Below are 57671 nucleotides of genomic sequence, written 5' to 3' on the forward strand. Positions count from 1 at the left end.
GTTGTTGAACGCCATCAGGGCGAATTCCCCACGACTTTTGATGACATACTCGCACTGCCCGGCATTGGCCGCTCCACTGCGGGTGCTATTTTATCACTCTCTTTGGGGCAACATTTCCCAATTTTGGACGGTAATGTGAAGCGAGTTCTAGCTCGTTGCTATGCCGTTGAGGGATGGCCGGGTAAAAAAGAGGTCGAAGGGCGACTGTGGCAAATCAGTGAAGATGTCACCCCCGCCAAGGGAGTGGGTCAGTTTAATCAGGCCATGATGGATTTAGGCGCAATTGTTTGCACCCGTTCTAAACCCAAATGCGAACTTTGCCCACTGAATATGGGGTGTCTCGCTTATGCCAACCATAGCTGGGCGCGCTATCCGGGTAAAAAACCCAAACAAACAATACCGGAAAAAACAGCCTATTTTCTGTTGCTGCAAAACGGCTCTCAGGTGTGGCTCGAACAGCGGCCTCCCGTGGGATTATGGGGCGGATTGTTTTGTTTCCCACAATTTGCGGAACAAGAGAGTCTGGATAGTTGGTTACAACAACGTGGCATGGTCGCCAGCGAATTACAGCAGTTAACTGCTTTTCGTCACACCTTCAGTCACTTCCATCTGGATATTGTCCCTATGTGGCTGAATACTGCATCAGGACATGGATGCATGGATGATGGAGCGGGTCTCTGGTATAACTTAGCACAGCCGCCGTCGGTAGGATTGGCCGCCCCTGTTGAGCGCTTATTACTTCAGTTAGCAAAAGAAGAATTAGCAAAAGAAAAGTTAGTAAAACAATAATGGGCAGCACCGCCGTCTACCCCAATAGCTGTATTTGACGATCGTCATCAAAGAGGATTTAGCATGAGCAGAACGATTTTTTGCACGTTTTTAAAAAAGGATGCTGAGGGGCAAGATTTTCAGCTGTATCCAGGCGAAATCGGCAAACGTATCTATAACGAAATCTCAAAAGAAGCTTGGTCACAATGGATAACTAAACAAACCATGCTGATTAATGAGAAAAAGCTCAGCATGATGAATGTAGAAGACCGAAAATTGCTGGAACAAGAAATGGTCAATTTCCTGTTCGAAGGGCAGGATGTTCATATTGAAGGTTATACTCCGCCGAGTCAGTAACCTATTACGGGGCCTATGCTGGCCCCGCTGTTATTTATTCCCTAACGGGGACATTCCTCATCAAGATATGGCTTGTAAGATGAAGAAAATTTTAGCTTTGTTGGTTATTGCACCATTGTTAGTGTCTTGTTCAGGCAATAAAAATCAGGCAGAAAACGAAGCCTTTGTCAAAGACACCAACGGTTTTGAAATTTTAATGGGCCAGTTTGCCCATAACATCGAAAATATTTGGGGATTAAAAGAAGTCTTAATCGCGGGCCCAAAAGATTACGTTAAGTATACAGATCAATATCAAACCCGCAGCCATATCAACTTTGATGCTGGTACCATTACAGTTGAAACTATTGCCACGACTGATCCGGCGGCTCACTTACGTCAGGCGATTATTACCACGTTATTAATGGGCGATGATCCTGGCTCGATCGACCTCTATTCTGATGCTAATGACATCCAGATCAGCAAAGAACCTTTCCTCTATGGGCAGGTACTAGATAACAACGGCGAGCCTATTCGTTGGGAATGGCGAGCTGCACATTTTGCTGATTATTTACTGCAAAACAAAATGCAAAAGCGTACCTCTGGTTTGCATGTTATCTGGTCGGTAACCTTGCAATTAGTGCCGAACCATCTGGATAAACGTGCGCATAAATATTTGCCACTGGTGCGGCAATCGGCTGAGAAATATGGCGTAGAAGAGTCATTAATTCTGGCTATTATGCAAACTGAATCAAGCTTTAACCCATATGCGGTTAGTGGCTCTGATGCACTTGGCCTGATGCAGGTTGTTCAGCATACTGCCGGGCGGGACGTCTACAAACTGAAAGGCAAAAGTGGTCAGCCGAGCCGCAGTTATCTATTTGATCCTGCTAACAATATTGATGCTGGCACAGCCTATCTATCTATTCTGCAAAATACCTATTTGGGCGGTATTCAAAATGCCACCTCGCGGCGTTATGCAGTTATTACCTCCTATAATGGCGGTGCCGGCAGTGTGTTACGGGTATTCTCTAGCGACAAAAACCAAGCGGTTAATATTATTAATAGTATGGCTCCGGGCGATGTATTCCAAACGCTAACCACCAAACACCCATCCGGTGAATCTCGCCGCTATCTGGTGAAAGTGAATAGTGCGCAGAAGAGCTACCGCCGCCACTAATTGTCATGGGTATAAAGGGCACAGTGCGCTGTGCCCTTTTTTATGGCTAAAATTGTGACCAACTGATAACTGTTCAATTTTGAATAACAACTATTCGCAATAAAGTGTTTATAGTATTGATCATTACTCTCTTAACCACAGCTGGCAGATTGAACAAATGGACGTTGGACTTACCGTTTTCGAAATGGTGGTAATCTTCTCCACTATGGTCATTGCCTACATTATTTTTGGTATTACTGGCTTTGGTTCCGCGTTAATTGCCAGTCCGGTTTTAGCACTATTTATCCCTGTAGCAAAAATTGTCCCATTGCTAGCTATTGTTGATATGGTTGCTGCAATCACCAACGTAGCACGTCATAGCCGCCATGCAGACATTGCAGAGCTTAAGCGCTTGGTCCCATTGATGATTCTTGGGAGCCTAATAGGCGCGACAATATTGCTGCGAACCCGCCCCGATATTTTGCTATTAGCATTAGGCATATTTGTTATTTTATATGCAATTTACGCCCTCAGTCGGCGTAAACCGCAAGGGCAATTCAAATCCGCTGCCGCTATTCCTTTTGGCATAATTGGCGGTATTTTCAGTGCATTATTTGGTAGCGGTGGGTTTATATATGCTATTTATTTATCAGGGCGGATAACCAACAAAGATAATTTACGGATTACACAGACAACACTTATCGGCCTAAGCACCTTAACCCGAGTAATTTTATTTGCTCTGGCCGGAGTCTATATGGATTTGTCGATATTATGGATGGTATTGCTATTGGTGCCGGGGATGTTGGTCGGATTAGCAATTGCCAATAAAATCAGCTTAGGGATCAGCCGCGAACAACTGATTAGAATAATAAATATCTTATTGCTGATTTCCGGTACTGTTTTGTTGGTACGCTATTTCGGTTACTGACTATCCAAAGTGGGATAAAGTGACAGCCAATATTCCCATTGGCTGTCTATCTGTCCTCAGATTACTGAGTAATGACATAACCAAAAATACGCCGCCATTCTACATCACCTTTTTCGATATAAACGCCCTGCAATTCCGGGGAGAAGCCCGGCAATAAATTGATGCCCTCTTCCAGCGCCAGGAAATAACGCTGCACCGCCCCACCCCATATTTCACCCGGCACAACACACAACACGCCTGGTGGATAAGGCAAAGCCCCTTCAGCCGCAATTCGCCCTTCCGCTTCAGCAATAGGAATCAGTTCAATATTATCGCGGATAAACTGAATATTGGCATCCTGCGGGTTCATCACGACAGGTGGGAAACTGGCTTTACGGAACATATCCTTTTGCAACTGTTTAACATCATGACTGACATATAAGTTATGCATTTCCTGGCATAACTGGCGCAAAGTATAGCCACGATAGCGCTCTTCATTCTTACGATATATCGTCGGTAATACATCGCACAACAGCGCATCTTGCTCAATATAGCGCTCAAATTGGGCTAACATATCAACCAGATGAGCCATTTTTGCCGGGTTTTCAGCCGGTGTCAGCAGGAATAGGATCGAATTCAGATCGCATTTTTCCGGCACAATACCATTTTCACGAAGGAAAGTTGCCAGTATCGCTGCTGGCACACCAAATTGGGTATATTGCCCGCTGTTAGCATCAATACCTGGTGTTGTTAGCAATAATTTGCAAGGATCAACTAGGTATTGATCTTGATTATAACCTTCAAATCCATGCCAACGCTCATTAGGCACAAAATTAAAGAAGCGAGCATCATTAGCAATAATATCTGTATCGTAATCCTGCCAATTCTTACCCCCTACAGTGGGTGGAATGAATGGCCGTAACATTGAGCAGCGCTCTAATAATAATTTACGGGCCTCAATACCGAGCTTTACACAATCCATCCACATGCGGCGGCCACTGTCGCCGGAATGTATTTTGGCATTCACATCTAACGCGGCGAATAAAGGGTAAAACGGGCTGGTTGATGCATGCAGCATAAACGCATTGTTAAAACGCTTATGGTTACAGTGGCGTTTTTGCCCTTTTATATGGTTATCTTTTTTATGCACTTGAGAAGTCTGAGAGAAACCAGCCTGCTGCTTATGCACTGACTGAGTCACAATAATCCCAGGGTCATTTTCATTTAATTCTAGCAATAGTGGCGAGAAATCCTTCATCATCGGAATAAATTGCTCATAACCGACCCACGCAGAATCAAACAAAATGTAATCACATAAATGACCAATACTATCAACCACCTGACGAGCGTTATACACAGTGCCATCATAAGTGCCTAACTGAATGATTGCCAATCTGAATGGCCGTGTATCATTCACATGTTCAGGAGCCACTTCAGCGAGTTGCTGACGTAAATAACGCTCATCGAAACAGTGCGCATCGATGCCACCAATAAATCCAAATGAATTACGAGCAGTTTCTAAATAGACTGGCGTCGCCCCCGCTTGAATCAGTGCGCCATGATGGTTAGATTTATGGTTATTTCTATCAAATAACACTAAATCACCACGGGTCAATAAAGCATTAGTAACCACTTTGTTGGCCGATGAAGTCCCATTCAGTACAAAATAGGTTTTATCTGCATTAAAGACCTTAGCTGCATATTTTTGTGCATCTTTTGCCGCACCTTCATGGATAAGCAAGTCACCCAATTTGACATCGGCGTTACACATATCTGACCGGAAAATCGTCTCACCATAGAATTCAAAAAACTGACGGCCAGCAGGATGTTTACGGAAAAACTCACCACCTTGGTGCCCAGGGCAAGCAAAGGTTGAATTTTTCATCTCGACATATTTCTTTAATGTTGAGAAAAAAGGTGGTAACAGATTTTTTTGATATTCGCTGGCAGCAGCCTCAACCTGAGCATTGTAAAATGCTTTATTTGCCTCACCGAGTGTGATGACACCCTTAATAAGGGGCAAATAATCCGTAGAAACCGTCTGTTCTGCCGTAACAGCAATAAAAGTAGGAATAGCAAAACCCAAATCATTGAGCTTCGACAATATACCGGCACTCGCATCTTCCACCGACATCACCACGGCGGCAACATCTGTGAAATCGGTCTGATTGAGGTATACCACTCCCCGCTGACTTTCTACATAAGAAGCCAAACGAGCACTTGTTGCTATTTTTAACTGTGTCATGTCACTTACTCTCAAACGGTCAGGTATGAGTCTGCCACTTTGGCATATAGATGGCATCATATTGATGAATCATATGAATTACCGGCAAATTGATATCTTTAAACGCATTTTTCCCAGCAGAAATAAAAGCCAGAATAGTGAGTGAACTGGTCTCAGCATCGACCAATAGACATCAGTAAAATCAGAGGATTAGCTCTATTTTTAATAATGTCTAACAGTGAGCAACACATAGCCTTACCGCATGAAAAAGGTAAAAGACTTAACCGAAGTGAAACGGAGGAAGTGGCACATGAGGCGCTTAATATGCATTGGATAGTGTAAAACTGCCATAACCGCCCCCCTGCTTAAATTCTCAAAATTATATGGACTAGAGGAATGAATAGTAACGCTAAATTCGCGCAATAATTACATGTTTATGGGAGCGATTCAACCCTTGAAGTTCAATAAAAATTCATATTTAGTGAATATCTAAGCCATTGTTATCTAATAAACTGGAAAATAAAAAATCTATAAATCAATCAGATAAAACCGCCTATCACGATGAAAAAATATCACACCAACATTTATTAGCCACCTTTTGCATGAAAAGAGAGCAACCGATCGCCTTTATATGAGAAATTCATTGACGATTTGGTGCCAATACGGTTTAATGCGCCCCGTTGCCCGGATAGCTCAGTCGGTAGAGCAGGGGATTGAAAATCCCCGTGTCCTTGGTTCGATTCCGAGTCCGGGCACCACTTTCACTTCTCCCCACGTCTTCTGAATTCAAGTAAACTCCTTTATAATCACTATCATACTCAACATTAATCCATTTTAAGTTCCACTGAGGTCAACCTACATCAACACCAATCAAGTGATGTTTGGGGGCTTAACTGGGGGCTTATCTTGTTTAATGTGATTTAGGGGCCCCCAAATGCCACTCAATGCCAGACAAGTCGAGACTGCAAAGCCGAAAGAGAAAGATTACAAACTCACTGATGAGCGTGGCCTTTTTCTACTGGTCACCACCAACGGCCGTAAATATTGGCGCATGAAATACCGCGTATCAGGCAAAGAGAAAAAACTCTCTATTGGTGTCTACCCTGATATCTCATTAGCCGAGGCCAGGCTAAAGCGTGAAGAAGCACGAAAACTCCTCGCCGAGGGTCATGACCCCAGCGAGCAAAAACAGCGCGAGAAGCAAACCAAAAAATTCACAGTAGAAAATACCTTCCATACCCTCGCTACTGAATGGCATACCTACAAATGTACGTCATGGTCTGCAAGCTATGCAGAAAGCGTCCTGGAAGCCCTTGAGAAGGATATCTTCCCACATGTAGGGAAACGCCCTGTCACAGAGATCCTCCCGCTGGAAATGCTTCAAGTGCTGCGCCTGATAGAAAAGCGCGGTGCTCTGGAGAAAATGCGTAAAGTGCGGCAATTCTGTAATCAGATTTTCCGTTACGCTATTGCCACTGGCCGGGCAACGGTGAACCCTGTGGCAGAATTGGCCGGAGCCTTGAGTCCCCCCAAAACAGAGCACTTCCCTCATCTAATCGCCAGAGAGCTTCCTGAGTTCCTTCAGAAGTTGGCTGAATATCACGGTAGTTCCCTCACCCGCCTCGCCACTCGACTGCTTTTATTGACCGGTGTTCGCACTGTCGAATTGCGTGCTGCAGAATGGCAAGAGTTTGATTTCGACAACGCTCTGTGGACAGTACCGGAAAGTCGCATGAAAATGCGGCGTAAACATGTCGTTCCCCTGACCCGACAAGTCACTGCCATCCTGCGGGAACTTCAGAACGTAACTGGAAGCTATCGGCTGGTTTTTCCAGGACGCAACGACGTCAATAAGCCCATGAGCGAAGCCAGCATCAATATGGTGCTAAAGCGTATTGGTTATGATGGTAAAGCGACAGGACATGGTTTTCGTCACACGATGAGTACCATTTTGCATGAACAGAGCTATAACTCAGCCTGGATTGAACTCCAGCTTGCACATGCGGATAAAAATAGTATCCGGGGAACCTATAACCATGCTCTTTATCTGGAGCAACGGCGGGAAATGATGCAGTGGTATGCCGATTATATTGACTCTCTGGAACACAGATGAGTCATGCCAAAGCTACTCGAAGCGTAGTAGCTTGTCTCATAAATCCAGCAACGCCAGTAATGATACTGGCGTTGTTGGTTTCTGCTGCTGCTTATTTTTTTCATTGTTACCATAAACGTCGCTTGGTGAATAAAACACCATCAACAAGGCATTACGTTTGATGGGGTATGAGACCAAGACGGAAGTGTGTGGACATGGTTTCCTAGCGATGGCGTGCAGTGGATTGATTGAGTCGGGCTTATGGTCACGGGATGCCGTGGAGCGGCAAATGAGCCACCAGGAACGTAATGGCGTTCGGGCAGCGTACATTCATAAAGCCAGAGTTTCTGGATGAGCGCAGACTGATGCTGCAATGGTGGGCAGATTTTCTGGATACTAATCGGGAGAAAGTAGTTAGTCCGTTTGATTTTGCAAAACAGTATCTGGTGAACCTATAGCCATACTCTGTATCTGGATCAACGGAGAGAAATGATGTGATGGAATGCCAATTATATTGATGATCTTGCTGGCATGGAGTATGGACGCACTTAATAATGAAAAGACATTTAGCAAAGAAAATGGTTGGATGTCTTTTTCATTTTCACTCTGAAACTTATTTTTCGTATATACATGTTTGTTCAAGTATTCCTTTCAAAATAAAAACGAGAAAAAAGAGATATGAAACATTGAGAGAATACTGCCAGTCCCTATGATGACGCCATAGCCTGCATTGACGAGAAGCTAAATAAAAAATGGTGAGCTACTCATTACCTCTTGATTTATCACTCTATCCGACGAATACAAAATCCATGGGTTAAAGAAAACACATTAAAATCCTTATTTAGGTACTTCGATCTCCCTGTAATAAGATAATCTTCAGGATAGTAAAAATAAAAAGTTAATATTTTCACGTTATGGTCTCTGGGAGACTTAACATACCTTAATACGCCTATATATAATGCCTATTTAAGGTGAATTCATTAGTATCCATGTACAACCTGCAATCTACTGAATGTTCATTATCTTCGATGAGAATGGTTGTATTGTCCTGTGCGAATCCTATCTTGTGACTGAGGAGGTACTCAGTCACAAGATAAAGTTTGTCATTATATACTCATTACAAGTTGTAAAAATCACCACTCCAGTATCGCTCTTCCAGAATGCCCAAAAGTTTCTCTGCTACAAAATTGTTGATCTCGTGTTTTCCATGGGGAACTGATGATATTACTGAGCAAAGCTCATCAACCGAAACAAGCGCTGAACCATAAGCAATATTTTCACCCACTCTCGACATAATCTCACTTCCAATATGAGTGGCAGTTGTGCTGCAATCATTACATACAGTCGTATTCTGTACAAAATTAGGAGAGTACACATCATATAATTTTTTAGATGTACTTAATGAAAAGTCCCAGTTTCCTTTATTGGATTTTCTGACGCATTCTATTTTCAAACGTTGGCAAACAGGGCAATACCAGTCATCAGCAACTTTTTCCCATTGAGCTTTTTTCATACTTATGAGATGTCGAAGCTCTCCCTCACTGGGGGCGATAGTTATCGATCTCAGCCGGTTCATGCGCCACGATGACTTTTCACCCGCAAACTTACTGGTTTTGTATAATAATTTCTCAGGAGCATTGGGTTTAATATCAGACAACCCATGATGTTTCAAAAGAGCAGAACCAATACGATATGTTTGCCTGGCCGTTTGAATTGACGGTTGATACCAGTGTGTATTTGTAGCCCCCAATGCAGCAAATTTCTTGACAAACAGACATCGTAATTCAAATGTTTGTTTACACTCTCCCCATACTTTCATTACAGCAACATCATTTATTTGATGATCTAAATTAGGCTCAGTAATAATAAATTGCTTTATTTGCTCGGGGGAGAACGAAAATTGAGCCGGAGCAAAAACAAGTTTTTTGGCCTTAACATCAGCATTATTACAATCCGAGCATACAACAGTATTATCATAAGCCGAAAGTGCAAATGCAGTTCTTTCAACAAAACGGGCGCCCAATAAATCAGCATTAGCATGGGAGTTATTATGTGCGAATTTTGAAAATTCAGACTCAACAAAATCCTTCATATGGTCATGGTGTTCGTGTAAATGACCAGTAAGATAACCGTGCTTATTTAATCTTATAATTTCTTTTTTTTCACGATCACATGAGGGACACCGCCAGGTTGAGGGCGTCAACACCCACCAGCTATTCAAGTCCATCCCTTTTGCTGAAAAACGTTGTATCCATTCGATACATTTGTAGGAATATTCACTATCAAGCCCTACTAGCTCATTATCTTTCAGAAAACCAATCAAATCTTCTTGGGTTTTATATGGTTTCATTTTTCCGTAACTTAAATAAATAACCGGATCATTTAACAAATGAAGTGATTTTTATGTAGAAAAAGCCTCTTCTGCAATAAAGGCTAAACGTGTAAATCAGAGCACCACACTAGTCCCGAATCGATGGTCGGTAACCCAGTCAGGCCATCAACACCCCACCAGTATAACTGTGGTTTAATGCCTAATGAATCAGAGCAATTATTTTGGAAAAATCTAAAACCGCGGTCCATTTTTGTCAACTACGCCACATTGATTGTTTAAGGTTAATATGAGAGTAATAGACATGTTACTCTCATATTAAGCAATTAATTCATTATCGGATAGGAAATACCATCCGTGGTAATATTATCAAGAAGATTAAACAAGCCTTAGGAAAGGAGGTGAGGTCGCAGATAAATATCCCCCACCACTGATAGCCGCAACACCGAATAATAGGCTAGATAACTCATCCAACGGAATATTTAGTTTTTTAGAAATCACCGGCAATGTCACACCTTCAGCCTGAAGCATTGACAAAACTCTATCAATGATGAGTGATCTTTCCCTTTCTATTCCACCGGGCTCCCCATAACGGTAACCTCTGGCAGAGGCATCTCTCATCAGGCTGTTGTACTGCCACTCTGATAATCCACCCAGGTTCCGCATTCGAACGATAAGCGCGATAGCTGAGACGATCCAGTTCGATTTAAGCTGAATAATCTTATCTAATGTGGGGACAACCATTTTGACTGCCAGCACGTTCTCTTTTGGCATAAGGAATGCGGAAGCAAATGCATCAGCCTCTTTCTCGATATCAGCTCCTTGCAACACACCATGCCGATGCATGACTAAATGTCCTAGTTCGTGAGCCGCATCAAAACGACTTCTCTCACCTGTTTTTTTTGTGTTCAGGAAAATATAAGGGATACTATCCTTCCAGAATGAAAATGCATCAATATCAGCAGTGTTCTCTGACAAGAAAAATACTTTAACGCCATTCTTTTCCAGGAGATGGACCATGTTAGGAACACTTTTCTTCCCAAGATGCCACTCTTCCCTCAGCGCCTCAGCGGCAGCCTCTGGAGTGGTGCCTCTCATGTCAGGAAGACTGGAAACTGGCAAATTGAATCTGGCATCAAAATAGTTCGCGACAATAACACCGAGCCCTCCTGCACCAATTGCTGCATGCTGATCGGCAGCTTTTGTTCTTCGTAGAGATCGGAATGACACTGTAGATGGATCTATGTTCTCAAGATCATCGCCGAAGAAAAATGACTCTGGATAATTCAATGCTTTTGAGTAAGCAATTACCGTAGCTGGAGTGGGTTCATACAGGCAATATTCTTTTTCATACTCGATGACGATACGTGAAGACAACCCTGTCGCTTCGGCAAGCTCTTTCAGCGTCAATTTTCTCCTGATCCGTGCCAGCTTAAGTCTGGAAGGATTAAACAGACGCCTGCTTTCTTTATCGTTTGTATTCATTTCATTTCAATAGAAATAGAAACATCATCCGTGAAATCTTCTTCTGGGAAGATGTCTGCACCATCAAACGGTAGAGGACTGATAATTAACCTCTCGCTCCAGTAATTGACTTTCGCGAAACCATTCACCACCTTCATGCCTACAGGGAAAGAAATCTCACAGCGGATTTCTTGCTTGCCCGCATCATGGTAGTAAAGCACTATATATGTTTTAGTGCTGTCAGCAGAAGAAACTGGCATCATAGCTAGACCATCTGTTGAGTGCATAGGGTGTTCTGACGGGAACATTTCAATCGTATCGGAGTTACTGCTCACGATACTCATTGTCGCTTCACCTTTCGCATTTTTAGTCTTCGGCCATCCATCAGCTAGCCCTGTATCTTTATCCCCTGATGTAATGATCAGATTGATGCCATGCGTTGGGTTGGATACTAGCTCTATGCGATTTTGACGTACCATTGTCCACCCGCAATCTTTGGAAATCAATACGCTACGCAGTGATGCGACCAACTCACTCCAGAATCGAAAACCACCATCAATCACAGGGTGTAGTTTCGTTGTGCGACGCCTCTCGTAAAGAGCCGCGGTTAGAGCATCGATAATGTCCTGTTCATCAATCCCCATTTTCGCCAAGCAAGTCTGGGAATCCTGCTGAGAAAAGGTCCTACATTGTGGTACGTTCATAGATGAAACCCGCTGAGTTAATCACTTCATGATTTTTGCATAAAAATTATGATAAAATCAAGAAGTGAAATATTTTGTTCTTCCACTTCAGTGAAGATGCGCTTTGGAGTAAGAATTTACGGATATTTTGGAGTAAGAATTTACGGATATTGTGACGCTAAGTTGCCCAGACTATATCTGTCGTGAGGATAGGCATCACTGAAGTTAATCCTGAGTAAACCGATGGATCAATATTGAATCGTTGGTGATGATAAAAAGTCGATCACTTTTAACCCGTTGTTGATGCTTAGAGAATCAGCTTAGTTGTTCGGCGAAATTGCTTTGAATTCCTATTGTCTACTGCTACTAGAAAGGTCTAACTCAGGTGATGTCCTGTGCAGGAAATGATGTTAATGTGCTATTTAGCTACCGCTGTAACTGATAATTCATCAACGCATTCAAGCGAGTGACGTAACGAGGGGGCAACACACGTTGAGCTCTATTCCTGTAAGCAGTGATCGTCAAAGCGCTGTAAGACTTCTCGCCTGTATTGATTCGGGATCTACTGACGTCACAGATGACTCTTGGGGGCCGGACGTCGTCGCGACGTTGCATGCGCAATCGCGTTTACAGGCATTGGATTTTTGGATGCGGAACCCTGACTATCTCGCCAACGAGTTGCTCAGTGATTTCGACGTCGGTGGTGATCCGGCAACTTTGGCACTCGCGCAAAGCATTCTGGACTCACGAGAACCCGACTTACGCAGAGTGCCAATGATCCGCTACCGGTTCGGCGCTTTCGAGCCTTTGGACAACGCGCTCTCGATTCTACGTACCGTAGACTTTATCAGGATCAAGCGGCAAGGGTCTCCAGGAAAAGTTCAAGAGCACATCTACTTGCTGACCCAAAGTGGAAGGCAAGCCATGTACGAATTGGCAGAAATGGCAGAAGAAATTGCTTGGTACAAGCACAGGGCTGATGTAGTAGCTCGCCTGGCCGGTGGCGCAGGAGGCAAAGCACTCAAGGACCGCCAGTACCTTCAGGCCGAGTACGCCGATACCGAACTAAAGCACATCATCGCACCCATTACGGATCGCGTACGCCTACGTTTGGAAGTTCTGTCGCAAGGAAACTCCGCATGACAATGAGTTGGCTCGAATCAGTCGCAAAGAACACTGGGATGTCGGTAGCAGAGGCAGAAGCTCGTCTTCAAAAACGTGGGATCTATGCAGATAGACCAATTAGGCCTACGCCCAAACTCACCGTCACGGGGATTTCCTTCAAAGGTCAGAAGGTTGGCAAGAAAATCTCGGGCCCCATCGATTTCAGTTGGACGGACCTCAGCACGGGTATTTGGGCTGTCACCAGCTATGGTGGTACAAACCAATCCAACCTCGTTGGCAAGTCAAGCATTCTAGAGATCATCCTGTGGTGCTTACGAGGCGAGATCAAGGGCTTACAAGAGGACGTGCGAAGCTGGCTTTCTTGGGTGCAACTCACCTTCCAACTTGATGGACGACCTCACAACATCGAATTCGCCGTCAATGACAAGCGACCGAATGGAGAACTGAAAACTATAAGGCCAAATGGAGCCTTCGAAACCATTGACCGATTCAGTAGCGACGAGGGGTTTGCTGCAGTAATGTCTCGTTTCATGATGAATGTCTTTGATCTTCAACCCATATCCTCGCGCAAGAACAGCGATGAAGGAGGCAGTACAGTCATTCATGGTTGGTCCGCGCTATCCGGTGCACTCTATTTTGGCGGGGAACACAAATCGTTGTTGGGCGACGTTTTGATGGCCGGGCTGCCAGGGCGCATGCTACAGCTATACGTTGGGTTGCCGTGGGCGAGTACCGTGGTACAAGCTGTCACTGCCAAGAAAGAAATCGAGCAGCAACAGGCATATGCCGCTCGTGGTCACTCGTCTAGAATGAAGCAAGAACAAGGGACGATAGCACGAGTGTCGACTCAACTCGAGCAGGCGCGTCGTGATCTCGTTGATATCAGTGACAAGCGCGTGAGTGCTACCTCACTCGACGAACTCACGGCAACTGTCCGAGCGCTTGCTACACAAACTTTTACTCTTGAGCAGACTGCTGCCAGAACATCTGCCGAAATGACAGTGCTTCGAAGCGCATCAGATGAAGATAAAAGAGCGCTCCGTGATCTTCGGGAAAATCTAGTTACCGCAGCTTTTTTCACTGGACTCCAGCCGAGCTGCTGCCCGCGATGCGAAAAGGCCGTGCCCAAGGAGCGAATCAAGTTAGAGAGTGTCGAGCAGAGCTGTTCACTCTGCTCGGAGCCGATTAGCCTGAATGATCTGGACGAAAGCAAGGAAATGCTTGAGGCAGCGCAGGAACGTGTAGATGCATCGCAAGCAGCCTACGAGGCAGCCAAGTTATTGCATAAACAAACCGAATATCAAGCCGCAGCAACCTTGACAGAGCTCTCGCAGGTACAAGATGCTCTCATAGCTGCAAGTAATAGCGCGAGCTACCAGGAGCAGCGTGAAGCCGAACTTCTTGTTGCGCGACTCGAAGGCGAGCTACAAGCACACAGCAAACCCAGCACCACGCTGCAAGCACCCGAGGACTCGGAGCTTGTTGAAACTGCTCACAAAGAAGCGAAGAAAGCATTTGATGGAGGCAAGGGTGAGCTGATGGGTCAGCTCAATGAAGAAATTCTCCGGTTGGCTAATGACTTTGGTGCCCTCGGTCTCGAATCAATTGAACTCAGTTCAGACGCAAAGATGACGGTCCACAAAGGAAATCAGAAGTCGCCATTCAGCAAGCTGACTCCTGGTGAGCGACTCAGGCTGCGGATTGCTACCGCCATTGCATTGTTACGAATCGGAAAGGAGCTTGGCGTTGGTCGGCATCCTGGGTTGCTAATCATTGATTCTCCCGGCTCTGAGGAAACAAATGAAGGTGATCTGGCTAAACTGCTCACCGAGCTTCGTCATGTAGCTACAGAGACAGAAGGTCTCCAGATATTCATTGCAAGCGCCAATGCAACCACAGTGCTTAGTGCTTTAGGCAATGAACACTGCAGAGTAGCTCCAGAAGGCGGCTATGTCTGGTAATAATTCTCCTTGCTTGATAGCTCTCATTGAAAGGCACTTTCAAGACAATACACCTTTGACCATTGAGTCACTCGGTGGCGTTTCAGCTCTGACAGCTCAGGTAAATTCGCTGGCACCATCGCCTTTCCTCGATGTGCTTGCTGAGCTTGCTGTGGATGCGCTGCCAACAGAAGTTGCGGAAATGGATAGAATTCTTCTGGAAGGATTTGCGAAGTGCCAGACCCCTACTACTGTTCGCTCTGCGATCGATGTGGTCATGCACAACATGCATTTGCGTCAACGGATTAGCACTAGACTTGCCATTACACTAGAGCTACGTGTTGACGCTCAAGCTACTGATACGGAGTCACTCACTGCCGCTTATGCACTTGAAGGTCTGATCCGTCTTGCACTGTCCTCCAGCATCAAGAAGTTTATTCCACTCAAGGCCCTAACCTGTAATAGGCCCAACGCTAATGGACTATATGCCCAACATGCTGCGAAACTGGCAGGTATCGCTTATACCACCTGGCCTGAGCCCGACCTGAAAGACACTTTGAAAGAGCTGAGCCAGATTGAAGATGCAGAGGGAGAAGCGTATTTTGAACTTGCTCTGGTTACCCTCTCCGAAGCGCTGAACGCTGGCTCCGTTGAAGAAATCCAGCGGTACCTAGAACTGACCAGCTTGTATTTGCGAGATGCTCGGGCAACTGATGAGAACAGGGCTGATGCGACAGCATACGCCGCTATAGTTGACATTATCCAGGGCTTCCATGTTGGCGCAGATATCGCATTCATTGATGAACAAGCAGAAGCTCTTTTAAACGCTGTTCGGGACCGCGCTATGTTCTTAGGGGGACGGTATCTTCCTGAATGGCTTCTTCCCCGAGCCGACAGGGAGATTCAATGGACAAGGCTGGTTAGGTCGGTGCAACAGGCATGCAAAGACCTAGCACGCCCAAGCTGGCTGAGAGCCAATGCTGTAATGGAAAATTTGCTGTCAGTCTTCGATGCCGACCGCTCATTTGAGACTAGGGGCGGACTTGGGCAGCTCTTAAGACCCCGCATCGAAGCCAGCTTTATCAGGGAACGCGGTCTGCTAGCGCATCTTGACGAATTGCTAGAGGAGTCAGACTGGAATCAAGATCAAGAACAAACAGCCCTTTTTTTACGCGCACGTATAGCCGAGATATCTACCAGCGAGGTGCGGCTGGGAAAGCCATTACCTGAGGAGCAGTTCCCTGAGCTCCAACAAGTCCTCGGGATCCTGGATTTGCCGCAAGACTTTTCGCCTGAGGTACTGCAGCGCCTAGAAACGGCATTAGCTAACCGACAAGTCTCTTCGCTAAACTTTTTTGCCAATCCAGTGATGCATCGTTTACAGACCGAACTAACCCTTCAGCTCAAGGCCTGTCACGATTATACAGGTAAAATCAAGGAACACTTCAATGAGCTCCTGGCACAAGTGGTTACGTTTTGTAAAACGCGGCAAGATGGTGGATTAAAACAACTCGGCAATCGCGGTAGCTACTTGCGAAATCCCGATGCCACGGAATTCGATCTTCAGTTGGATCTTTGGCAATGGCTCTCTGGCAACTATAGAGGATGTGAAGTTTTGGATGAAGTAGAAGGTATTGGTACTGGCAGAGCGGACTTGTTCGCCGGATTTGGTGGCCACCGGTTTGTATTGGAGATGAAACGTCATTATGGACATTTGGATCGAGCTGCAGCAAGGAAGTACTGTAATCAAGCAGCGACCTACCAGAACACCAATGTCAAATTTGGGTTTCTTGGAGTGTTGGAGTTATCGAGCCGTTCCGGCCCTCCGCCTAGTCTGGAAGAATGCATATGGCACGAGATCGTCCTCCCAGAGAACAGCAGCGTCGTGCGTCATTTGATTGTATTCAGAGTTCCGGGCAATCTCAACTCACCATCGTCTATGTCAACGAAGACGACTAGATCGAAAAAGAGCACTCATTCAAAAAAGTAGTCCAATGCGTAACCACCCATCTTGGGAGTATTAGAAATTCTGTGTCATTCCGCTAAAGTATTTAGAAGGAGGAATAACATATAACTCAACCTTTCGATTTTGAAAAAGCACTCAAAGCTCTCCAGTCAGGTCAATCATTGACCGGTAAAGATGGCATCTTAACACCACTAATCAAACAGTTAACTAAAGCTGCATTAACCGCCGAACTGGACTCCCATCTGGCGAATGATATTGATGCTAACCGTAAAAATGGCTCACCTAAAAAAATATCAAAACTCCGACCGGCAGCTTTGAACTGGCCACTCCCCGTGACCGTAACGGTTCTTTTGAACCGCAACTGGTTAAAAAGTATCAGACTACGCTCTCCGATGAGATTGAGCAGAAAATCATTCGGATGTTCGCACTCGGCATGAGCTACGCCGATATGGAACACCACTGACCCTGTGGGTCGTCGTTTATTTACGGCCAGCCTTAAGGCCCGGACAGTCAAGTCGCTGTCCGGTTTGTCTGAGAAGGCCCAACTCACTATTTTTCTTGAACATAAGTCCATCACGATAGCCAGATATAACCAGCCCTGAACGGTACGCAGATAGGTAATATCACCTGACCACCAGGTATTCAATGTCTCTGGATTAAACTGCCGGTTCAACAGATTAGCGGCCACGACAGCGGGTTTTCCACCGCGTGGATAGCGATGACGCCCAGGCTGTTTAGCTATCAGTAATAAGTTTTTCATTATCTGCCGAACGCGGTATCTGCCCACGTTAAAACCTTGTTCCCGTAACTCGATGCACATGCGCCGGCTGCCATATGTGGCATCCATTTCCGCGTGAACATGCTTAGCCGCCGCGTGCAACATCAGAACATCGGGCTTGATCATTAGCCGACGACTACGGGCATAAAATACGCTGCGCGTGAGCGATAAGCAGCGGCATACCTGTTGGATGTTTGCACCGACCTTCTTCAGCTTCACCGCGACTTTTTGTCGTTGTTCATTTCCATGGCGAAGAAGGCCGAAGCCTTTTTTAACAGGTCATTGTCGCTCTGCAACTGCCGTACCTGCTTTTCAAGTTCTTGTATTCGCCGTTGTTCCGGTGTTATAGCACTGGCTATCGGTGTGTTTCCGCGGATCTCTCCGCGATACTGCCTTAGCCAGCGTTGTAAGGTTGAAAGGCCAATATTCATTGTTTCAGCAGCCTGGGTCACCGGGTACTTATGCTGAAGAACCAGATTGACGCACTCCTGTTTAAACTCATGAGTAAATGATTTTTTTCGCATTCTCACCTTGTTAGTGTTGCTCATTATATCTCTAACAAAGTGTCCGGAATGATTAGACCATTACACTACTATTTGGAACAGCTATTTAGCTAATGTGGCTGACATAAAAATATCTGAAACATTGAGGCCGGATATATATTCATCAGCAGAAACACTTGGCTGTTGGGATCCTGAAACTCAGTCTGTGGTAATAGCTAGAAAATGTCTTTCTTCTCTCGATATCTTTGCCGGTGTACTGATACATGAGCTTATTCATGCTAAAACAGGTTTCAGCGATGTAAGCAGGGATTTTGAAAATTCACTAACAGATTCAATCGGGGCGTTATGTGCAATAATACTTGAGAATGAAAAAAATCATTCTCAGCCCCTTATTCATCAGATGCCGAATGAAGCCGTGAAGAAAACTAAGCTAAGGTATAGGCCGTGGTATAAGTTCTGGTGAGGATATAATATCTGAGAGTAAAATCTTACCTCTGTACTAACAAATCGTGGTAATCATCCCATGCCCCGATCAAACTAGATCGGTACATGGGAATAGTCGGATCTCAAAAAGAAAGACTAATTCAATAAAACTACGCCATAGAAAGCAGCCACGGCAGCGCCACCCAGCAGATAGACCGGCAGCATCACCACATCTGCAGCTACCGCTACCGGATAAAGGGCCCTCTTAGCAGAAGAGGCATTTTTGCTATAAAAATTCACCCGTAAAGGATGCTCAAAACGGAAAATATCGGACGGTGTAGCACCTTTTCTATGAATAGTGCCAACCAGATTATCCAGGCTAATGTTGCAAACACCTGTTGTTTCAGTATTGCTTGAGCAATTCCAGTCAGTACTCTTTATCAACAACTTTATTTTATCTCTCTCTACCGCAGTCTGATAAATATACTTCAGTTCAATATTACCTATGAACCTATCTTTTTTATCATTAAGTCTAAAGCTACCATCCCTGACGACCTGAATTCTTTTTTTATCAATCTGTCTGGTAACTAATAGTGTTGATAATTCGTCGACTCCCGATGACAACACATAATCGAAATGCGTACCAACAAACGCCCAGTTTTTATTACTACCTTGCTGAGCCAAAGACATTCCGATAATGACATCATCATTATAATGAGTATAGCCTGTTTCATGCCCCTTGATATCAGCCGAAAGCTGCTTAGTTACGCAGGCCGAAAGAAAAAATGGTAACATAAATATTGCCACCAATTTACACGTTAATTTAAAAATATCAATCACACTTACTCCTTATTGTATTCTTATTTTTCCAGACCATTTTTTTCCTATAAGACATATTTTATAGGTTTACCATTCCAGTATTATAGACGTTTCTGATAAGCACTAGAGAAAAGTCTCCAATAATGATTCGGGAAGTATTCATTGAATGTGTAGGATAGGTAGGACGTCAGAAATATATTTCGCAGTATTTCATAAGCCCTCCATTTCCAGGCCCGATAATAAATACTTACCCATTACAATAAGCTATCTGGCTCTTCATTAGATTGAATCGGTACGACTCTGTAACGGATTCGTCAGTTAGATGACGTAGTTATATCTAGGCCAAACCAACAGTACATACAGGAAATTCTAACTAAGAGTATTCTTGCTTCCACCTGGCATATTGTTACGTTTTCTTAATCTTTCTTTCGCCTTTTCAATCGCTAACTTTGTACGATTTGGAAATAATACCGTCATCTCGGAGGGGAACAAGTGAAGGTTCTTCTCCAACAAGCGCCACTCGTCATCAGTCCAGCGCTGAACGGGAGTCTCACGCACTTTGAGTCTCGTGTATTTCAGGCCCAGTTGGCTTGCCTTGATTTTGATCGACTCAACACTTCTGCGAGGCAGTTTTTGAACCACTTTAGTGCCCATTTTGGGGTAAAACTGCGTCAAAATACAGACTTCATTTTTCTGCCAGCTTCGGAGACTTTTGACCCCCATTTTTTTTGCCATGGCAAAAATGGTTTTCCGCGTTCTCCCCGGCAATAACTGACCGACAAAGGTTATCCCCTCGCCATCGGCATAATGTGTCCGGATGACCTCTTTTTCCTCTTCAGTCCAAGGAACCGCATGCACCTTACAAAGCCCTAACTCCTGGGCTGCCAATCTTATTGCGGTCAGGGTACGGCCCAAATGGGTGGCTATCTCCGTAGTGGGTATCTTCCCATAGTGGGTTTCCACAAACGTCAATTCGCCTAAGGTCCACGCGGTACGATGGTTTCTGTATTCTTCACTCATCGCAGCTTCCTGATGCAATATCCCTGGTCAACCTTTCCTGGCACGGCATTAAATCTTTTGTCCAAGCGGTGTGCATGGCCAGTCACGCATCACCTACGGCGATGCCGTTTCGGGCAACGTGAGTAACGCATACCGGTTCAGCAGTTGAGTAAACCGGCTGTCAATCTGTTGGCGCAGTGCTGAAGATGGAGTTTGCCCTGACTCGGACTGTGCCTGATACTGACGCAACAACTCTTCCAACGGTAATGTTTGTGCCAGCGGTTGTTGAATCGCAAAGACCACCGATTTCAGCTCAGAGACCGTCATATAGCGCCCCTTTTTCTCATCCAATCCATTTAGGCGATCGGCCAGTTGCCGTAGGCGCTCTTGCGCCAGTGCATAGTATTTCAACTCCCCCAGCGGGGCGGCTCCAGCCTCTCGCTGTTGCTGCCACAATGTGCTCAAACGCTTAACGTCTTGGCTGGCGGGCCACAATTGTTGTGCTTGTGATAACAGTGCATCACCCCGTATTTGCGCCCATAACGGCGGCAATATCGCCAATTGTTCTAACTGTGAGCCACTGGCTTGCAGCACGGGTTCAGTCAAACGTCCCAGTGCGGCGTCTGAGGTTTGCTGTTTCAGCTCATCAATTGATTTAGCGGCCAGCGGTGTGGGTAGAGGGCTGGCATTGGCGAGTAATGCCTCCCGTAACGGATCGGATGAGAGTGATTGCCAGATAGCGAAACCGCCCGTCATCAGCACCGCCATCAGTGATAACCCGGCGATAAAACCGTGCCCGGCCTTCCAGCGCGGGGGGGGTGGCGGCTCAGTTGGAGCGAAAGCCACCTGCACACTCGGCGGAGCCGGTTCGTTGACAATATAGACCAGCGGAGCACTGGCTGTGATCGGCGCGAAGGTGGGTTGTGATTGTTGCTGTGGTTCCGAGCGCGCGGCGTGCCGCATTGGTACAGTCAATCGGTCGGGTGTATCAGCGTCCGCTTCAGCACTCTCCAGCCGCAATGCGGCGTTATGTAACATGAGGCGAACACCGTCCAGTTTACTCAGATGCTTGAGTTCCAGCGTTTGCAGTTGCGTGCAGAGTTGTTCCAGCACCTGTTCAGCGCGGTAAACCAGCGCCAGATCACCGTAGCACAGGGTCATGGTGCGCCAGACCTGTTGCAATCGGTCACTCAACCAAGCCAGTAACTCCACCCGCGCATGGGTTTGCGGTGGCCACAAGGCGCTCCATTGATGAGAGATTAATCCCGCCAGCAGCTCCAACCCTTCACACAACCCGGCCAGCCCGGCAATTTGCGTCCGAGCCAGGGTAAAATCAACGGTGGTCTGTAGCTCAACACCATTCTGGCGAAACAGCGCTAAACAAAGCTGCTCGACCCGCGCCCAGTCAACATCCGGGCGGGCGGGATGATGTAATTTACCGATTTCGTTACGTAAGGCGCTGAATTCAGCAAAATAACGCGGGTCGCCGCCGGTTTTCAGGTGGCGTTCAGGTAAGTGTGTCATGGTAATAACTCAAGAAGGGTAAAAGTATCCGATGGTCAGTACAATGACACTCGGGGATCACGATACTGTGGCTATCTGGGGTATCGAAGTCATACCCAGCCTAGTATCTGTCGATGATATTCAGTGAGTCATTTCTCTTCCTGTAGACCTGTCCAAGCATCGCTCTGTAACAGGCTCCCAATACGCATTGAGATCCTTACTGTTTGCGCATTGTGTCCTCACATGCTGCGGTGGTGGAGAAACCGCAGGTAATACAGGACTGTTGGCCTTTCGTTCGTTCATCGGTCTCCCACTTTCCGCTGTTCTTGTTCCGTTCTCTTTTTTCTCAGAACGTGACTTTGCTTTTTTAACCGGGGTTGGCGCTGCATCCTGGCCAACATAATCAACCTGCCGACTTTGACCACCATGACAGTGATACTCACCCGTTTTGCGATTACTATGACAGCCCTCTGCGTTGGTTCGCCCGGAATGTGCCATTGATGGCGTGTTGATAATGATACTGAGCAGTAGCGCCAGCCTGATGCCGGTGTGCAGTTTCATCGAAATATCCTTATCAAAAACAGAAATAAAGAGTGGGGACTCCGGAGTTCAGAACCCGATAATGCACTTCAGACTCCCGTTGTTCTATCAAGATACTGTTGTTTCATGTGCCGTATCAACACCCGCCCTTCCGGCATAAACGCGGTGCCAAAATGCACCAGTCCGAGCTCTTTCAGCTCGGCATCAATTCCATATTCCAAATGCCCCGGAGCGGATTGTGGCAGTAGCACCACGTTGATACTTTTCAGCCGTGGCTCATATTTTAGCAACGTGGCTGAGAGCGTAGTCAGCAGTGAATGTGCGGTTCCTGGCATTCCCTGCAAGATTTTGCTCATGTCTGGCAGGCCGTAATCCGGCAGATGGCTGAGCGTACCGGCGCGGCAGTTAAGAATGCGCTGCATATTATCGAGCACCGACAGGACGACCTGATTGGTTTCGCTCACCTGATGCAGGTCAAGCTCACCCGCTACGTTGCCGAACAGCATTTCATAGAGAGAAGGCTGGGGCATATTACTTATCCTTCAAGGGTAAAAGAATCATCCCATGATTATTCAGTTCAATCTGACGAGCCTTATCGGGGTCGAGGTCGTCACGGTTCAACACCACCCGCCAGGTGTTGTTAGCGATATCAGGTGCCAGAAACATACCCGCGACTGCCACATACTGCGCTTTTTCGTCCAGCGGCATATCGATGGACACCGCAGCACCCGGACGAATACGGATATCTTTTTCAGCCAGCAGATCGGCTTTGATGGCCTGGCTGTCCTCGGCAAATAATGAGGGATAATCGGTACCGTCAAACGTTTTGCGGTCTTGTAGCTGATAGATGCGCACCACCGTGGCCAGTGGGGCACCGGTCGCGTTGTTGTTTACCGCATCCCGCGCCTGTATATCCAGATGCAGGGTTTTCACCTGCTTATAAAAAATGGATTTTGTCACCGCGACGGTGCCGTCACTCACTTTCTGAGTCAGTCCACATCCGCTCAGAGTGGATACCATGACCAGCATCAGTAATGCAAAACGTGTTTTACCAGCGGTAATCGCCATATTCATCGGTGTCCCTTCGGTGAAGATTTTCCTGAACACGCTGATAGCGGCCCAGATTAATTGTGATCATTTCAGTGTCGGTGGGTGTGGTTGACGCGACGCGCTGTGTCCGCATTACGGCGGTTCTGCCTAACAGAATCCCGGTGCTTTTCGGCTGGCAAGAGAGCTGTGCGTCAGGCAGTAGCGCGCGTAACACCGTCAGTTGTAAACGCACATGCAGCCGCGACCCCAGATACACATGCAACAACGCCATCAAATCCGTGTGTAACTGCCCGCCGGGCAACCACTCTCGGGCTTCATCGGGGTTATCGGTTTTCAATTGCAGTAATACCTGACTGTTAACATCCACCGCGTGACTGCCCATTACCGGGCTGTTACTCATGCTGATGGGGTGACGTGCGCTCAGGGCCAGTGGATTGCGCAAGGGGATACGGCAGCGGTCATGCGCTATCACGTGGGCATCGGTTTCCGGTGCCAGCAACTGAACTAACGCAATAATGCCTTCACTGGTGCGCGTGGGCAGGCGCATCATGCCAGTCAGTGCCAGAAAACGAGACACCGGCGTGGCGATATTCTGTGCACATCCCTCAATACCCAGACCACAGAGGCTCAGCAGATACCGAGAGGTTTTATCGGTGCCGCCGGGCGAAAAGCTGGCCGGATAAGAGTACTTCCGCCAGACGCGGTAGTACTGCGTGATCAATCGGTGATTGAAAATGTCCAGAAAGTCGCTGACTGCCTCATGCCCTTCCCGGCGCTGGGTAATATCGTCGATATACGCAGTAGGCAGTGGCGACTCCACGCCATACAGTCCCATAAAGGTGGTGCGGATGGTCGGTGGGAGGTGTGCATGCGCGGGTATTTCCACCCGTTTAAATTCACTGGCCGGAAACCCCATGCCCGGATGGGGGCGAAAACGCACCGGATCGTGCCTAACCTGCCAGTGACTACCCAATGGCGGGGCATCCGGCTGGCTTTGCTCCAGTAACTGACAGAAGCGATAAAACTGGGTATACGGCAGTTTATCCCACAGTTGTTCGATTAGCCGGGCAGGCGCTGATTGTGATTCTCTTTCCATCGGATACATTTCCCGGCAGGCTGAACGATAAGGGTGAGCTGATTGAACAAATGGATGTCAGCGTAAAGGGCAAAGAAACGGTTGAGCATCTCGCCAAACAGATGAATGTCGCCTTCGCCGGTAAAGCCGTTGCCATCCAGTGTCACTTCAATGTCGATACCCCGTAACAGAAAGCCCTTTTCAAACCGCTGCGTCTGGTGGTGCTGCACCTGTTGAATGGCATCAAGACGGCGATTATTCAGTTCATCCCCCTGCCAGTTGTACAGCTCCAGCGTCCCGCGTAGCACCTGTGCGCTGCTCATCAGGTTGAGGTAACTTGAGCCCAGATGGCTCAGTACCCGCCACTGAAAGTGGTCTTCCGCCGGGGGATAAGAGGGTAACGTAGGCTTGCAGAGATTGCGTACTTTCAGCGGCGTCTGTAACACTGCTTCGCAGCGGTCCAACAACGTGCTCTGTAACGCTTTGCGCGGGAGCTGACCATTGGTACCGGTAATTTTCAGCGACACCGCCTCGCGGGTAAACAATCGGTCCGCTTCCCATTGCTGGCCGCCGAGGATCAACCAGGTATCATGCAGCCCGGTCACCCCTCGTTTTACGCGGGTATGGTAATAGCGTTCCGGCGCATGACGTCGCTGCATTCCGCCGCGATGGCGAAAACTGGTAAAAGGAACATAGGTGGCATCGGATGTCCGTTGCGAACCGGTCACAGCGTCGACGGAGTAAATTTCGGTATGCCCATCCTGCAAGCGGCGCGGGCGCAGCATATACTCACTTTCCAGCCCATTGATGGTTAACGGGTCAGCTTCCAGCGAGAACAGGTTAATCACCGGTACACAATGCAGGTTAAGCGCGTCATCCCTGACCGGCAGATCACTTTGCCACTGACAATCAAACACCACTTCGATATCAAACCAGGCAATACCCGCCGGCAGCGTCACGGTTTCCAGCCCGTTCAGATGCACGAACATAAACTTCTCGCGGAAAGTGAAATACTCCAGTAATAGCTGATAACCGCTGAAGGCGCTGTCGCCTTTGGGCCACAGCAGGTCTTGGTCTGCAAAGCCACCGGGCGAAAACCAACCATCCAGTTTTATCCGATCAACCTGATTGGGCAGACGCAAATAGAGCGCGGCCTGCCGCCGGGTGAGGGCCAGATGTAACGCACTGCTGACCGCCGCCTCTCCCGCCAGATAAAAACACAAGCGACGTAAGTCCACCTGCGACCAGTCAGCTTGTGGGCTGCAGGCCAGTCGCAGGCGCAGCACCGAACGGCCGTCTGGTTCGGTCGCCATCACCACGGTTGAGACGGCGAGCGGGTTGAGTACCATATCGCGGGTAGTGCGGTACTGGCAAACGGTATTCTTCGGCCCAATGGGGCGGGAATAGATTTCCATGCCTTCGGGCACGATTTCAGCCATTTTCATCGCCGGAACATCCGGGGTCAGCGCCACCACCGACAGCGAGGGAATGGTGCGTAGATAGTGCGGCCACAACATGCTCACCAGCCCTTCGGTGAACTCCGGCAGGTCGTCATCAATTTTTTCGCGCAATCGCCCCATGGAGAAGGCAAAGCCTTCAAACAGGCGTTCGACGTAAGGGTCAGGCGTACCGGGTTTATCCAGATCTAACATCGCTGCCCGGTCAGGGTGAGTTTGGGCAAACTCTTTAGCTGCATCGCGCAGATAGCGCATTTCGGCGTCGTAATAACGCAGGGTAAGGTCTTTCATGGTTTTCTTTTTATCAGGATAGGGTTATCGATTAACCACACAGCACCGCAGCCCGTGCCGGGTCGAGGGCCACTAATCCGGCGAGCAGGTTTTCCATCTCGCCATGCAGCCGTGATTTGTCCGACTCGGTTCGGCTGGCTTTCATGCGCAGCAATTTCAGGCGACGGGCTTTCACTTCAAACAGTAATTCCGGCTCCCATTGGGTGAGCGTCATCAAGGTCGCGTTCCCCTCCAGCTCACCCAGCAAATGCAATGCCATGTCGTTTTTTCCGTACTGCTCGGCGACCCGCGCCATCAGCAGGCGGATTAGCCACTGATGGCGAGAGGTGCGGGTACCCGGACGGTTTTGCAGCCAGTTCAGTGCCGCTTCCACGCCTTCGCTGTCGGCTTGCGCCAGCGCTTCCGGCTCCAGTTGCAAAATATCGTCATCACCCGCCGTACTGGCGGAGGCTGCCGGTTCACTGCCCCAACTTTCTGCTGCCATGACGTGCTGGTTTATCCAGTGCAAGGTCACCTCATCAGCAAAAGGTGTTCCATCACTGAATGCCAGACCTTCGAGCCCGGGCAAGCGGGTCAGCAGACCATTCAAATCCTGCTGAATGATGTCAGCCCAACGCTCATGCTGCCCACCTGTTTTCAGCAGTGCCTGATGGGTATACCACTGGAGATCCAGCCACAGGTGATTAACGCCCTGAGCAAACAGGATGTCGGTTTGCTCCAGCAGTTCCAGCCAGCTTTGTTGCAGATAAAGACGTTTCAGCAGTGCGCGGTTCTCCAGCTTCGGCGGAGCCAGACGGGTACATCCGTCAGCTGCCAGTGGCGGCAGTTCATGCAGGGTGTCCAGACGAATGCTTTTCATCAGATGATGCCCCGACAGCCAGCCGTTCGGCTGGTCGCGCAAAAAAACCGCCAGCAGTTTTGCCTGATCGAGCAAATCACGCCCGGAGCTGACGGCTTTCAACGCAGGAGCATCAGGCGCAGAGTGACGAGGGAGACTGCTGTTTTGTGGGATAACGGCATCAGGGCCGCCGGACTGCATTAGCCGGTTTTCCAATGCCGCGTAAAGGGCAGCGAGCTGAGGGCGGGTGGATTCATCCCAACCACCAACACTTTCCTCGGTTAACACCAATGCACCCACAATGCGTTCAAAGTCAGCTTTTGTAACTTCGGGGTACAGTGACAGGCTATCCAGCACCCGGCTACCTGCCAACCATTCCAGTGCCAGTTTGCGGCTGTTGCCACGTTGCGGATGCAGTGCATCACCAAAGCGTTGGATCAACCCGGCCAGCAAGGCCAGACCATCCGCTAGCCCGCTTTCGCCATCGATGTGCAGCCGCGCCCAGATATAGTAGGTCGCGATGCGCACATCCTTGCTCACCCCGGTCAGCAGTTTCTCTGCCAGTGCACAGACCAAACCGGTGTCTGCGCCGGACAGTTTGTTCACCTCTTCACGCATCTGCTGGAAGTCATCGTCATAACCGGGGTCATCACCCACCAGTGAGTCCGGGGCAATGGGAACCAACCATTTTTCCCAGAGCAAGATCTGCTGCTGTACCGGTTGCGAAAGCGCCTGCGGTTCGGCATGGCAGGCGCTGAGTAAGGTGTGCAACGTAGCCATCAGTATCCCTCTTCTGTTGCGGTATCCGTTTTCTGAGCGCCACCGGTGGCATCCACGCTGAATATTTGCGTCGGTAAAACAAAATTACGCAGTTTCAGTAACGCCAGCGGACCTTCTCCGGCCTCGGTTCGTAGGGTGTAATTCAGCGGCCTGCCATCTGGCGCTTTCCAGGTAAGATTAAAGCTGCTGCTGACCCCCTGATACGGTGTGACCTGAGCCTTGTCCAGTAAACGGATCCACCCCCAGGCCCCAGAGAGATCAGCAAACTGTCGGGTACCGGCCTGCGTACTTATCCAGCTCAGGCTGGCACCAGGCGCTTCGGTATCATGGGGCCAGGTGAGACGTTTCCAGACTGGCAACTGGTTGTAATAGCTGAGCTTCTGGCTGTCGATCACCAGATCAGTTTGCATCACATCTTTAGCGGTTCCGGGGCGCAGTTCAAAGCGGATGCCCGCTTCACCATCGGCAAACACCACATCAGACAAATAACTCAACTGATCTACGGCTTTCAGGAACGCCGGGTTAAATGTCAACCCCTGAGCATTGATGCTGTCCGGTACCCAATGGCTGCCCTCTTTGTGCAGCACGCCATTCAACCGAGTTTGCAGGAAGCGGGCGATACGGCCACTGTCGCTGTTGAGATAACGTGCCAGCAGCGGAAGTGATACTTCACTGCTGGTATCTTTTAACGGATAACGCCCGCCGAAGGTACTGTTCCAGTCATCGACAATAGATGCCTGCCACTGGGCATTCAGACTCTGGGCCGCAGGGGTTAATACCTGCTGCCACGCCTGTTCCATCGGCTGGACAAATACCGTCTGGCCAAATCCACTCCACTCCTGACCGAGGCTGGCGGCAACCAGGCTGCCGTAATCACGGGTTTCGGTCAGATCAACCGCTTTGCCCTGAAATACCGTCTGCGCCAGAGTCTGAGTCATGGCCTGAGGATCGGCGGCATTCACCACCTGCTGAAGTTTAAGCCGTACTTGGGTAACACGGGTCAGGAAGGTTTGTAGGCTGAGGTGGGTATTGCCCTGTCCGCCTGCCTTGACATCCATCAGCGCCAGTACTGGACCGAAAGTGGCATCCAGCGGCCCCTGTGCCCCCGCTTGCTGATCAATGGCGGGCTGCCCATCGCGGTTTAACAGATTTTTGGCCGATTTCACCAACGAGTCAGACAACGCCTCACCGGTTTGCCCGGTTTTACCCTGTACGCTCAGGGTGTTCATTAACGCCACCAGAGGGGACTGACGCACGTCGGCCATCAGGGTGAGCTGGTCGATGGAGTCCGATAGCGTCTGTGCCTGCTGCCAGTGCAGACTGTTGAGAAAATCCAGCCAACGGGTGGAAAAGTCAGCGAAATAGCGCGCCTTCAAACGTGCCTGTAGGGCTTCGGGAGAATCCTGCTGCAACGCGGTATTTTTACTGTCACTCAGCACCCAGTCCATCTCTTCCCGACGCTCACTGGCCACTTTTTCAATCGCCGGTTTTACCGCATCATCCCAGGCTTTACGGGTGAACATGCCCGGCACGACGGCATCTGTGGTAAAGATCCGTTCAGCATCGGTATCGCCCGTCATATCAGACAGGCGCAGATCAGCATACTGATTCGCCACCTGAGCCAGCATCTTCTGATAGAGCGAAGATTCACTGTTACGCGCCCCCATCTGACGGATCAGCCGGGTACGTACCTGACTGACCCGATTTTCATCCAACTTCAGACGCCAGGCTGGATGCTGGGAAAGATTACGGGCATAAAAATCCAGCAGCGCCGGACCGCTGCCCTGCCAGAGACTGTCCGGCACACCACTGCGCTGTGGCCAGTCATGAAGCAGCGTGGTGCTAAACCATGGCGCATCCATTTTCTCCGGACGCGCCAGCATCAAATAGAGTTTTAACTGCTCATACGCGGGTTTCACCAGCGTGTCGCGCAGCGGAGAGTCAGGGGGAAGCTGCGCCATGGTGATGAGTTGTTTTTCAAGGTGACGAGCGGCGGCATCACGCAGCAGAGGGGTGGCGCTGGCCCAATAATGTGGCCAGAGTGCGGCCAGCAAAGCATCATTCTGGCTCAGACCAAACCGGCTGTACCACGGTGCGCCCTGTTGCTGGCGATACTGCAATCTGTCTAACGTGTGTTGCATATCCAGTTGCGCTTGCAGACGGGCCGGAAGAGGCTGCTGCACGTTAGCCGCCCGTTTGACCTGAGATTCACTGGCATTAATCGTGTCTCGGTTGACCAGGAATGACATCACCATGCCCACGCCCCACAACACCATGATGCCCGCCAGCACCATCGCCAGCGTTTTACGCCAGGCAAACCCCAGCTTTTTCGCGGCTAAGCCTGCGGGCAATAATGGCAGTGAATCAATCAACACATCCCAGCGGTTATCCTTGCCCCAGTGGTGCTTCACGCTGCGTTTTGCATCGACGGATGCCGGGCTGAAGATAACCCCCGCCAGCGGTGAAGGGCGATACGGGTTCAGCAGCGTCGCAAGAGGGCCCGCGACAGAATCTGGCTGACGCGCTAACTGATCGGCCAGTTGCAACAAGAATGGGTGCTGCGTGTTGCTGCTAATCTGTTGTGTACCCTGCTCAATCAGCGACGGCAACAACCCAGCAAGTTGCGTACTCAGTTCGTCCGGTTTACACCCTACCGGCAGCAAACAACCCACGGATTGCGTGATGCGATCAGCCCCGCCATCGGCATGCAATGACCAGACATACAGCGGTAGCCGCCAGCCGAGGAGTTCATAGCGTGAAGCGAACGCCTGCGCCACGCTGTCCATCATATCGGTCGTGAGTGTTGTTTTAGATTCTTTCTGACCTAGCGCAGTGCGTTGAGCCAAGGCTGAGGTCACCCAGACCACGCCATCCAGCGGCCGGCGGCGCAACTTACGCAAGGCACTCAGCCAGGCGCTATCGGCCTGCGCCCCCAGATCGCCGCCCCACAACAGCACGGTGCCACGGTCTTCCTGCCAGTATTGCGACGTCAGGCCGGGGGTGAGTTGTTCAACATCCGCCGCACTACCGGTGAGTAGCAGGATGCGTACTTTGCGGGGCCAGAAGCGGCCGTAGGTATGGTGCAGGGCTTGTTGTAATTCAGCGACCGTGACATGACGGGGCGGTGTTTGGAGCAGGCGATCTTCACTGCCCGGCAATGCACGACTCTGCTGCGCCTTCCTACGGTGGAATTTTTCCTGAACGCTGCGAGCCATCACTGGAGAATAGCGTAGGAGAACCAGCACTATGCAAATGATAGTCAACGCCAGTATCTGCTTTCCTGGAGTATCAATCCCAGCCAGTCGGCCATAGCGTATAATCAACCACCCAATGGCGGTGATCACGGCTAGCACGATACCCACTCGTCCCAGACGACCGAACAGACTACCTGATGTGTTCATCTTCGTTTCCTGATGTGACAGTACTGATAAAATGCTCTTCTCCTGAGGAGAACAGTGTTAGCAATGACTCTTTACGGAGACTGACAAGTTCTACAGCCAGCGCGGTCAAAATCCAGGGTGCCAACGGTCCCGGAACACCACACCATTTTTCCAGCATCCCTCTTTCGGCGGGTTGCCAGACGGCACCGTGCGCAGCGCCGACGGTCATCAATGGTGCGGAAAATGTTTCCCAGAACAAAGCATCGCCGAGCACACGGGCGCTGCCGCTGGCCGCAGTCTGAGTTGCCAAAAACAAGCTGATATCCTGCTCGAACGCAGTCATATCCAGAGGCATAGGTCGCAGCAGACGTGCCAAATGCGGCAGATGATATTTCTGCGCCACGTCATCACTGGTCAACAGCAATGCCGCCAGCCCATCGGAATATGTTTCATTACCCCTCAACTGCATCACCAGGATCAGATCGACCGTCAACACTGACTGTTTCAACCGTTCTTCCACATAGTTCAGGGACAAGGTATCCGTGACGGTGATGTCATTCGGAACCCTTCGCTCAGGAAATAACGTTGACCAGACCGCAGAAAAGGTTTCGACAAGGCAACCAGTGGGTAAATCAGTCACAATAGTGACACTGAGGGGGAGATCTTGCGGCAGATCCTGTAGCGTTTTCTGTACGCCACTCAAACAGTATTTAACTGGCGTGCTAGTGTCTGATATCCGCCGAGTCAGCGTGCCTCGGGAAGGAAGACTGTCACCTGTCGCCCCCAGAATAGCGTCTGCGGTTACGCCGTCCGGTAACAGAATGCCGCTTCCCAGAATAGCGAGATGACGCTCCGCCCAAACTTCCCATTGTTTCTGACCAAGATCGGCCTCTTTTTGCAGGAACGCATGTTCATCCACTTCTCGTCCCCACAGCCAGCCTCGCAGGCAGAACAGAAACAACCAGATACCCAGTGGGGTCAGTGAAATCCACCAGATATTGAATTCAGAAAGTGTCTTTACCGTTCCTGAGGCATGAAGGATAAACAACAGTACGCCCACGATCATCATCATGGCCCCTGCCAGCAGCCACCGTATCAGTGAAGGTGGCGGTGACAGTTCCGAGGTTAATGCTTTAGTTCGTTCCCAGCCCATTGATTATCCTATCGTGCTGTTTGACGCACTAGAGATCACCTGACAACCGCACTGACATTTGCAGCCATCAATAACGACGGCACGGCCTCCACAGGTTCGTTGCGGCATACCTTCAACGATCGGGTTTGTACCGTGCCCTTCAACTGGGCAGCTCACCATATCGCCTACTAATGCGGCCTTCTTGCCATTCACTGTAATTGTGGAAGAGGCGGAAATAACTGAACCGCCATGCGTTGTTTTATCACCGAGTAAAACGAGTCCTCTGGACATAATTAATTTCCAGGTAAATTAAATTTTTTAAATAGAATGGCGTTTAACTTTTATTTCATTCAGCCAGTTAAAACAAAAAAGGAATGGTATTTTGTGGATACAATATTTTTAATGGAACATACCTCATAGATGATTTCAACTTTTACCTCCGTGATATATAAGAAGCAGGCAGTCCTATGTGTGGATTTTTTAATAACTATTTCATTGAGAGCAGTTTTTCATAATCAGGTACTCTCGTACGTTCATGTCCAATTGTTCCATCAGGATAGATTATTGTCATATTTGCAGGTTCATCTTTGTTTTTTGAACTTTCAAGCTTTACAACCTGTTGAATATGTAATGTAGGTTCAATAATTATATTTTTAGTATTGTAAACTCTGTAATGTCTGCTCCACTTTTCGTTTTTCACACTCCCTCCAAACATCTCAATATAGGTTTCGTTAAATGTATGGTTGATATATATCATGGGGAAAAAATCGGTATTTATATTAAGATTACCGCGTACATCTTTCTTTAGTCCTGGCAATCCTCCTCCGCTATAAAATTCATCATCAAAAGCAAATACATAGCTTGTAGACGTTATATCTTTCCCTTTTGTCAGGGAGGTATTATTAATAAGTTGTAGATCAACTCTGACAGTACTCAGTTTCCATTCACACCTACCACCGCCATCTAGAGCAATACGAGCCTCCCAGATATCACCTCTTCCTTGCTGCGTCATCCTTTCGACTCGAGGGTTAAACCCCCGTTCTTTACGGATATGTGATTCAGTGGTGCTGTCATAATCCTCTCGCTGGCATTTATCCGAGCGGTACAGGACATCCATGGGCGTGACTTCCGTTTGCGATGGCAACTTAACGGTCACGGTCACCCACTCAGAACTGGCAGGAGGGTTGAGGGTATAATCCGGCCGACTGGCACAACCGCTCAGAGGAAGTATTAGTGCTAACAGACTAAGGCAATTAGATAATTTCAATTTCATCCTCCGTGATATATAAGAAGCGGGCAGCCCTATGTGTATATTTTTTAATAACTACTTCATTGAGAGCAATTTTTCATAATCTGGATTGACATGAGGAATCTCCTCTTTACTGCCGTCAGGGTAGGTCGCAGTAATATTTCCCGGTGGAGATGTAAGTATCCCAGCTTTAGTTCCACGCACTTTTTGAGATTTCCGGGTTTTCAGCCATCAGCCGGTATTCTTCCGGTGTCAGGTTATTCAGGGATTCATGGGGCCGCTCACTGTTATATTCATTCAGCCAACGTTCCGTAATTTCCCGTGCTTCGTTCAACGTTCTAAACAGGTAAAAATCCAGTATTTCTGTCCGGTACGTCCTGTTAAACCGTTCGATAAATGCGTTTTGCGTCGGTTTGCCCGGCTTGATAAATTCCAGCATCACGCCATGCTCTTCGGCCCATTGCGCCAGAGCCAGTGATATCAGTTCTGGCCCATTATCCATCCGCATCTTCAGCGGATATCCACGGTTTGCTACTATCCTGTCCAGCACTCGGACGACACGCTGTGCCGGGATATTTAGGTCAATTTCGATAGCCAGAGCTTCACGGTTAAAATCATCGACGACATTGAAGGTCCGAAAACGTCGGCCACATGTCAGCGCGTCGTGCATAAAATCAATCGACCAACTTTGGTTCAGGGCTTCCGGCGTTGCCAGCGGAGCCGGATTGCGCACCGGCAGGCGTTGTTTACCCTTACGACGAAAATTCAGTTTTAACAGACAGTAAATCCGGTGTACGCGCTTGTGATTCCAGACGTGCCCCTGCCTGCGAAGCACCTGAAAAAGCTTCTTAAAACCGTAGCGGGGATAGCGCTCGGCCACCTCTGTCAGCATTTGGATCACCGGTTCATCACGTCGCGTATCCGGTTGGTAACGAAACACCGTCCTGCTCAGCGATAACGTCCTGCATGCCTGGCGTACGCTCATCGTAAACTGCGCGGTCAAATAGTTGACGAGCTCACGCTTTATCGCTGGTTTTAAAGCTTTTTTTCGATGACGTCTTTCAGCGCCCGGCATTCCAGACTCAGATCGGCAAACATCTGCTTCAGACGACGATTCTCGTCTTCAAGATCTTTGATTTTTTTGATATCAGCGGCTTCCATTCCGCCATATTTCGCCTTCCAGTTGTAGTAGCTGGCTTCGGAAATAGCAGCCTCACGGCACACATCTTTGACGGTCCTACCCGCTTCGACTGATTTCAGTACGGCGATGATCTGGTGCTCGGTGAATCGGATCTTACGCATAGTGATCTCCTCAGATGACATAATCAGTATGTCGGAAGATCTCTAAAAGTGAATGGGCCGTTTTGAGGGGATACTTACAGAGATACGGGACTTTCAAGCACAACAATCTTATTTATATGCAGATTAGGCTCTATAAATATCTTTTTCCCATTGTAAATTCTGTAATGCCGGCTCAATTGCTCATACCTCACATCTCCTCCGAATAATTTCAAAGTGGTTTTATTGAAAGCATGATTAATAAATACCAGAGGGAATAAATCTGTTTTAAAAAGTAGATCACCATTAGTGTTTTTTACCTTTCCGGCATCGAACCCACTGCCATAACCATCGTTATCAAAATCGAAAACATAATTTGTTTCGATAATACTTTTACCCTGAGCCAAAGAATTGCTACTTGCTAACTTAATTCCAACTCTGACAGTACTCAGTTTCCATTCGCACTTTCCACCGCCATCTAGAGCAATACGAGCCTCCCAGATATCACCTCTTCCTTGCTGCGTCATCCTTTCGACTCGAGGGTTAAACCCCCGTTCTTTACGGATATGTGATTCAGTGGTGCTGTCATAATCCTCTCGCTGGCATTTGTCCGAGCGGTACAGGACATCCATGGGCGTGACTTCCGTTTGCGGTGGAAGCTTAACGGTTACGGTCACCCACTCAGAACTGGCAGGAGGGTTGAGGGTATAATCCGGCCGACTGGCACAACCGCTCAGAGGAAGTATTAGTGCGAATAGACTAAGGAAATTAGATAATTTCAATTTCATCCTCCGTGATATATAAGAAGCGGCAGCCCTATGTGTATATTTTTTAATAACTATTTCATTGAGAGCAATTTTTCATAATCAGGGATAATCGTACGTTCATGTGCAATTTTTCCATTTGGATAAGTTATCGTCATTCCTGCAGGTTCGCTTTTGCTTTTGGGACTTTCAAGTACAACAACTTTATTCATATACACAACAGGTTCTATAAATATATTTTTAGTACCATAACTCCTGTAATGCCTACTCCATTTTTTATATCCCGTATCCCCTCCAAACATCTCAATAGAGGTCTCATGAAACATGTTGTTAATCACAATCATCGGAAATAATTCTGTTTTTAAATGTAAGTTATCATTAACATCTTGCGCCTTGCCAACTCCAAACCCTCCGCTATAGCCTTGATTATCAAAATCAAAAACATAGTTTGTTGCAATAATACTTTTTCCTTGGGTCAAAGAGTTGCTACTGGTCAATTTAACCCCAATTCGCATAGCGCTAAGTTGCCATTCGCACTTTCCACCGCCATCTAGAGCAATACGAGCCTCCCAGATATCACCTCTTCCTTGCTGCGTCATCCTTTCGACTCGAGGGTTAAACCCCCGTTCTTTACGGATATGTGATTCAGTGGTGCTGTCATAATCCTCTCGCTGGCATTTATCCGAGCGGTACAGGACATCCATGGGCGTGACTTCCGTTTGCGATGGCAACTTAACGGTCACGGTCACCCACTCAGAACTGGCAGGAGGGTTGAGGGTATAATCCGGCCGACTGGCACAACCGCTCAGAGGAAGTATTAGTGCTAACAGACTAAGGCAATTAGATAATTTCAACTTCTTCTCCCACAACGGATTTAAAACGAATAAGTGCATTCTCACCACCAGGTGTCTTCTTAGTGATATCCAGTGCGCTACCCAACATTTTCTGTAGAGCCAGAAACATCCGGTTACGTGTCAACTCTTCCACAGGCGTACTGTCGACATACTGATTCATTTGTAGTTGAAACGCATCTCGCCTGGTCTTACGCTGCATTGCCAACTCTGGCCAGGCAGACTCCAGTAGCTGGTTATTAAGAAATGGCAGATATTCACTTGCCATCGAATGACGCATGGGGTTCGTCATATGGTCAAACTTAGGGTTAGTATTCCGTGGGAAAATTCGCTGCATATCCTCTCCGGGGTATTCACGAACAAACGCTTCCTGCGCTTCTTTGGCCTCTTCATTCTCAGTTTCTGACAGGGAAGGTACCAGGAATAACTTGGCCTTACGTGGCAGACTGTAGCTAAGGCGGCGGCAGGTATTGGGGTTCATCATCACCTGACACTCTTCAGATGAGTGGGTCTGAGTTGTGCGGAAGAACACCACCGGTTTTCCGTGGTGCCAGTAATGTTCCCCAACGTAAGCACCGACCATCTGAGCGGGCAGTTCCGCAAGCAGCGTCCAGAAAAAACCCAACGTGCTACCGAGAGGGCCAAATTTTCCATACAACCAGTTATCCATATCTGCATCAAACGGCACGCTGGTAATGGTGTCAGTATCATTTACATGTCGATAGTGAGTTATTTGATACAAACTCCCCACGGCATCAGCGGTAAAGGTCCGCGGCATACCGTAGGTATAAAGAAGAGGCCCTATAGCCTTCATCTCGGCAGCATAAGTTAGCCCCAGAGCTCCCCCCAGGCTGTGGCCGCAAATAAACAATTTTTTCTTTCCATTGGCTTCTGCCAGAGAAGTTTTTATCTGTCCAAATTCTTTTTCAAATGTCTGTTTAGCCAAATGGTATGCATCAAGGAAACCTCCATGAATGCATCCGGTATTTGCCAGTTCAGTCGGGCAAGGTTGAGGGGAAAATGCACCATCAGTTAACCAGTCGGGAACCTCTTGTGTACCGCGCCAGGCAACGGCCAAATGTTCTTCGCACTCCACATAAAAAAATTGAGTACTGTCAAGCAGAGGCTTGGATGACCCTGGAGTATTAACACTCTTAGAGTCCAAAAATTCGGCAGTGATATAGCGCTGGCTGAATGGCACATCTACAGCAAGTGCGTACGGATATGCAGGTGACTCTTCATGTCTTGGCGTAGTGGACAAATCCAAACATTTTTCAAGGAAAAAGGATTCTACGATACGTTTTTCCGTATAAGCCATATTAGCCATTAAGCCAAGGTTATAGCCGTTAGCCAGGGAATACTCTTTTGTATCATGCAGTGCCAGCACCCACGCCCGGAACGGACAAATTTCAATAACGTGCCGCTTCTCAAGATGTTCTCGGCCAATCTCCAGACCTTTCAGCGACTTGTCCGGCGGAAAATGGAATCGGGGTAGTGTTTCATCTTTCCATCCTTTAATTTCCGGCGCGCAGTCACAAAGCTCTCCAATCGTGGCGTAATGGTACAGATATCCTTGCTGCTCTGAGCTTATCTGCACATTTGAGCGCCAATCGGAACTGTCTTTCTTATTGACTGTTTGCCTGCTACGGGGATTACGGGTAATACCCAGCGGGCGCGTCTCCATTTCATCCGCCAGCTTCTGGGCATCTATTGTCAGGGTCAAATCAAGCCAGTGAAGTTGCTCTATTCTGATGAGCCCATTACTGTCGCTTTGGCCTTCATTACTGCTCGAATATTTACACCGGGTTGCATCGTTTTCAACTTTGTAAGGCATGCCAGCAACGGGTTTACCAAGCTCGTCAACGAGCTGAATTTCCACCCAATATTTTTTTTGCTTGCCGGTAAACGCATCCGGGCTCTTAGGGCATATTGAAGTAAATGCCGTCGAGTTAGTCATCATAAATTCCCTTTATTGAGCATTCTCAGCCGTTCTCGTCAAAGCAAAAGAACTAAATTTCAGTAATTCAGAGATAATAAGGACAGTGATAAAAAGTAAGATGCCGTTGGCATGCAGTTGTTTTAACAGCCAGGGGGCGAATGAAAGTGAGGGAACAACTAATAATAAACGAAGTGGGATCTGTGCGAAAACCAATAAGCGAACCCTTCCCCAGCCGACAAGAAGTAATACAGCAGAAAATATGATGGAAATAGTTAATAAGAGCGATAGCGTAAACATCACAAGCGCTGACATTCCCTGTTGAGGCAGTAATTGGCTGAAACTGGCAATATCATCAATGAGTGGAATGCGGCCCTGCTCTACATTAAGCCAGGTAAATCTAACAATATAAAAAACATCCAGCACACCCCAAAATAAACATACTTTCCTGAAATTCAATTTCATGTTCAGTCCTTTTTCTCATACACGTCATCAGCAACTACAGGCATCCAGTGCCACGATTTTCCACCGACAGCCCAACCATCATCTCCCTCCAGGAATGTTTGCGTAATCTTTCTTTGCGCACCATACCGATGAATAGCCGAAGTATTCGTTATCTCTTCTGTTGCATTAGAAGGCAAAGATCGCCATTCCTGGATTTTATCCCTCTTCGTATTCATGTAGTCTTTTCCATCAGAGCCAAACACTCGCCCTTCATCGCCCATTGATGTCAGTCGATTGATGGCCATAATTGCCGTATTTTTTAACCCATGGTAATCATGATCTAACGTGATCCAGAATCCGGGACCTTCTGCTGGCAATTCATCGGGAAAATCTATCTGAACACTGGCTGGCATTGCGGTATGGATTGGTAGGGTTTTGCCTACAGCATCCGAGGCACCTTCAAACACATCACCCTCACCGGTGGTGATCTTGTATCGGGTAAAAGGTTTTATCTCACCTGACGCTGGATCTTTGAGGGTAAAATTCTCCTTATAACCTTTAGGGAAAGTGACAGGTGGGGTGTCCAGTGTCGCGGGACCAGTCTGGTCAACGTTTGCAGCTTTAAGCAAGATATTCCCCGGACAGCCCAGTTCGATGTTTCCACCGCTGATTTTTATGTACGCCCCACCACAACTGAGGGTCAGCTCCTTACTGGCATTAACCTTCACGCTGCCTTCTGAACTACTGATGGTGACATCTTGCAACGCTGATGCATTGAGCACATCACCCTGAGCCTGAATATCCACTTTTCCGGCTCCGGCATACAACTGCATCCCAGCCCCCTGAGCAAAGAGGCTGACGGTATCACTGGCAGCCACGGTAAATGACTTGCCAGCGCTGATATCCGTATTTTTGCCTGACATAAAACCAATACTTTCACCACCAGAGGCGAGACGAATCGCTTTCGGGCTGACAATACCAATGCCTTCCGGTGCATGCGCCAATATTCCGGCCTCACTCAGCTCTTCCAATGCGTTGTTCAGTTGTAACTGGCTGTCTGTTTCCCCCGGAGTAGCTTGTACCGCCTGAGCTGCTTTGTTTAGGCTTTTTGCCAGTGACAGTGCCTGCTCCAACTGCCGGATAGCCCCTTGCATATCAAGCATCTGCCCTTGTGTCTGAGGCTGTTTATCCGCACTGATAAACACCCCTTTCCCACCGCGGATGCTAACCCAATCATCGGTACGCAACTCTGCACCTTCACCGCGAAGAACTCGTTGCGCATCTACATTGTGCCCAAGGTTCAACTGGGTCTTGCCGCCGTACTCGGTGCTGAGCTTGATGTGCTCTTCGCCGCGTTTGTCTTCCATGCGTAGCTTGTTGAAAGCAGGGGTACGGATCACGTTGCGGGTGTTATTTTTTTCGGTCACATGGTCGGTATGACGCGAGTCATGCAGGGCATGGGCGATATACGGGCGGTCTGGGTCACCGTCGTGAAACGCGATGGCCACTTCGGTGCCCTGTATCAGCGGAAAGTGAATGCCATACACATCACCACCGTAAGGTTTGGCGAGTCGCACCGGCATACTCTCCTGACCTTGTGCTTTATCGTCCTGGTCTGCATCAAATTTCACCCGATACAAGCCGGAGGTATCCTGCCAGGCATAGATATCGTTGGCCTTCGCGCTGGTCACCCGCGCCATCATGGTGCCGCTGACTTTTGGACGGGGCAGCAATGCCGGGCGCCAGCACAGAGTTTCACTGTAGGGTACCGCCATCCAGTTCACCACTAATGCATCCTTGCGGCTGGCACTAAAAAAGGTGCCGGTGATGACGACGCCGTTGTCCATAACGGTGGGAAGCGTCGGAACAATCACAGTTTCGGTTATCGTCAGTACCTGCCCTGGGCTGAGGGTAGCATCATTACCCAAGCCAACAATCGTTGTCTGTGCTGATAAAAAACGCTCATGGTCGAGGCGTGCTAGGAAGTTGGCGGTTTCAGCTGTGGGGTCGATTTTATCGCCGGTATCCAGATGGCGGGGTTTGTAGTGATACACGTCGCCGTAGGTCACCCCTTCACTCTCGCCGCGCGTCATATCGGTTCTGCCAGACTGAAGTACTTTCTGTGCTTCACGGTGGTTATAATCTTTGGTGGTCACGTTAGCCTGCACCACATTGTGCTGTACACTCACGCCCCAAACCGACTCCGCACCACTGTCACTCATACCTGAAGGGCTGTTCAACGGCAGGTCTTTACCAAACTTATAGGCACTCTGCTTATCGGCAAAATGCACCACTTCAGTCTGGGTGTCCGGCTGCAAGCTGAAGAAGTAAAATATCCCCATCTCTGAGAGCAATCGTTCAATGAATTCCAGGTCGCTTTCCTGGTACTGATTTATTTGTTCACGTTTCGGATAGGTCTGTTTCAGGACAAACTCATATTCCCAGTCCTTAAAGCCATGCTCCTGAAGTATCTGCTCCACCACTTCCGGTACCGATTTGTTGACAAAGAAACGGTGGGTGCGGAATTGATTGCGCAGCAGTGCCAGAAATGGTGATAGCGTTATCTGATACACGGTCTGGTCTTTTGAGCCACTGACTCGCTCAAAACTCGTCACTACCCCATGCACCACCTTTTGCTCCGAGAGGCTCTGCAACAAACCAGCCCCCATTATCAAACTGGCTGGTTTACGCAGCAACTGACTGGCATCAATGTCTTTGTCAGTACTGGTGAAATGAACTGTGTAGCAATACAATTCACTCATCGCTTCCGTCCCCACAAAATCCTCCACATCCAGAGGAGAGGAGCAGGAAGGAATATCAAGGCAGTAACGATTCAGGGTGGTTTGGGTGATAGCTGACAGCGTATTTTGAAGCGTATCAATAATACTCATGGGTTTTACTCCGTGGTAACAACCTGTATTCCATGGGTTTGTACACCGCATAGCCAGTTAACAGCCGACAGGTTTATTTGAAGGGGGAGGTTATTTCCGGTTCAGTTATAGAGCCAATGTCCAGCTTTGGCTGATTCAATAAACATCCCAACCGTTAATGGTATTTTGTTTTGATTAAGGGCTTTTCGTGAAAATACGGATTTAACCTTCCAGGGGTAATAGTTACTGAGAGAAAATTCGGCAGGCTGAACATTAAAATGTGAGAAAAATCTTTCTGTCATCTCAGCGACATCATCTGCTTCATGCAGATTCTGTAAGGGGGTGTCATCGTCAATATCAATTTTTTTCATGAACAGGCTGGTCACCAGCGGTAGCTCGCTTTTGACAAATTCTCTGACGCGGTCTTCGATTGTCATGTTCACCAGATTTTATCCTCCGCTCGTGCGATGGTATTATACTTGCTGACGGTTTTGAAACTTATCGTAGCCACATCAGTTGCCAGTATAATCCACCCTAAAACGGGAACCGCTCTTCCTGCAAATGCCCCCAGATTATTAACCCAAAACACCTTGACACCACTTAACGAAAAGGATTTTTTTGTCAATGTCGGCAGGATACGTTTTTTGAATTTGTAGCTGAGATGCTTGCGGAAAAACAGTGACGCATGCGATGTACCTTTCGTTGCTGTATTGGGTTTTCCGAGTACATCGACACTATTATTACCGAGGATCACAAAAGCCACACCTACGATATCCTTGATGCCCAGTTGATTTTCAGTTTCATCCACCAATATCCAAAACAGCAACTCATAAGCCGTCAGATTATTTAATCCATTAAAAAAATAAGTACCGTTAAGTTCTTCAACCGTATCCATAGGTGTAATTCTCCTGGGCAATAAACGAGCAACGCTGGCTACGTTCCCTATCTTTTAGGGGTTACTATTTTCTTGGTTAGATAAGGTTTAGCCTTTTATCACTAAACTCCAGCGTGATCCCTTCGGCTTCATCCCAGCCCAACGTCAACGAGGTAGTGCGCTGTTGCTCGCTCATACGGCTTAACAGTTGCTGGCTCAGCACCGGCAAAATTTGCTGATTCAGCAGGCTGTCGATGTTGCGCGCGCCGGTGTCTGGCAGCAGGCAGGCGGCGACCAGCGTGTCGTACAGGCTTTCTTCAATAGTGCATTGCAGGCCGTAATGTTTGTTCAGGCGTTTAGCGACCTGTGCCAGTTTCATTTCAACGATGGTGCGCAACGCGGTGGCATCCAGTGGGCGGTAGATCAGGGTCTGGAAGCGGGCCAGCAAGGCGGGCTGGAAGTGGTCGCGCAGGATCGGGCGCAGCAGTTCGTGCAAATCACTGTGAGTCGCTTCCGGTTGTTCATCGAGCAATTGCATAAGATGATCACTGCCCAGATTGGCAGTCATCAGGATCACGGTGTTACGAAAATCAATTTCGCGCCCTTCACCGTCGCGCATAAAGCCACGGTCAAACACCTGATAGAACAGGTTGATGACATCAGCGTGCGCTTTCTCAACTTCATCAAGCAGCACCACGCTGTACGGGCGCTTACGCACTGCTTCGGTCAGAATGCCACCCTGACCGTAACCGACATAGCCCGGTGGCGAGCCTTTGAGCTGGGAAACGGTGTGCGCCTCCTGATATTCGGACATGTTGATGGTGATCAGCGATTTCTCGCCACCGAACAGTGTGTCGGCCAGCGCCAGCGCGGTTTCGGTTTTACCCACTCCACTTGGCCCGACCAGCAGGAACACCCCCAGTGGGCCATTTTCGGACGTCAGACCGGTTTTGGCGGCGCGCAGGCGTTGCGCCATCTCAACCAGCGCTGCATCCTGACCGACCACGCGGGTCGCGAGGTGGTTTTCCAGTTGCAACAAATCGGTCTGTTCATCTTTCAGCAGGCTGCTTAGCGGCACGCCGGTCCAGTCAGCGATAACCGTTGCCACCGTGCGCACATCAACATCCAGCGACAGCAGCGGCGCATTGCCCTGAATCTGACTTAACTCTTCCTGCAACGTGGCCAGATGTGCCGCGTTGGCGATATCCTGACGCGCGTCGATAATCAGGGTGGTGAGGCGTTGCTCTGCTTCATATTGCTGTGCAAGCTGCTGTTGTCCAACGACCAGTTCTGTGCGGTGTTGGTCAATCTCAGATAAGCGCGTTGAACCGATGTTCGGCAGCAGGAGTAAGTCCTGTTCGATGGCCTGTTGCTCCATCGCCAATGCAGCCAGTTCGGCGTTAATTTCCATCAGCGCGACCGGTAGCGTGTCGATGCTCATCCGCACCCGGGCACCAGCAGTGTCGAGCAGGTCAACCGCTTTATCCGGCAGTTGGCGGCCCGTCAGGAAGCGCCGCGACAGGGTGACCGCAGCGGTAATAGCAGAATCCAGAATGTGCACGCCGTGGTGCTGGGCGTAACGGCCTTTTAAGCCGCGCAGCATCAGGCTGGCTTTGGCATCGTCCGGCTCGTCAACTTTCACCATCTGGAAGCGGCGTTCCAATGCGGCATCCCGTTCAAAATACTGCTTGTACTCCGACCAGGTAGTGGCAGCAATGGTGCGCAGTTCACCACGCGCCAGTGCGGGTTTCAGCAGGTTGGCGGCATCTGCGCCACCGGCCTGATTACCGGCACCGATGATGGTATGGGCTTCGTCGATAAACAGCAGCACTGGCGTCGGTGATTGTTGCACTGCTTCAATAACATTTTTCAGGCGCTGTTCGAACTCGCCTTTGACCCCCGCCCCGGCTTGCAACAGGCCCAAGTCCAGGGTGCGCAGGCTGACGGTTTTCAGGCTATCCGGTACGTTACCTTCGGCAATTCGCAGCGCCAGCCCTTCAACCAGCGCGGTTTTACCCACACCCGGTTCACCGACCAGAATCGGGTTATTTTTACGGCGGCGCGATAGGATGTCGACCATCTGGCGGATCTCGGTATCGCGACCAAAAATCGGGTCAATCTGCCCGGTTTTCGCTTTGGCGGTGACGTCCAACGTAAATTTATCCAGCGCCGCTTGCAGGGCGTCATTGAGTTGCTGCTGACCGCGGGTAGAGGGAGTAGCCGCGGCCTCATTGGTCAGATTGACCGGGCTGTCTGCCAGTGCCGCAGCCTGCTGAACCTCGGGACGTTCGTCGGATTGGCTGTCCAGCAACGGTAACAGGCGGTGTAACTGGGTGGTGCTCAGGCTGAGCAACGGCCATCCCGCCTCTGCGGTCAATAATGATGGCGAATTTATCAGGGCAGATAACAGATGAACCGAGCGCACCGCATCAGCATTTTCCTGCAACGAGGCATCTAGCCAGGCACTTTTGATCAGTTGCTGTAACGCGGCTGACAACTGAGGTTTGCCCTGCACCGTGCGCGGCAACGTATCCAGATGGGCCAGCAACCCCTGCCACAGACTGTCCATGTCCCACTCATAACGACGGGCAATCACCGTGATATCGCCTTCACCCTGTTCCAGCAATTTCAACAACCAATGTTCAACGGTTATCTCGGCATGGGCACGGGTCTGACACAGGGTTGCAGCACCGGCCAGTGCCTGCGCGCAATAGGGATTTAACCGACGTAATAAGTGTGCTGAATGCGTTGTCATAAATTCTCTTCCTTGTATGCGAAACCTAATACGTTAGCCGGTTTCAACTGGCATTATTGTCGCCGTCAGTTTGCACACGGACTGCGCGCAAGGCCTGGAGCGTACACGCAGTACGTGACGGCGCCGAACACTGCCCAGGTGCAAAATGGCAAGTAAAATAGCCAGATGAAGCTGGTGTCGGGCACGCTACCGCCCATAGCCGTCAACCAAGGCCCATAAGGTCATCTGATAAAATGTGTGTGCGCTTAGCGAAATACCGATGCCCCGATGCTCAGCTAAAAACACAAAAATAGCAGACGGCGAACCGCCTGCTTCTGGGGTTACCCTAAATAATTCGTGTTGCAGGCAGGCGGCAAGTGAACGCCCCTCTGGTCACATAGATAACTATGTGACCAGGGTGAGCGAACGTCGCCAATGCACCTGCGGCACGAAGAATGACGGGTAATTACGCGGTAGTACGCTCGTTCCAAGAATCGGAATGAATGATGTTGCCGTCTTTGTAAGTCCAGGTGATTTTTTCGTAACGCAGCTCAATGGCTTCGAGGTGATTGTGTTTCTCTTTGGCCGGATCCTTGATGTCGTGCATCTTCGGTGCCACTTTCACCAGCTTCACGTTCTCAAGCTTGGTATTGAAATACTCCACTTCCTGACCCGCATCGTTAATGCGATACCATTTGAACTCAGCGGATTTCAGGGTCTGGCCGGTGGTTACCGCTTTGTACAGGTACGGGCTGGAAGAATCGATTTCCTTGGTGAACAGGAACGGGGTATGGATACGGGTGCCGGTCAGCTTGCCCGTGTTGTTGTCTGTCGGGATATACAGGTTATGTTCCTGCGCCACGATCTCAATGCTGCCTTCGCGATCTTTAACATCTACGGAACCTTTAATGTCCGCACCGCCATCATCTTTCAGCCACAGATAGACTGGAATTGCCATGGTTTACTTCTCCATTTCTTGAGTTGAGACGTCACTTTCATCCTGTGACGCTGTTTTTACGCCTGGCAGGCGACAGGCATCGGCCTGCGGTACCAGACTGATTTCGACACGGCGGTTGAGCGCACGGCCCGCTTCCGTATCGTTAGATTTCAGAGGACGACTCTGGCCATAGCCCTGGACGGCAAAGCAGCTTTCTGGAATATCCCCGGTATCGCGCATCCAGTTGCGTACCGATTCCGCCCGCTTAAGTGACAGAGCCTGATTCGACTTATCATCACCCGTGATATCGGTGTGCCCCGCCACCACGATCAACCAACCCGGTTTTGCTTTAATCCCGACCAGCGCATTGATAAGCACTTTGGTGGAGCCAGATTTAAGCATTGATTGACCCACGTCAAAGAGCGACAGACTATCCAGACGGAGGGTTTGGGATCCCTGAACAATTTGATTAATCACTGGTGGCGGTGGCGGTGGTGGTGGTGGAGTCCAGCTATTGATAGCGATATCAAGCGGAGCCCTAAGCCGCAGCCCTTGATACAAACCCAGTGACAAACGCATGGGCGCACCGCGACGTAACCAGTCATCCAGCAGATGTGCATCCGCCCGTAGTTGCTGTTGGGCCAGAGCTTTAGGGGCTGGAGGCGTGCCAGTGAGCCGGTTATACTGCGACAGATGATCATCAACGCTCTGGACCAGGCGCTGGTTATTGATGAAAGAGGCCAGCAGGGCAAACAGTAAAAATACCCCGCACAGCACGCCAGCCATCTGCCAAACCTGCATCAGGCGGGAGACGCCGCGGCGGCGAGGCAGATAAGGTAGCAGCACTTCTGGCAACGGCAGGCACTCTTGCTCAGGGGTCGCCACCGGCATCAGCGTAGTGACTCCATTGATGTGTGTCTGCCACAAATTGTTCTGACGCCCCGCGACCGGTGTAAAACAGCAGCCCCATGCGCACAGGGTAAGTGCAGGGACATCTCCTTGCCGCTGTGTCAGGATGCTCAGGACATGTTCATCAAGCCAGGACAGAAGACTTTCCATCCAGAATACAGCGCTCAACCTTCCCTCACCGTTGCAGGACTCTTGAGGCTGGCTCCATTCAACCAGCGGTATGACGCCTGCCCCCACCTCCTGAACCTGAATGCCTTTCTGCCCCGGAGTGACCGTATACCACCGTTCGGCCTGCGCAGATGAAGCCACAGGTGGTGAAAGCCAGGTGCCTAACCAGACTGGAGGGATCCCCGCAAGCCATCCTTTGCACTGCACGATAGCCCGTTGCCAGGCACGCAGGAATTGTGAAAAATCATCCAGGCTCTGATGTTGCTCTGGCACGATAGCCAGTAATACCGAGATCTGCGCAATCAGCGCCGGGCGTTCAGCCGCCAGATGTTGCGCGAGTATTGGCAGTTGTTCTGGTAGCTTCACTGCCAGATACCAACCCTGACGCGTTTCACGAAAAGATGCCAAGGGGGAAAACAGGGCATCGCTGTCACCACAAACCAGTACTACCGCGCCCTGAAAATCTTCAGGTGGCAGTGTTGAATCGGCAATGGATTGGTGAGCCACTTTATTGCCGTTGTACTTGCGCCACTGAAAGTAACCGACCGCAGCACAGAGGATGACAACCAACATGCTCAGTGCCACACGACTGCCCGTGCCCAGCGGCCAGAAACCCAGGATAAGCCACAGTGCCAGGCACGCCCCCAGCAGCAACAGAAGTAACTGTGTTAATCCGCGCATCCGCTAGTGCATCCCTGTCAGTTGAGACACCATGTGCGTCAACCGAGTGGACAACGTGAACCACAGAGCAACCAGTATGACGACGCCCGCCCCCCAAAAGAGCCAATAGGTCTTGCGCCCAGAGCGCAAACGCAATGAGCGTGAGACCACCGGTGTTTCCTGTGAAGAGGCAAACGGCGGTACCAGCAAACTCAGCTTACGCACCACATCTTCTCTGCGCTCGTCACCCTGTTCGCGGTAACGACCGGCAAATCCCAAGGTTAGCGCACGGTAAAAGCAGGTCAGCACCGCCGTATCCGGTGCCGGCTCCTGCAACACCGTGCGGATCCGCTCCCACAGCTCTTCACCCGCGTTTAGAGTATTGAAGTAGCGGGCCTGAAGCGGGTCTTTCAGCCATTTGGTATAACCGCTGTCCTGTTTCTGACGGTTCAGGACGCTTTCATCCAGTAACGCACACTGGGTGTACAGCATATGGTCGCAACTGATTTCGCTGAAACCGGCACGCGACAGCGTATCGCGTGCGCTGTCAATCCACGCACAGGCACGGCGGTACAAGGCTTCTCCGTCCTCAACCTCCTGACCGTTACGCAACTGGCTGACCATCAGCCAGCAGGGATAAAAGACTGCATCAACCACAGACGTATTTATTTTGCTCATGAGCGTAGCACCGCAAACAGTTCGAGTTTGACATCACCCAGCGAACCTGGGGTGTAGAAAGCACAGTTCCCCGCATCCAGCATGGCCTGCGCGGCTGGCCCCTTGAGGTCAAGGGCAAAGTACTGATTCTCTAGACGCAGCGGGATAGCGGCCGGAACATGAGACAGCGGTTTCATCGCCACACCGTTGAGTGCCACGTTAACCACATCTGACACATCCTCAACGCTGCCAGCCTTACACAACAGCGGGAACTGAGTTTGCAACAGATGGTTGGGGATCGAAGAGCGAACCGAGAGATAGAAATCAGCCCCTTCACGCAGACGAGCATCATGCAATGAACCGGTCCAGAATTGGCCCTCGTGAGCCAGTTCAATCGCCACCATCCGGGACGGCAGGCTGGCTTCGAGCAGGGCATCAAGCAAGGTGAACAACGGCGGGAAAACCTGCTCAGGTGCGTCATGCTGATACAGCGGAATGTCTTCAGCTTTATGTTCAAGGGAAAATGTCAGCAGACTACCGGCGAGGCGGACCAGTTCGCGATAGAACAGTTCTGGATGGCGGGAAGGTGTCTGATACAGTTCCATCAGTACCGGCTCGGCACTGTTTAACGCATTCAGCAACCAGAACAGCGACACATCGGCCACCGCAAAATCTGCCATCCGTTCGTTACTTTCACGCCGCATGGCCATCAGGCGACGTCGACGCGCCTGTAGACGGTGGATTAAATCCCCCAATTCAGTCAGCACCACCTGACTTGCCGCCAGCGACAGCATCGGTGGAATGAAATTCTCATCCTGCATCCACTGCCCCTGGGCATTGCGCATCAAGCGCACCACTGGGCAGGTCAGATAAGCACTGTTTTCCTGATGAGCAAAACGCAGCGTGACCCCGTGGCGCATTATCGCCAGCTCAGTACGCTCATGACCGGCAAGCTCCTGTACCGTGACCCACTCTTGCTGCCAGCGGCGAGGGCGCGCGCTGTCCTGACCATCATCCAGATTGCCGCCGTTGGCCGACAGTAACGGCAATGCCAGCACCACATCGACCACGTCACGGTCTGAAATTACAGACAAATCGCAGGCGGGAGGCAGGTTATCCGCCCGTTCAGAATCAATCAGCGTGCCATCAGGGAAGCGAACCACCAGTCGAAGTGCATTCAGACGGGAAAGCGCCAACGATCCACTGTCGAATGCCGCATCAATGACACCCCATGGGGATGCCAATGTCATATGTGCCACGCCGTCTGCCACGTAGGCGTCCCAGCGGGCCTGTTGCTGGAATTGTTGCGGGGCTAAAAAGGCTCCGTCATTCCATAGCGGACGATAAATCTTCATCGGTACTTCCTTGCTTACAATCATGCCCAACGTCATTGGTGTTGCAGCTAGATGGCAACTGAACGAATCCCCAGGCGTTGACTAACGCCAATGACTGGGGAGAGAAGGCAGCCAACAACGCTGCAACTTCAAGGACAAAGGGCAATCAGGCTTTCGCCTTCGGCATCTGCGAAACCAATGACAGATTCACGTCCATGCCTTCAACCTGGAAGTGCGGTACGGCATACAGCTTCACGCGGAAGAAACCGGGGTTGTCTTCAATATCTTCTACCGTGACTTTCGCATCACGCAGTGGATGGGAAGCCTGCAAATCGTCGCCCGGATCAGTCATTTCCGTCACCAGCGTGCGGATCCAGTTATTCAGCTCCAACTCCAACAGACGGCGGTCTTTGGTAGTACCGATGTTCTCGCGCTGGATCAACTTCAGATAATGCGCAATGCGTGACAACAGGAAGATATACGGCAGACGGGCATTAATACGGCTGTTGGCAGTCGCGTCAGCGGTGTCATACAGCGCGGGCTTCTGCGTAGAGTTGGCCGAGAAGAAGCAGGAGTAATCACGGTTTTTGTAGTACGACAGCGGAATAAAGCCCAGATTAGCAAACTCAAATTCGCGCGTTTCCGGGATCATCACTTCTGACGGGATTTTGACCTGATTACCGGTACCTAGATCGTACAGGTGGATAGGCAGGTTGGTCACAGCGCCACCGGCCTGCGGGCCACGGATCTGCACACACCAGCCGTTTTTGATGAAGCTTTTCACCATATTGGCGGCAAAAGCAAACGAGGCATTGGTCCACAGATAACGGTCGTGGTCCGGCCCTTTCACCTGCTCTACGTAGTTAAAGCTACGTACTGGCACTGTGTCCGGGCCGTAAGGCAAGCGCCCCAGCACGCGCGGCATGGTCAAGCCGATATAACGTGAATCATCCGAATCGCGGAAGGCTTTCCACTTGATGTATTCAGCACGGTCAAAGTAGTTACCAATATCTTTGATAGCCGCCACTTCTTCCATGTTCTCTTTACCAAAGAACTCGGGGCCAACGGAGCCAATAAACGGCATATGGGCTGCCGCGGCGACCTTGGAGATATTGCGCAATAACGCGATATCTTGCGGGCTACGGTCAAACTCGTAGTTGGAGATAGCGGCGGCAATCGGCTCGCCACCGGGGGTGTCGTATTCCTGAATGTAAGTCTGGGTGTAGAGGCCGCTTTGCACGATTTCAGGGGCGTCTTCAAAATCCTGCACCAGATGATCTTTACTGATATCCAGCAGTTCGATACGCACGTTTTGACGGAAATCGGTTTGATCGATAAGGGATTTCACGCCACGCCAGGTCGACTCCACCCGTTGGAAATCAGGGTGATGCATCACCGCATCCAACTGGCGACTGATTTGATCATCCAGCGCCGCAATGTGGCCATCCAGCAGGGTTTTATCCAGCTTTTCCACTTTTTTCGACGACTGCTTCAGCAGGTCCAAAAAGACACTGACGGCGGCAGTGACACGCTCATCAGTGGTGGCATCTGCCATGGTATCGTTGTTCTGGAAAGCATCCAGCCCCGTCAATGAGGAGACCGGGCTCAGGTTGATTTTTTCAAATAAAGCGGCATAAACCCCCTGGGCTACGGGACGGTTTTTCTCTAATACGGTCGTCGCAGTACCCTGCGCACTGTTTTCCTGTACAGACATCAGCATGTTCCTTTTCTTCTTTCTACAAGCAGCCAATCCGGCGATTAACAGTCTTTGGGGGCCAATGCCGCCAGTTCAGCACGCAGCTCATCGCTCAATGCTTCGTCTTTGAGGATGTTTTCCAGCTCACGGCGGAAGGTGGCGTTGTCCAGCAAATTGGACTTGAGATCACGCAGCAGATTGCGCATTGCCAGCAAGGCACGCAGTTGTGGGATTTGACGGGCGACACTTTCCGGCTCGAAATCCTTCATGTCATTGAAGGTCAGGGATACGGCGGTATCGGTATTATCCCCTGCCAAAGTATCAGGCACCGTTAATTTCAGGCTCGGTTGGAACTCGGCCAACACGCTGTTGAAATTATTTTTGTTGATATTGAGTTTTTCACGTTCGGACAGCGGGCGCTGTTCCTGACCGTTGCTGTAATCACCCATCACCAACAACTTCAAAGGCAGCTCCATTTTCTTTTGAGCGCCACCTGTATGCAGGTCAAGCTTAATATTAATGCGTGCTTTAGGTATCTCATTTTGGAAGCTTGAAGAGGACATCGACTTTCCTTGTTAGGGAAGAGAATTAAGGAAATCCATTCCTGATAAAACGCGTAAAAATAATCTACTTGTGTGAACACAATATCCAACACCCTCCGATACGTCGGGCGTATGTAATAACAAAATAATTGTCCGTAGATAACCTTACCCATTCACAGGATGGCATAACACGGTATCTGATAGGTATTTTTCACACACATAAGCACATCAATTAAATACCCGAGGCGCAGTGTAGAAACATTAGGTACTTAACACCAACGCGTTAAATGTAACTAAATGTAACCATTAAAACAAAATAATCAATATAACATCTCATTGATGTGTAAGACTTTTCTTACATGAGAAACGTAAACCCATACTGTAAAAGGGTTTAATAAATATCATAAAAATTAAAGTAACAGCTTTGGAAGTGTGTTATAGGAATATGCCTACAAATATTTTTTCAGAAATGTGACATTCGTCGGGGATGTTTGATTACAAGAATCAGAAATAAGAGATAAATCTATTATCACTGTGAATCAATTAACCTCTATTAACGTAAATATAATTTATTGCAAGAGAGTGTCATTGAATTTTTGAGCATAGTCCTCTACCCCCGCAGAACTTAATTTTCTCGGAGCCAATATGCACAAGAGTGCTAGCCAGATGATGGCTGAGCACCCTGAATATTTATTCTAAAATGGAAAACATGCTAAGTAACTATATAGTTTAGGTTTTTGTACACGTCATGAATGTATCAATAGGTGAAGAGATAATATAATCATTATTGTTCACTTCAGTCACTTTGTCGGCAGAAACAAGCTATGAAAGTCTGGATCTCGGTGGAAAGGGGCGATATTTTTGCGAAGGATCTGTCTGCATGATAGATGTCCTGACCGTGTGTTTCTTTCATCCTGACAATTTTCCCCTGTGACCGCTTCAGCATAGCTGACAACAACTAGCGTAAATCCGACATAACATTAATTTGAATTTTTAATATTCTCTTCCTGGTATAGAAAGCAAGATCATGCTTTCTTTAACTGATAATCTACTATTAACATCCAGATGAGCATCAACCAGAGCGTCGAATTGCCACTTAAGCATTCTGATTATTGTGATATAGGAAAGGTAACGCATGAATAAAAACCGGATATCTAAAATGCTATTAGGCGCGATGGCCTTTGTCAGCACCATCACGCTAATTCCCGCAGCACAAGCCTGTACCCGAGCTGTTTATCTGGGGCCGGAAGATTTAGTAATAACCGCCCGCTCGATGGATTGGAAAGAAGATCTTCATTCTGATCTGTGGATATTCCCACGGGGAATGGAGCGCACTGGGAATGCGGGGCCAAACTCAGTGACCTGGACATCAAAATATGGCAGCGTGATCACCGCCGCCTATAACATTGCGACTACTGACGGCATGAATGAAAAGGGCTTAGTGGTGAATATGCTGTGGCTGGCTGAATCCCAATACCCAGAGCCAACCCCAGCTAAACCTAACATTTCACTGGCAGCCTGGGGGCAATATGTTCTTGATAATTTTGCGACCGTCGATGAAGCGGTTAATGAATTTAAAAAAGATCCTATTACCGTATTAACCAGTAATGTCCCTGGTCAGGAAAGGCTGGGCACCATTCATCTCACACTGTCAGATGCCAGTGGTGATAGCGCCATATTTGAATATATTGATGGCAAGCTCATTATCCACCATAACCGGGAATATCAGGTGGTCACAAACTCACCGACCTATGATAAACAATTAGCAATTAACTCATATTGGCAAAGAATTGGTGGCACCAACATGCTACCGGGCACCAATAGCTCCAGTGATCGTTTTGTTCGAGCACAGTTTTATATTAATGCGATTCCCAAATATACCGATAAGCAACTGGCTACAGCGAGCGTATTGAGTGTTATTCGTTCAGTTTCCGTTCCTTATGGTATCAGTACACCCGATGAACCGAATATCTCCTCCACCCGTTGGAGAACTCTCTCAGACCAGAAAAATAAGATTTATTATTTTGAATCTACATTGATGCCAAATACATTTTGGGTTGATTTTAATAAGGTCGATTTTTCAAAATCTGCTGACGTGAAAAAGCTGAAGATCAATACGCCACAAGCGGCTCAGTATACTGGCGATGTCTCATCACATTTCCAACCAGAAAAACCGTTTGTATTTGAACCTGTTATTCAGAAAACCTAATGCAACCTGTTGAGCAGTAGAGTAAAAATGGGGAGAGAATCACCCTAATGCTATTAGCATAGCGCTATTCTCTCCCCTGTTTATTGGCACCATAATCTACATGGCTCACTGCTCCAGCAGCTAATGCAGCAGTGCCAATGATTCTGAAGTATTCGTCATTTTGCCCATCACAAAAGCCAGATTAGCGGCAGCGACCAAAGAAGCGGCATGCGCGTCAGCGCTCATTTGCTGCGCATTCAACAACCCATTGGCAGTCTCATTAGCCACTGTTATGGTGCCGACACCATTGCGATAAGATTCCAGTGCGGCGTCATAGGTAATAAAGGAGGTTTTCACCAAATTGAGTGCCGCCTGATTGGATTCAAGCGCAGAGCGCAATGTATCTGCCGCCACCACGATTTCACGCACTGCCAACTCCTGCGTTTTCTTAAATCCTTCGGCAGCAACTGCGGCTCGGGATTCTGCCTCTTTCACCCGCGCCGCGCGAATTCCGCCATCATAAAGAGGGACACTGACGCCGACCAAAATACTGGAAGATGAGGTTTGTTGGCTGATGCCGGGCAAGCCCTGAATATCAAAACGCCCATCCCCCCCCGCCACAGCCCCGGCCAGATAGACTTTCGGCAAGAAATCAGCTTCCGTTGCTTTGATACCCGCTTTGGCGGCTTCAACCGCCGCATAACTGGCTAACACATCCGGCCGCTGGGAAAGAGCCAGCCGAATCATTTTTTCGGTAGGTGCGCTGATCCCCTTTGGCAAAGCACGATCCTCGGCATACCCGACTTTGATATCCAATGACGGAGAAACGCCCATCGCGCCCAGCAATGCCTGATAAGCATCACGTTCAGTGCCCTTTGCCATCACGCGACGTAATTCAGACTGTGCAACCTGCTGCTGCGCCAGCGCCACTTCAACTGTCGTCGCGACCCCATTCTTACGGCGTTCCTCGGCAGCATCTTGAATTTTTAAGCTATTCTTCAGTGTTTGCTCTGCTATCTGGCGCTGAGTTTGTGCCACGCCATATTGGAAGTAACTGCGGGTGACATCATAAATGAGCTTTTGGTGCATACCATTGAAGGTCACATTCGCGGCATAGGAAGTCTGTTTAGCGGCGTCAAGCAGCGCGCTGCGCTGACCAAAATCAAAGATAAGCCACTGTAATGCCAAAGCAGGAACCACTGCACTGCCGGAGGTTTTTAGATCCTTATCGCCGCCAATCGCGTAAGGTAACGGCGTGGTGGTACTCTGGTAGCCGCCAATCACACTCGCTGAAATGATAGGTAAAAATATCGCCTCCCCCATTCCTACTGCCAGTGCTGCTTGCCGCGCTTGTTGCCAGGCAATTCGAGTATCCGGATTCTGACTTTGGGCGATATCAATCAATTCTGGTAACGAATAAGCGCGGTCACTTTTTATGGTCGGCGGCGGGGCCAATTCCGCCACCAACGGATTCGGTGGGACAGAAAAGTTACCGCTCCCCACCGAAGCATTGGCATCAGGCGACCAAGGTTCGGTATAAGATGCAGGTGCAAGATCCAAGCGATCTGTAGCACAACCGGCGATCAACATGCTCAGACTCAATACCGAGCCAGTCAAACTTATTTTGACTATCCGGGCCGTCAATACAACGTGCGTCATCATGTCATCCAATTCCCAGAAGTTCCTCAAGCCGCTTTATACGTTGTTGAATAGTCAGATCAATTGGCAATAGCTCTTTTTGTAATAACTCTTGCCGTAATGATGCGCCATTCTGTTTTTGCTCATTAGATAATGCCGTAGCATCGCCACCTGTCGAAAGCCGACGCAATTGTTCTACATCGGACGCCGATTTTTCAGTGGGGAGAAACAACACCGGGCACAACTTGCCCATTTCAGCCAGTATTGCTTGTAAGCGCGCACACTCTTCTCGCGAAGGGCGCAATTGCGCGGGTTCGAAGGGGATCAGCGCCAGCTCTTCTTGCGCACTGTTAATCTCCGCCTCAACAGTGGTGGCCTCTCTTAGCGCCGCAGGCCGTGCATCGGGCGATAATGCAGCCAAATTGGTTAGCGATTTCAAGGCATTATTGATATGGACACGCACCGCATCTGTAATCGCCACCGGCCACAATCGGGTGAAAATCACATATACCACCAGATTACCCAGCAAAATACCCAGCACTCTATCAAGGGCCACGCCCAGATCGGTACTCGGCCCAAAACCTTGCAATACCGTCAGCAGGAAGGCCAATCCTACCTGTACACCGGCATACGCGATGCGCTCACTGCCACATGACACCCAAGCGGCCAATAGAATGCAGCCAAACACCAACGCCATTAATTGCCCAATATCATTCAGATGGGGAATGATGAAGATAATCGACAGCACCCCCATCAGCGCCCCAATCAAGCAACCAATAATCCGTAAAACCAGTTTATGCACCGTCTCGCCGGTGGTGCCCAGCGCCGCAACATAGCAAGTGATCATGGCGGTATGAATATCCTGCCAGTCCAACGCGGTGTAAATCAGATAGCAAATCAGCGCCGCGGCCGTCGTTTTCAGAGCAAACTGCTGATGAACAGGATTGGTGAGGGCATCTGCGGCAAAGAATGAGGATTTCGGCGCATCCAAATCTTGCCCACTCTCCCCGGTCGCCAATGCTCTCAGCGCGTTGCTGATTTCCTTGATTTCATCACTGGCACTTTCACTAGCAAAGTGAGGAATATCAACCACATTTCTCGCCAAAATTGCCTGTGCCGCAGCACTACAGTAGCTCGCCAGTTCAAGGCGCACATTCTTCGGTGAGGCTACAGGTAAAGCCGAGGTCGCCAACAGTAACCGGTAACTGCTTTTTACCGCGTTCTCCAGCCAAGCCGCTTCAGCCGAGGGGCGCAGATGAAAAATACGCACAAAAAGCGCCCGTTGTTGATGCTCATTTTGCCCTTCTTGTAGCAAATCCCCAACACCGGCGAGGTTGGCGGCACTAGGTTCGCGCAATGCCTCCGCCACGGTAGATAGCCGCTC

At 49.1% G+C, this 57671-nt stretch carries 45 protein-coding genes, 1 tRNA gene and 3 pseudogenes (2 of these 49 running past the window's edge); 13 read left to right on the plus strand and 36 right to left on the minus strand.

Annotated elements, in window-relative coordinates:
• The 4 genes from mutY to DXZ79_RS16420 all read left to right on the plus strand — a co-directional run.
• Positions 1-789, plus strand: the 3' portion of a protein-coding gene (gene mutY, locus DXZ79_RS16405; protein ID WP_038630980.1) for an A/G-specific adenine glycosylase. The gene continues 288 nt to the left of window position 1, outside the view; the window shows 789 of its 1077 coding nt (coding positions 289-1077); its start codon lies beyond the left edge, outside the window; its stop codon occupies positions 787-789.
• A gap of 63 nt (positions 790-852) precedes the next feature.
• Positions 853-1125 carry an oxidative damage protection protein gene (locus DXZ79_RS16410; protein ID WP_004391023.1) on the plus strand — a complete coding sequence of 91 codons (273 nt, stop codon included), beginning with the start codon at positions 853-855 and terminating at the stop codon, positions 1123-1125.
• 79 nt (positions 1126-1204) lie between these two features.
• Positions 1205-2281: a membrane-bound lytic murein transglycosylase MltC gene (mltC, locus tag DXZ79_RS16415; RefSeq protein ID WP_038630978.1), complete on the plus strand. Its 1077-nt coding sequence runs from the start codon at positions 1205-1207 to the stop codon at positions 2279-2281.
• Between the two features lie 157 nt (positions 2282-2438).
• A complete protein-coding gene (locus DXZ79_RS16420; protein WP_038630976.1) occupies positions 2439-3188 on the plus strand; it encodes a sulfite exporter TauE/SafE family protein in 750 nt (249 codons plus the stop codon).
• A 61-nt stretch (positions 3189-3249) separates the two neighbouring features.
• On the opposite strand, the gene speF is transcribed toward DXZ79_RS16420, so the two are convergent.
• A complete protein-coding gene (gene speF, locus DXZ79_RS16425; protein ID WP_038630974.1) occupies positions 3250-5412 on the minus strand; it encodes an ornithine decarboxylase SpeF in 2163 nt (720 codons plus the stop codon).
• A 661-nt stretch (positions 5413-6073) separates the two neighbouring features.
• Between speF and DXZ79_RS16435 the strand changes: the two genes are divergently transcribed.
• The 3 genes and pseudogenes from DXZ79_RS16435 to DXZ79_RS16445 all read left to right on the plus strand — a co-directional run.
• Positions 6074-6149, plus strand: a tRNA-Phe gene (locus tag DXZ79_RS16435).
• A gap of 176 nt (positions 6150-6325) precedes the next feature.
• Complete coding sequence (locus DXZ79_RS16440) at positions 6326-7504, plus strand: tyrosine-type recombinase/integrase (RefSeq protein WP_050115986.1); 1179 nt, start codon at positions 6326-6328, stop codon at positions 7502-7504.
• Between the two features lie 133 nt (positions 7505-7637).
• Positions 7638-7941, plus strand: a pseudogene (locus DXZ79_RS16445) (tyrosine-type recombinase/integrase); the annotation flags it as partial.
• A gap of 659 nt (positions 7942-8600) precedes the next feature.
• Here DXZ79_RS16445 and DXZ79_RS16450 read toward each other — a convergent pair.
• From DXZ79_RS16450 to DXZ79_RS16460, 3 genes are all read right to left on the minus strand, one after another.
• A complete protein-coding gene (locus DXZ79_RS16450) occupies positions 8601-9833 on the minus strand; it encodes a hypothetical protein (protein WP_050115984.1) in 1233 nt (410 codons plus the stop codon).
• 357 nt (positions 9834-10190) lie between these two features.
• A complete protein-coding gene (locus DXZ79_RS16455) occupies positions 10191-11297 on the minus strand; it encodes a helix-turn-helix domain-containing protein (protein ID WP_050115982.1) in 1107 nt (368 codons plus the stop codon).
• Positions 11294-11980 (minus strand): hypothetical protein, encoded by a 687-nt coding sequence (locus DXZ79_RS16460; RefSeq protein WP_050115981.1) that lies wholly within the window; start codon positions 11978-11980, stop codon positions 11294-11296. Before DXZ79_RS16460 ends, DXZ79_RS16455 begins: the two co-directional genes overlap by 4 nt.
• A gap of 471 nt (positions 11981-12451) precedes the next feature.
• On the opposite strand from DXZ79_RS16460, the gene DXZ79_RS16465 reads away from it, so the two are divergent.
• The 4 genes and pseudogenes from DXZ79_RS16465 to DXZ79_RS20720 form a co-directional block, all read left to right on the plus strand.
• Complete coding sequence (locus DXZ79_RS16465) at positions 12452-13102, plus strand: hypothetical protein (protein ID WP_050115979.1); 651 nt, start codon at positions 12452-12454, stop codon at positions 13100-13102.
• Positions 13099-15045 (plus strand): coiled-coil domain-containing protein, encoded by a 1947-nt coding sequence (locus DXZ79_RS16470; protein WP_050115978.1) that lies wholly within the window; start codon positions 13099-13101, stop codon positions 15043-15045. Before DXZ79_RS16465 ends, DXZ79_RS16470 begins: the two co-directional genes overlap by 4 nt.
• Positions 15035-17014 (plus strand): hypothetical protein, encoded by a 1980-nt coding sequence (locus DXZ79_RS16475; protein ID WP_050115977.1) that lies wholly within the window; start codon positions 15035-15037, stop codon positions 17012-17014. The genes DXZ79_RS16470 and DXZ79_RS16475 overlap by 11 nt, the downstream gene beginning before the upstream one ends.
• A gap of 80 nt (positions 17015-17094) precedes the next feature.
• Positions 17095-17450: pseudogene (locus DXZ79_RS20720) on the plus strand (transposase); the annotation flags it as partial.
• A gap of 48 nt (positions 17451-17498) precedes the next feature.
• Here DXZ79_RS20720 and DXZ79_RS16480 read toward each other — a convergent pair.
• Positions 17499-17987, minus strand: a pseudogene (locus tag DXZ79_RS16480) (IS3 family transposase); the annotation flags it as partial.
• Positions 17984-18316: a transposase gene (locus DXZ79_RS16485; RefSeq protein ID WP_072082714.1), complete on the minus strand. Its 333-nt coding sequence runs from the start codon at positions 18314-18316 to the stop codon at positions 17984-17986. The pseudogene DXZ79_RS16480 and the gene DXZ79_RS16485, both read right to left, overlap by 4 nt.
• Before the next feature lie 70 nt (positions 18317-18386).
• Between DXZ79_RS16485 and DXZ79_RS16490 the strand changes: the two genes are divergently transcribed.
• The gene (locus DXZ79_RS16490) at positions 18387-18734 is read left to right on the plus strand and encodes a hypothetical protein (RefSeq protein WP_120011459.1); all 348 of its coding nucleotides are present in this window, start codon (positions 18387-18389) and stop codon (positions 18732-18734) included.
• A gap of 116 nt (positions 18735-18850) precedes the next feature.
• On the opposite strand, the gene DXZ79_RS16495 is transcribed toward DXZ79_RS16490, so the two are convergent.
• The 28 genes from DXZ79_RS16495 to tssB form a co-directional block, all read right to left on the minus strand.
• Positions 18851-19489 carry a YidX family protein gene (locus DXZ79_RS16495; RefSeq protein ID WP_050116026.1) on the minus strand — a complete coding sequence of 213 codons (639 nt, stop codon included), beginning with the start codon at positions 19487-19489 and terminating at the stop codon, positions 18851-18853.
• Between the two features lie 393 nt (positions 19490-19882).
• Positions 19883-20533: a hypothetical protein gene (locus DXZ79_RS16500; RefSeq protein WP_050115975.1), complete on the minus strand. Its 651-nt coding sequence runs from the start codon at positions 20531-20533 to the stop codon at positions 19883-19885.
• A gap of 93 nt (positions 20534-20626) precedes the next feature.
• Positions 20627-22036 carry a VasL domain-containing protein gene (locus DXZ79_RS16505; protein WP_050115973.1) on the minus strand — a complete coding sequence of 470 codons (1410 nt, stop codon included), beginning with the start codon at positions 22034-22036 and terminating at the stop codon, positions 20627-20629.
• A gap of 120 nt (positions 22037-22156) precedes the next feature.
• Positions 22157-22576 carry a DUF1283 domain-containing protein gene (locus DXZ79_RS20840; protein WP_050115972.1) on the minus strand — a complete coding sequence of 140 codons (420 nt, stop codon included), beginning with the start codon at positions 22574-22576 and terminating at the stop codon, positions 22157-22159.
• Between the two features lie 68 nt (positions 22577-22644).
• Entirely contained in the window at positions 22645-23085 is a 441-nt protein-coding gene (tssE, locus tag DXZ79_RS16515) for a type VI secretion system baseplate subunit TssE (RefSeq protein WP_050115970.1), read from the minus strand.
• Between the two features lies 1 nt (position 23086).
• Complete coding sequence (gene tssJ, locus DXZ79_RS16520) at positions 23087-23623, minus strand: type VI secretion system lipoprotein TssJ (protein WP_280524505.1); 537 nt, start codon at positions 23621-23623, stop codon at positions 23087-23089.
• Entirely contained in the window at positions 23604-24710 is a 1107-nt protein-coding gene (tssG, locus tag DXZ79_RS16525; RefSeq protein WP_162928754.1) for a type VI secretion system baseplate subunit TssG, read from the minus strand. Before tssG ends, tssJ begins: the two co-directional genes overlap by 20 nt.
• Complete coding sequence (gene tssF, locus DXZ79_RS16530; RefSeq protein ID WP_050115966.1) at positions 24665-26428, minus strand: type VI secretion system baseplate subunit TssF; 1764 nt, start codon at positions 26426-26428, stop codon at positions 24665-24667. The genes tssG and tssF overlap by 46 nt, the downstream gene beginning before the upstream one ends.
• Before the next feature lie 31 nt (positions 26429-26459).
• Positions 26460-28046, minus strand: coding sequence for a type VI secretion system protein TssA (gene tssA / locus DXZ79_RS16535; RefSeq protein WP_120011460.1), 1587 nt, complete (start codon positions 28044-28046; stop codon positions 26460-26462).
• Positions 28046-31447 (minus strand): ImcF-related family protein, encoded by a 3402-nt coding sequence (locus DXZ79_RS16540; protein ID WP_120011461.1) that lies wholly within the window; start codon positions 31445-31447, stop codon positions 28046-28048. The genes tssA and DXZ79_RS16540 overlap by 1 nt, the downstream gene beginning before the upstream one ends.
• Positions 31431-32579 carry a hypothetical protein gene (locus tag DXZ79_RS16545; protein WP_050292317.1) on the minus strand — a complete coding sequence of 383 codons (1149 nt, stop codon included), beginning with the start codon at positions 32577-32579 and terminating at the stop codon, positions 31431-31433. Before DXZ79_RS16545 ends, DXZ79_RS16540 begins: the two co-directional genes overlap by 17 nt.
• Before the next feature lie 3 nt (positions 32580-32582).
• The gene (locus tag DXZ79_RS16550) at positions 32583-32849 is read right to left on the minus strand and encodes a PAAR domain-containing protein (protein ID WP_071880039.1); all 267 of its coding nucleotides are present in this window, start codon (positions 32847-32849) and stop codon (positions 32583-32585) included.
• A gap of 196 nt (positions 32850-33045) precedes the next feature.
• The gene (locus tag DXZ79_RS21020) at positions 33046-33675 is read right to left on the minus strand and encodes a hypothetical protein (protein ID WP_049615492.1); all 630 of its coding nucleotides are present in this window, start codon (positions 33673-33675) and stop codon (positions 33046-33048) included.
• A 322-nt stretch (positions 33676-33997) separates the two neighbouring features.
• A protein-coding gene (locus tag DXZ79_RS16560; RefSeq protein ID WP_120011099.1) for an IS3 family transposase occupies positions 33998-35109 on the minus strand; the annotation gives its coding sequence in 2 pieces (ribosomal slippage) (positions 33998-34848 and positions 34848-35109; 1113 coding nt in all).
• Positions 35110-35183: 74 nt separating this feature from the next.
• Positions 35184-35867: a hypothetical protein gene (locus DXZ79_RS16565; protein WP_162928755.1), complete on the minus strand. Its 684-nt coding sequence runs from the start codon at positions 35865-35867 to the stop codon at positions 35184-35186.
• 56 nt (positions 35868-35923) lie between these two features.
• Positions 35924-36553, minus strand: a complete 630-nt coding sequence (locus tag DXZ79_RS16570; RefSeq protein ID WP_050291135.1) for a hypothetical protein — start codon at positions 36551-36553, stop codon at positions 35924-35926.
• 136 nt (positions 36554-36689) lie between these two features.
• Positions 36690-38660 (minus strand): lipase family protein, encoded by a 1971-nt coding sequence (locus DXZ79_RS16575; RefSeq protein ID WP_080987147.1) that lies wholly within the window; start codon positions 38658-38660, stop codon positions 36690-36692.
• A gap of 9 nt (positions 38661-38669) precedes the next feature.
• Positions 38670-39101: a hypothetical protein gene (locus DXZ79_RS16580; protein ID WP_050292408.1), complete on the minus strand. Its 432-nt coding sequence runs from the start codon at positions 39099-39101 to the stop codon at positions 38670-38672.
• A 2-nt stretch (positions 39102-39103) separates the two neighbouring features.
• Positions 39104-41971: a type VI secretion system Vgr family protein gene (locus DXZ79_RS16585; protein ID WP_244942294.1), complete on the minus strand. Its 2868-nt coding sequence runs from the start codon at positions 41969-41971 to the stop codon at positions 39104-39106.
• 101 nt (positions 41972-42072) lie between these two features.
• Positions 42073-42387, minus strand: coding sequence for a DUF1493 family protein (locus DXZ79_RS16590; RefSeq protein ID WP_080987146.1), 315 nt, complete (start codon positions 42385-42387; stop codon positions 42073-42075).
• A 2-nt stretch (positions 42388-42389) separates the two neighbouring features.
• Complete coding sequence (locus tag DXZ79_RS16595; RefSeq protein ID WP_050292405.1) at positions 42390-42845, minus strand: STM2901 family protein; 456 nt, start codon at positions 42843-42845, stop codon at positions 42390-42392.
• 76 nt (positions 42846-42921) lie between these two features.
• The gene (gene tssH, locus DXZ79_RS16600; protein WP_050292404.1) at positions 42922-45579 is read right to left on the minus strand and encodes a type VI secretion system ATPase TssH; all 2658 of its coding nucleotides are present in this window, start codon (positions 45577-45579) and stop codon (positions 42922-42924) included.
• Between the two features lie 445 nt (positions 45580-46024).
• Positions 46025-46516 (minus strand): type VI secretion system effector Hcp, encoded by a 492-nt coding sequence (gene hcp, locus DXZ79_RS16605; RefSeq protein WP_004711812.1) that lies wholly within the window; start codon positions 46514-46516, stop codon positions 46025-46027.
• Positions 46517-46519: 3 nt separating this feature from the next.
• Positions 46520-48253 carry an OmpA family protein gene (locus DXZ79_RS16610; RefSeq protein ID WP_050292402.1) on the minus strand — a complete coding sequence of 578 codons (1734 nt, stop codon included), beginning with the start codon at positions 48251-48253 and terminating at the stop codon, positions 46520-46522.
• Positions 48254-48256: 3 nt separating this feature from the next.
• Positions 48257-48910 carry a type VI secretion system protein TssL, short form gene (gene tssL / locus DXZ79_RS16615; RefSeq protein ID WP_071984981.1) on the minus strand — a complete coding sequence of 218 codons (654 nt, stop codon included), beginning with the start codon at positions 48908-48910 and terminating at the stop codon, positions 48257-48259.
• Positions 48907-50244, minus strand: coding sequence for a type VI secretion system baseplate subunit TssK (gene tssK, locus DXZ79_RS16620; protein ID WP_050088159.1), 1338 nt, complete (start codon positions 50242-50244; stop codon positions 48907-48909). The genes tssL and tssK overlap by 4 nt, the downstream gene beginning before the upstream one ends.
• Positions 50245-50389: 145 nt before the next feature.
• Positions 50390-51943 (minus strand): type VI secretion system contractile sheath large subunit, encoded by a 1554-nt coding sequence (tssC, locus tag DXZ79_RS16625; protein ID WP_120011463.1) that lies wholly within the window; start codon positions 51941-51943, stop codon positions 50390-50392.
• Between the two features lie 38 nt (positions 51944-51981).
• Entirely contained in the window at positions 51982-52482 is a 501-nt protein-coding gene (gene tssB / locus DXZ79_RS16630; RefSeq protein WP_120011464.1) for a type VI secretion system contractile sheath small subunit, read from the minus strand.
• Between the two features lie 1252 nt (positions 52483-53734).
• On the opposite strand from tssB, the gene DXZ79_RS16635 reads away from it, so the two are divergent.
• Positions 53735-54670: a linear amide C-N hydrolase gene (locus tag DXZ79_RS16635; protein ID WP_404273971.1), complete on the plus strand. Its 936-nt coding sequence runs from the start codon at positions 53735-53737 to the stop codon at positions 54668-54670.
• A 120-nt stretch (positions 54671-54790) separates the two neighbouring features.
• Here DXZ79_RS16635 and DXZ79_RS16640 read toward each other — a convergent pair whose 3' ends face one another.
• Entirely contained in the window at positions 54791-56311 is a 1521-nt protein-coding gene (locus tag DXZ79_RS16640; protein WP_120011465.1) for a TolC family protein, read from the minus strand.
• Between the two features lies 1 nt (position 56312).
• Positions 56313-57671: the 3' portion of an FUSC family protein gene (locus DXZ79_RS16645; protein ID WP_038630693.1), read on the minus strand. It continues 561 nt past the right edge of the window; 1359 of the gene's 1920 nt are visible here — the last part of the coding sequence; its start codon lies beyond the right edge, outside the window; its stop codon occupies positions 56313-56315.

Source organism: Yersinia rochesterensis, from assembly GCF_003600645.1.
Classification (GTDB): domain Bacteria; phylum Pseudomonadota; class Gammaproteobacteria; order Enterobacterales; family Enterobacteriaceae; genus Yersinia; species Yersinia rochesterensis.

Excerpts from the sequence above, each read along its gene's own strand:
- DXZ79_RS16410 (WP_004391023.1), top strand. The coding sequence starts at position 853 with ATGAGCAGAACGATTTTTTGCACGTTTTTAAAAAAGGATGCTGAGGGG.
- mltC (WP_038630978.1), top strand. The coding sequence starts at position 1,205 with ATGAAGAAAATTTTAGCTTTGTTGGTTATTGCACCATTGTTAGTGTCT.
- DXZ79_RS16420 (WP_038630976.1), top strand. The coding sequence starts at position 2,439 with ATGGACGTTGGACTTACCGTTTTCGAAATGGTGGTAATCTTCTCCACT.
- speF (WP_038630974.1), bottom strand. The coding sequence starts at position 5,412 with ATGACACAGTTAAAAATAGCAACAAGTGCTCGTTTGGCTTCTTATGTA.
- DXZ79_RS16440 (WP_050115986.1), top strand. The coding sequence starts at position 6,326 with ATGCCACTCAATGCCAGACAAGTCGAGACTGCAAAGCCGAAAGAGAAA.
- DXZ79_RS16450 (WP_050115984.1), bottom strand. The coding sequence starts at position 9,833 with ATGAAACCATATAAAACCCAAGAAGATTTGATTGGTTTTCTGAAAGAT.
- DXZ79_RS16455 (WP_050115982.1), bottom strand. The coding sequence starts at position 11,297 with ATGAATACAAACGATAAAGAAAGCAGGCGTCTGTTTAATCCTTCCAGA.
- DXZ79_RS16460 (WP_050115981.1), bottom strand. The coding sequence starts at position 11,980 with ATGAACGTACCACAATGTAGGACCTTTTCTCAGCAGGATTCCCAGACT.
- DXZ79_RS16470 (WP_050115978.1), top strand. The coding sequence starts at position 13,099 with ATGACAATGAGTTGGCTCGAATCAGTCGCAAAGAACACTGGGATGTCG.
- DXZ79_RS16475 (WP_050115977.1), top strand. The coding sequence starts at position 15,035 with ATGTCTGGTAATAATTCTCCTTGCTTGATAGCTCTCATTGAAAGGCAC.
- DXZ79_RS16485 (WP_072082714.1), bottom strand. The coding sequence starts at position 18,316 with ATGAGCAACACTAACAAGGTGAGAATGCGAAAAAAATCATTTACTCAT.
- DXZ79_RS16495 (WP_050116026.1), bottom strand. The coding sequence starts at position 19,489 with ATGTTACCATTTTTTCTTTCGGCCTGCGTAACTAAGCAGCTTTCGGCT.
- DXZ79_RS16500 (WP_050115975.1), bottom strand. The coding sequence starts at position 20,533 with ATGAGTGAAGAATACAGAAACCATCGTACCGCGTGGACCTTAGGCGAA.
- DXZ79_RS16505 (WP_050115973.1), bottom strand. The coding sequence starts at position 22,036 with ATGACACACTTACCTGAACGCCACCTGAAAACCGGCGGCGACCCGCGT.
- DXZ79_RS20840 (WP_050115972.1), bottom strand. The coding sequence starts at position 22,576 with ATGAAACTGCACACCGGCATCAGGCTGGCGCTACTGCTCAGTATCATT.
- tssE (WP_050115970.1), bottom strand. The coding sequence starts at position 23,085 with ATGCCCCAGCCTTCTCTCTATGAAATGCTGTTCGGCAACGTAGCGGGT.
- tssJ (WP_280524505.1), bottom strand. The coding sequence starts at position 23,623 with ATGGCGATTACCGCTGGTAAAACACGTTTTGCATTACTGATGCTGGTC.
- tssG (WP_162928754.1), bottom strand. The coding sequence starts at position 24,710 with ATGTATCCGATGGAAAGAGAATCACAATCAGCGCCTGCCCGGCTAATC.
- tssF (WP_050115966.1), bottom strand. The coding sequence starts at position 26,428 with ATGAAAGACCTTACCCTGCGTTATTACGACGCCGAAATGCGCTATCTG.
- tssA (WP_120011460.1), bottom strand. The coding sequence starts at position 28,046 with ATGGCTACGTTGCACACCTTACTCAGCGCCTGCCATGCCGAACCGCAG.
- DXZ79_RS16540 (WP_120011461.1), bottom strand. The coding sequence starts at position 31,447 with ATGAACACATCAGGTAGTCTGTTCGGTCGTCTGGGACGAGTGGGTATC.
- DXZ79_RS16545 (WP_050292317.1), bottom strand. The coding sequence starts at position 32,579 with ATGGGCTGGGAACGAACTAAAGCATTAACCTCGGAACTGTCACCGCCA.
- DXZ79_RS16550 (WP_071880039.1), bottom strand. The coding sequence starts at position 32,849 with ATGTCCAGAGGACTCGTTTTACTCGGTGATAAAACAACGCATGGCGGT.
- DXZ79_RS21020 (WP_049615492.1), bottom strand. The coding sequence starts at position 33,675 with ATGGATGTCCTGTACCGCTCGGATAAATGCCAGCGAGAGGATTATGAC.
- DXZ79_RS16570 (WP_050291135.1), bottom strand. The coding sequence starts at position 36,553 with ATGGATGTCCTGTACCGCTCGGATAAATGCCAGCGAGAGGATTATGAC.
- DXZ79_RS16575 (WP_080987147.1), bottom strand. The coding sequence starts at position 38,660 with ATGATGACTAACTCGACGGCATTTACTTCAATATGCCCTAAGAGCCCG.
- DXZ79_RS16580 (WP_050292408.1), bottom strand. The coding sequence starts at position 39,101 with ATGAAATTGAATTTCAGGAAAGTATGTTTATTTTGGGGTGTGCTGGAT.
- DXZ79_RS16585 (WP_244942294.1), bottom strand. The coding sequence starts at position 41,971 with ATGAGTATTATTGATACGCTTCAAAATACGCTGTCAGCTATCACCCAA.
- DXZ79_RS16590 (WP_080987146.1), bottom strand. The coding sequence starts at position 42,387 with ATGACAATCGAAGACCGCGTCAGAGAATTTGTCAAAAGCGAGCTACCG.
- DXZ79_RS16595 (WP_050292405.1), bottom strand. The coding sequence starts at position 42,845 with ATGGATACGGTTGAAGAACTTAACGGTACTTATTTTTTTAATGGATTA.
- tssH (WP_050292404.1), bottom strand. The coding sequence starts at position 45,579 with ATGACAACGCATTCAGCACACTTATTACGTCGGTTAAATCCCTATTGC.
- hcp (WP_004711812.1), bottom strand. The coding sequence starts at position 46,516 with ATGGCAATTCCAGTCTATCTGTGGCTGAAAGATGATGGCGGTGCGGAC.
- DXZ79_RS16610 (WP_050292402.1), bottom strand. The coding sequence starts at position 48,253 with ATGCGCGGATTAACACAGTTACTTCTGTTGCTGCTGGGGGCGTGCCTG.
- tssL (WP_071984981.1), bottom strand. The coding sequence starts at position 48,910 with ATGAGCAAAATAAATACGTCTGTGGTTGATGCAGTCTTTTATCCCTGC.
- tssK (WP_050088159.1), bottom strand. The coding sequence starts at position 50,244 with ATGAAGATTTATCGTCCGCTATGGAATGACGGAGCCTTTTTAGCCCCG.
- tssC (WP_120011463.1), bottom strand. The coding sequence starts at position 51,943 with ATGCTGATGTCTGTACAGGAAAACAGTGCGCAGGGTACTGCGACGACC.
- tssB (WP_120011464.1), bottom strand. The coding sequence starts at position 52,482 with ATGTCCTCTTCAAGCTTCCAAAATGAGATACCTAAAGCACGCATTAAT.
- DXZ79_RS16635 (WP_404273971.1), top strand. The coding sequence starts at position 53,735 with ATGGATTGGAAAGAAGATCTTCATTCTGATCTGTGGATATTCCCACGG.
- DXZ79_RS16640 (WP_120011465.1), bottom strand. The coding sequence starts at position 56,311 with ATGATGACGCACGTTGTATTGACGGCCCGGATAGTCAAAATAAGTTTG.